Origin of the sequence: Streptomyces sp. NPDC020875, assembly GCF_040641415.1 — a bacterium.
In the GTDB taxonomy this organism is placed as follows: Bacteria; Actinomycetota; Actinomycetes; order Streptomycetales; family Streptomycetaceae; genus Streptomyces.
Genome location: NZ_JBFADP010000031.1, coordinates 56,558 through 99,490, shown reverse-complemented (window position 1 = coordinate 99,490; position 42,933 = coordinate 56,558). Strand labels below are relative to the sequence as shown.

General features: G+C 72.8%; 34 protein-coding genes and 1 tRNA gene (1 of these 35 running past the window's edge). 19 read left to right on the top strand and 16 right to left on the bottom strand.

From position 1 onward, the window contains the following. Positions 1–237: 237 nt before the first annotated feature. Complete coding sequence (locus AB0G74_RS19515; RefSeq protein WP_361147817.1) at positions 238–795, bottom strand: HIT domain-containing protein; 558 nt, start codon at positions 793–795, stop codon at positions 238–240. A 139-nt stretch (positions 796–934) separates the two neighbouring features. Here AB0G74_RS19515 and AB0G74_RS19510 point away from each other — a divergent pair, with 139 nt between their 5' ends. Then, on the top strand, positions 935–1,591 hold the full coding sequence (locus tag AB0G74_RS19510; RefSeq protein ID WP_361147825.1) for an ion channel: 657 nt from the start codon (positions 935–937) through the stop codon (positions 1,589–1,591). A 15-nt stretch (positions 1,592–1,606) separates the two neighbouring features. Here AB0G74_RS19510 and thrS read toward each other — a convergent pair whose 3' ends face one another. Then, a complete protein-coding gene (thrS, locus tag AB0G74_RS19505) occupies positions 1,607–3,583 on the bottom strand; it encodes a threonine--tRNA ligase (RefSeq protein WP_361147815.1) in 1,977 nt (658 codons plus the stop codon). A gap of 614 nt (positions 3,584–4,197) precedes the next feature. Between thrS and AB0G74_RS19500 the strand changes: the two genes are divergently transcribed. Then, positions 4,198–4,974 carry a 3'-5' exonuclease gene (locus AB0G74_RS19500; protein WP_361147813.1) on the top strand — a complete coding sequence of 259 codons (777 nt, stop codon included), beginning with the start codon at positions 4,198–4,200 and terminating at the stop codon, positions 4,972–4,974. A 22-nt stretch (positions 4,975–4,996) separates the two neighbouring features. Here the strand turns inward: AB0G74_RS19500 and AB0G74_RS19495 are convergent. From AB0G74_RS19495 to AB0G74_RS19485, 3 genes are all read right to left on the bottom strand, one after another. Further along, positions 4,997–5,068 (bottom strand) — tRNA-Val (locus AB0G74_RS19495). Positions 5,069–5,107: 39 nt separating this feature from the next. After that, entirely contained in the window at positions 5,108–5,569 is a 462-nt protein-coding gene (locus tag AB0G74_RS19490) for an SRPBCC family protein (protein ID WP_361147811.1), read from the bottom strand. 499 nt (positions 5,570–6,068) lie between these two features. Next, on the bottom strand, positions 6,069–8,351 hold the full coding sequence (locus AB0G74_RS19485; protein ID WP_361147809.1) for a helicase: 2,283 nt from the start codon (positions 8,349–8,351) through the stop codon (positions 6,069–6,071). 310 nt (positions 8,352–8,661) lie between these two features. Here AB0G74_RS19485 and AB0G74_RS19480 point away from each other — a divergent pair, with 310 nt between their 5' ends. Both AB0G74_RS19480 and AB0G74_RS19475 read left to right on the top strand, forming a co-directional pair. Next, positions 8,662–9,699 carry an NAD(P)/FAD-dependent oxidoreductase gene (locus AB0G74_RS19480; protein ID WP_361147807.1) on the top strand — a complete coding sequence of 346 codons (1,038 nt, stop codon included), beginning with the start codon at positions 8,662–8,664 and terminating at the stop codon, positions 9,697–9,699. Between the two features lie 11 nt (positions 9,700–9,710). Continuing rightward, positions 9,711–10,421, top strand: a complete 711-nt coding sequence (locus tag AB0G74_RS19475) for a leucine-rich repeat domain-containing protein (protein WP_361147823.1) — start codon at positions 9,711–9,713, stop codon at positions 10,419–10,421. Between the two features lie 359 nt (positions 10,422–10,780). Here AB0G74_RS19475 and cpt read toward each other — a convergent pair whose 3' ends face one another. The 5 genes from cpt to AB0G74_RS19450 all read right to left on the bottom strand — a co-directional run bounded on the left by cpt (position 10,781) and on the right by AB0G74_RS19450 (position 13,875). Further along, a complete protein-coding gene (gene cpt / locus AB0G74_RS19470; protein WP_361147805.1) occupies positions 10,781–11,347 on the bottom strand; it encodes a chloramphenicol phosphotransferase CPT in 567 nt (188 codons plus the stop codon). A gap of 9 nt (positions 11,348–11,356) precedes the next feature. Continuing rightward, complete coding sequence (locus AB0G74_RS19465; protein WP_361147803.1) at positions 11,357–11,743, bottom strand: thioredoxin domain-containing protein; 387 nt, start codon at positions 11,741–11,743, stop codon at positions 11,357–11,359. Continuing rightward, positions 11,743–12,174, bottom strand: coding sequence for a MerR family transcriptional regulator (locus AB0G74_RS19460; RefSeq protein WP_361147801.1), 432 nt, complete (start codon positions 12,172–12,174; stop codon positions 11,743–11,745). The genes AB0G74_RS19465 and AB0G74_RS19460 overlap by 1 nt, the downstream gene beginning before the upstream one ends. Before the next feature lie 81 nt (positions 12,175–12,255). Beyond that, the gene (locus AB0G74_RS19455; RefSeq protein ID WP_361147799.1) at positions 12,256–12,693 is read right to left on the bottom strand and encodes a hypothetical protein; all 438 of its coding nucleotides are present in this window, start codon (positions 12,691–12,693) and stop codon (positions 12,256–12,258) included. A gap of 78 nt (positions 12,694–12,771) precedes the next feature. Beyond that, on the bottom strand, positions 12,772–13,875 hold the full coding sequence (locus tag AB0G74_RS19450) for an alkene reductase (RefSeq protein ID WP_361147797.1): 1,104 nt from the start codon (positions 13,873–13,875) through the stop codon (positions 12,772–12,774). 92 nt (positions 13,876–13,967) lie between these two features. Between AB0G74_RS19450 and AB0G74_RS19445 the strand changes: the two genes are divergently transcribed. Beyond that, on the top strand, positions 13,968–14,324 hold the full coding sequence (locus AB0G74_RS19445; RefSeq protein WP_361147795.1) for a MerR family transcriptional regulator: 357 nt from the start codon (positions 13,968–13,970) through the stop codon (positions 14,322–14,324). Between the two features lie 481 nt (positions 14,325–14,805). On the opposite strand, the gene AB0G74_RS19440 is transcribed toward AB0G74_RS19445, so the two are convergent. After that, on the bottom strand, positions 14,806–15,471 hold the full coding sequence (locus AB0G74_RS19440; protein WP_361147793.1) for a 1,4-alpha-glucan branching protein: 666 nt from the start codon (positions 15,469–15,471) through the stop codon (positions 14,806–14,808). A gap of 182 nt (positions 15,472–15,653) precedes the next feature. Next, positions 15,654–17,039 carry a cation:dicarboxylase symporter family transporter gene (locus tag AB0G74_RS19435; RefSeq protein WP_361147791.1) on the bottom strand — a complete coding sequence of 462 codons (1,386 nt, stop codon included), beginning with the start codon at positions 17,037–17,039 and terminating at the stop codon, positions 15,654–15,656. A gap of 157 nt (positions 17,040–17,196) precedes the next feature. Here AB0G74_RS19435 and AB0G74_RS19430 point away from each other — a divergent pair, with 157 nt between their 5' ends. The 6 genes from AB0G74_RS19430 (at position 17,197) to AB0G74_RS19405 (ending at position 26,216) form a co-directional block, all read left to right on the top strand. Continuing rightward, positions 17,197–18,900, top strand: coding sequence for an ATP-binding protein (locus AB0G74_RS19430; protein WP_361147789.1), 1,704 nt, complete (start codon positions 17,197–17,199; stop codon positions 18,898–18,900). Positions 18,901–19,084: 184 nt separating this feature from the next. Continuing rightward, entirely contained in the window at positions 19,085–19,789 is a 705-nt protein-coding gene (locus AB0G74_RS19425) for a response regulator (protein WP_361147787.1), read from the top strand. A 149-nt stretch (positions 19,790–19,938) separates the two neighbouring features. After that, entirely contained in the window at positions 19,939–20,778 is an 840-nt protein-coding gene (locus AB0G74_RS19420) for a serine protease (RefSeq protein ID WP_361147785.1), read from the top strand. 194 nt (positions 20,779–20,972) lie between these two features. After that, positions 20,973–21,833 (top strand): hypothetical protein, encoded by an 861-nt coding sequence (locus AB0G74_RS19415; RefSeq protein ID WP_361147783.1) that lies wholly within the window; start codon positions 20,973–20,975, stop codon positions 21,831–21,833. Continuing rightward, on the top strand, positions 21,833–23,965 hold the full coding sequence (locus tag AB0G74_RS19410; protein WP_361147781.1) for a bifunctional serine/threonine-protein kinase/ABC transporter substrate-binding protein: 2,133 nt from the start codon (positions 21,833–21,835) through the stop codon (positions 23,963–23,965). The genes AB0G74_RS19415 and AB0G74_RS19410 overlap by 1 nt, the downstream gene beginning before the upstream one ends. A gap of 52 nt (positions 23,966–24,017) precedes the next feature. Next, positions 24,018–26,216, top strand: a complete 2,199-nt coding sequence (locus tag AB0G74_RS19405; protein WP_361147779.1) for a bifunctional serine/threonine-protein kinase/ABC transporter substrate-binding protein — start codon at positions 24,018–24,020, stop codon at positions 26,214–26,216. A gap of 490 nt (positions 26,217–26,706) precedes the next feature. Here the strand turns inward: AB0G74_RS19405 and AB0G74_RS19400 are convergent, their stop codons facing one another. From AB0G74_RS19400 to AB0G74_RS19390, 3 genes are all read right to left on the bottom strand, one after another. Continuing rightward, entirely contained in the window at positions 26,707–27,897 is a 1,191-nt protein-coding gene (locus tag AB0G74_RS19400) for a hypothetical protein (protein WP_361147777.1), read from the bottom strand. Next, a complete protein-coding gene (locus AB0G74_RS19395) occupies positions 27,894–29,171 on the bottom strand; it encodes a hypothetical protein (protein ID WP_361147775.1) in 1,278 nt (425 codons plus the stop codon). The genes AB0G74_RS19400 and AB0G74_RS19395 overlap by 4 nt, the downstream gene beginning before the upstream one ends. Positions 29,172–29,599: 428 nt before the next feature. Further along, positions 29,600–30,625, bottom strand: coding sequence for an ATP-dependent 6-phosphofructokinase (locus tag AB0G74_RS19390; RefSeq protein WP_361147773.1), 1,026 nt, complete (start codon positions 30,623–30,625; stop codon positions 29,600–29,602). Between the two features lie 391 nt (positions 30,626–31,016). Between AB0G74_RS19390 and pta the strand changes: the two genes are divergently transcribed. The 8 genes from pta to AB0G74_RS19350 all read left to right on the top strand — a co-directional run bounded on the left by pta (position 31,017) and on the right by AB0G74_RS19350 (position 41,780). Further along, complete coding sequence (gene pta, locus AB0G74_RS19385) at positions 31,017–33,137, top strand: phosphate acetyltransferase (RefSeq protein WP_361147771.1); 2,121 nt, start codon at positions 31,017–31,019, stop codon at positions 33,135–33,137. Between the two features lie 60 nt (positions 33,138–33,197). Further along, positions 33,198–34,448 (top strand): acetate kinase, encoded by a 1,251-nt coding sequence (locus AB0G74_RS19380; RefSeq protein WP_361147769.1) that lies wholly within the window; start codon positions 33,198–33,200, stop codon positions 34,446–34,448. A gap of 74 nt (positions 34,449–34,522) precedes the next feature. Continuing rightward, complete coding sequence (gene pyk, locus AB0G74_RS19375; RefSeq protein WP_361147766.1) at positions 34,523–35,947, top strand: pyruvate kinase; 1,425 nt, start codon at positions 34,523–34,525, stop codon at positions 35,945–35,947. Between the two features lie 237 nt (positions 35,948–36,184). After that, positions 36,185–36,859 carry a hypothetical protein gene (locus AB0G74_RS19370; RefSeq protein WP_361147764.1) on the top strand — a complete coding sequence of 225 codons (675 nt, stop codon included), beginning with the start codon at positions 36,185–36,187 and terminating at the stop codon, positions 36,857–36,859. After that, positions 36,856–37,542 (top strand): hypothetical protein, encoded by a 687-nt coding sequence (locus tag AB0G74_RS19365; RefSeq protein ID WP_361147762.1) that lies wholly within the window; start codon positions 36,856–36,858, stop codon positions 37,540–37,542. Before AB0G74_RS19370 ends, AB0G74_RS19365 begins: the two co-directional genes overlap by 4 nt. Beyond that, complete coding sequence (locus AB0G74_RS19360) at positions 37,542–39,494, top strand: putative T7SS-secreted protein (RefSeq protein WP_361147760.1); 1,953 nt, start codon at positions 37,542–37,544, stop codon at positions 39,492–39,494. Before AB0G74_RS19365 ends, AB0G74_RS19360 begins: the two co-directional genes overlap by 1 nt. A 12-nt stretch (positions 39,495–39,506) precedes the next feature. Next, the gene (locus AB0G74_RS19355) at positions 39,507–41,012 is read left to right on the top strand and encodes an ADP-ribosylglycohydrolase family protein (RefSeq protein ID WP_361147758.1); all 1,506 of its coding nucleotides are present in this window, start codon (positions 39,507–39,509) and stop codon (positions 41,010–41,012) included. A gap of 78 nt (positions 41,013–41,090) precedes the next feature. Further along, on the top strand, positions 41,091–41,780 hold the full coding sequence (locus AB0G74_RS19350; RefSeq protein WP_361147756.1) for a toxin glutamine deamidase domain-containing protein: 690 nt from the start codon (positions 41,091–41,093) through the stop codon (positions 41,778–41,780). Positions 41,781–41,913: 133 nt separating this feature from the next. Here the strand turns inward: AB0G74_RS19350 and AB0G74_RS19345 are convergent, their stop codons facing one another. Beyond that, a protein-coding gene (locus tag AB0G74_RS19345; protein ID WP_361147754.1) for a hypothetical protein crosses the window boundary here: on the bottom strand, positions 41,914–42,933 show its 3' portion. It continues 570 nt past the right edge of the window; only the last 1,020 of its 1,590 coding nucleotides appear in the window; its start codon lies off the right edge, out of view; it ends in the stop codon at positions 41,914–41,916.

Genomic DNA, 42,933 nt, shown 5'->3' with positions numbered 1-42,933 from the left:
ACCGGGATCCCGGTCACCACCCCCGCCCTGTGTCACGGCACTTCCCGTCCGCTAGTGCTGTGACCGGAAAGGTTTGCCGTGGGCCCGCGGCGTTCGGTGCGGTGCGTCGCAAGGCGGAGGTCCACGGCTCGTACTGGACTTACTCGCGTGGTCCGACAACGCGGCGAAGTGCCGTGCCGGGCGTCACGGGCCGGTGAACCTTTCCGGTCAAAGCACTAGCGGCGGCCCGGGGCGGGTTCAGCCGGGCCAGACGTCGGCCAGCATCGCCCGGGTGTCGGCCAGCAGCTGCGGCAGGACCTTCGTATGCCCGACGACCGGCATGAAGTTGGTGTCTCCGCCCCAGCGGGGCACGATGTGCTGGTGCAGATGGGCGGCGATCCCGGCCCCGGCGGCGGCGCCCTGGTTCATTCCGATGTTGAAGCCGTGGGCGCCCGACGCGGTCCGCAGCGCCGTCATCGCCCGCTTGGTGAAGAGCGCCAGCTCGGCGGTCTCGGCGTCGTCCAGTTCGGTGTAGTCGGCGACATGGCGGAACGGTACGACCATGAGGTGTCCGCCGTTGTACGGATAGAGGTTGAGCACCGCGTAGACGGCTTCGCCCCGGGCGATCACCAGCCCGTCCTCGTCGGACTTGGCCGGAATGGCGCAGAAGGGGCAGCCGTCGCCGGCCTCGGGCCCGGTGGGCTTGTTCTCGCCCTGGATGTACGCCATCCGGTGCGGCGTCCACAAGCGCTGGAACGCGTCCGGCGTTCCCACCCCGATCTGCTGCTCCGGCTCGTTCGTCATGCTGTGCAGCATATGGCGTGGGCGGTACGCCGCGTGTCGCCGGGGGCGGTCCCGCCCGTCCCGCGATCCTGGTCGGGTGAGTGCCCCGAGCCCCGGCGGCCAGCAGCCCGCCCATGAGCGCCCCGAACCGTCCGAGAGCCGCGAGGAGCGGATGTGGCGCTGGCGCCGCCGTACGGAAGTGCCCCTCTTCATCGCCTCGACGGTCTTCCTGGGCTGCTACGCGGTACGGGTCCTCGACGACGATCTGCCGGGGGCCTGGCGGGACGCCCTGCTGGTGATCACCTACTCGACCTGGGCGATGTTCGTGGTGGACTTCGCGGTCCGCTGGCGGATCAGCGGGCAGGGGCTCTCCTTCGTCCGCGGGCATCTGCTGGACGCGGTCGTGGTGGCGCTGCCGCTGCTGCGCCCGCTGCGGATCGTGGAGATCTACGAGTCCGTCCAGCACCGCCACGAGCACGCCCGGCTCTCCCTCTACGCCCGGGTGATGGCGTACGCGAGCATGACGGCGGCGCTGCTCGGTTTCGCGGGCGCGCTCACCGTCTACTCGGCGGAGCGGTACGCGCCCGGGGCGACGATCCTGACCTTCGGGGACGCGGTGTGGTGGACCTGCTCCACCCTGACGACGGTGGGGTACGGGGATGTGACCCCGGTGACGCCCAAGGGCCGGACGATCGCCTCGTTCATGATGGCCGGGGGGCTCGCCCTGCTGGGCGCGGTGACGGGTTCGTTCTCGTCCTGGCTGATCCAGAGTTTCCGGCTGGACCAGGACGAGAGGCCCCCGGGGGGATCCCCCGGGGGCCTCTCGTAGTGCGTGTGCCGCGGATCAGACCTGGACGCGCTCGGCGACGACCTGGGCCAGCTTCCGCAGGGCGTCCTCGCGCGGGACGCCGTTCTCCTGGGAGCCGTCGCGGTAGCGGAAGGAGACCGTACCGGCGTTCATGTCGTCGTCACCGACGATGATCATGAACGGGACCTTCAGCTTCTGGTGGTTGCGGATCTTCTTCTGCATCCGGTCCGACGAGGCGTCGACCTCGACCCGCAGGCCGAGCTTCTTGGCGTCGGCGGCGAAGCCCTGGAGGTACTCGACATGCGCGTCGCCGATCGGGATGCCGACGGCCTGGACCGGGGCCAGCCACGGCGGCATGGCGCCCGCGTAGTGCTCCAACAGGACCGCGAAGAACCGCTCGATGGAGCCGAACAGCGCCCGGTGGATCATGACGGGCCGCTGCCGGGAGCCGTCGGGGGCGGTGTACTCCAGGTTGAACCGCTCGGGCAGGTTGAAGTCGAGCTGGATGGTCGACATCTGCCAGGTCCGGCCGATGGCGTCCCGGGCCTGGACGGAGATCTTCGGGCCGTAGAAGGCGGCGCCGCCCGGGTCGGGGGTGAGCGGGAGGCCCTGCTGCTCGGCGACCCGGCGGAGCACCTCGGTGGCCTCCTCCCAGGTCTCGTCGGAGCCGACGTACTTCTCCGGGTCCTTGGTGGACAGCTCCAGATAGAAGTCGGTCAGACCGTAGTCGCGGAGCAGGTTGAGGACGAAGGTGAGGGTGCGGTCCAGCTCCTCGGCCATCTGCTCACGGGTGCAGTAGATGTGCGCGTCGTCCTGGGTGAAGCCGCGGGCCCGGGTCAGACCGTGGACGACGCCCGACTTCTCGTACCGGTAGACCGTGCCGAACTCGAACAGCCGCAGCGGCAGTTCGCGGTAGGAGCGGCCCCGCGCGTCGAAGATCAGGTTGTGCATCGGGCAGTTCATGGGCTTGAGGTAGTAGTCCGTACCACCGTCGAGCTGCATGGGGGGGTACATGCCCTCGGCGTACCAGTCGAGGTGGCCGCTCTTCTCGAAGAGGGCGCCCTTGGTGGCGTGCGGGGTGTAGACGAACTCGTACCCCTCCTCCTCGTGCCGCTTGCGGGAGTAGTCCTCCATCACCCGGCGGACGATGCCGCCCCGCGGGTGGAAGACGGCGAGGCCGGAGCCGATCTCGTCGGGCACGGAGAACAGGTCAAGCTCGGAGCCGAGCCTGCGGTGGTCGCGCTTCTCGGCCTCGGCGAGGAAGTCGAGATGCGCCTTCAGCTCGTCCTTGGACGGCCAGGCGGTGCCGTAGATGCGCTGGAGCATCGGGTTCTTCTCGCTGCCCCGCCAGTAGGCGGCGGCGTTGCGCATCAGCTTGAACGCCGGGATGGCGCGGGTGCTGGGCAGGTGGGGGCCCCGGCAGAGGTCCTTCCAGCACAGCTCGCCGGTCTTGGCGTCGAGGTTGTCGTAGATCGTCAGCTCACCGGCGCCGACCTCGACGTCCGCGCCGTCGTCGCTGGAGGCGGAGCCCTTGAGCCCGATCAGTTCCAGCTTGTACGGCTCCCCGGCCAGCTCCTCGCGGGCGGCCTCGTCGGTCACCACCCGGCGGACGAAGCGCTGACCGCGCTTCTGGATCTCCTGCATCTTCTTCTCGACGGCCTTGAGATCCTCGGGCGTGAACGGCTTCTCGACGTCGAAGTCGTAGTAGAAGCCGTCCTTGACCGGCGGGCCGATCCCCAGCTTGGCCTCGGGGAACAGCTCCTGCACGGCCTGGGCCATGACATGAGCGGTGGAGTGGCGCAGGATGTCGAGACCGTCCGGGGAGGAGATCTCGACCGGCTCGACGGTCTCGCCGTCGGCGGGCTCGTACGCCAGGTCCTTCAGCTCACCGGCGACCCGGACGGCGATCACGGAACGCTCACCGGTGAAGAGGTCGGCGGCCGTCGTACCCGTAGTCACCACGCGCTCGTCCCGCTCGGAATCGCGTTGGATGATCACACGGACGTCTGACACCGGTCTCTCCTGACTGCGGAATACTGCGGAATGCGGCGCGTCGGCGGACACCGAGCGCCATTGAATCGTACCGAGCCGGGGGCCCCGGCCGCGAAACGGTGGTCCGGCGGCCGGGGAGGGGCGGACGGACGTGAGCGACGGGGCCGGTCCCGGCGGCGAGGGGAGGCGGCGGCCCCGGAGCGCGCGGGCCCGCCGGTCGCCGCGCCCCGGCGGGCCACCGGCCGTAGCGGCCCCGGCCGCCGGTCCGGCGGCGGATGTACCGGTCCCTCGGGGGCGCGGCGACCGGCACGGCGGTGGTGTCCGGACCGGCACGGCCGGGGCCGCGCCCGGGTTCCGGTTCCGTACCGGTCGACGGCGGTGCCCGCCCGGCAGCCGCCGAGGCGTGCCGACCCCCGGCGGCTCGCGATACCCGTCGGAGGTCGACACCCCTCGGACAGCCCCGGTGTGCGCGGCCCGCCGGTACCCGGGCGGTCCGTACGGCGCACTCCGGCGGCGCGTCAGAAACCTTGAGCACCCCGTCGGTTGCCGACGGCCCGCGTACCCGGCGCGGGGGCCGGGTATCACCGATGCGGCGGAGGGAGCACCGTTCGCCGTACGGGTGCGAGGAGTTCGGCATGACGTGCTGGTTCGACGGCCCGCTGGCCGCCTTCGCCGCCGAGACGACCGGACCGGACGCCGAGCGGGACCGGATCACGGCCGCCGCCCTGGCCGTCCAGCGACTGCCCGGGACACGTCCCGAAGTGGTCCACTGGCTGGTCGATCCGGGGGTGCCGGTTCCGCCCGGTGACCGGCCCCGGGGCCACGGCCGCTGGCCGGCGCCGGTGATGGAGGAGATCGCCCGGGCCCTGGTCCGCCAGTGCGCGGCGGCCCGGCCGCTGGTGGTGATGAACGCGCCGTTCGGCCTGACGCTGCTCGACCGCGAACTCCGCCGCCACCGCGCCTCGTCGCTCCCCCGGGCGCTGGAGACCGTCCCGCTGTGCGTCCTGGACCCACTGGTCCTGGACCGGCATCTGGACCGCTACCGCAAGGGCGGCCGGGCGCTCGGCGATCTCTGCGAACAGTACGGGGTCGAGCCGGACGGGACGCCCGGGGCGGCGGCGGCCGCGATGGCGGCACTGGAACTGACCCGGGCGGTGGGGCGCCGGTTCGCGGCCCGGCTGGAGCGCCTGTCGGCGGCCGAGTTGCATACGCTCCAGGCCGTGTGGCACGCGGCGGGGGCACGCGGTCCGCAGACCTGGTTCGCCCGCGCGGGTACGGAGCAGGCGGTGGATCCGGCCTGGCCGCTCCGGTCCGAACTGCCCGCACGGGCCTGCGCGGAGCCCGACGGCGCGACGGGCCCGCCGGATCCGGCGGAGCGCCGGGCGGCAAACGAAAAAACCGGTCCGTCATGACGACGGACCGGACTTCTCCCGGTGGGCGATACTGGGTTCGAACCAGTGACCTCTTCGGTGTGAACGAAGCGCTCTCCCACTGAGCTAATCGCCCGGGAACGCACCGAACGATACAGGCAGCGGGCGTCCGCCTTCAAATCGACGGCCCCCTCCTCAGATAGCGCCCGAGCCCGGTCCGGCCGGCCCGCATCATCACGGCGTGGTTCACCCGGAACAGAGGACGGCAGGGCACGGCGAGCCGCCGCATCAGGGGCCGCCGGATCTCCACCTCCTGGTCGTACACGGCCCGGGTCCCGCTCCCCGGGCCGCGCGGGACGACGGTCCAGCGGGCCCATCCCTCCAGATCGCCGTGGAGCGCGATCCGGAGCACCCCGGACTGCGGGTCCCGGCACACCGCGCGGGCGGTGACGGCGAGTTCGTACGGCAGCAGCGACCGGAACCGGGCGGAGCCCCGGCCGTCCCCGAGATCGGTGACGGCCCGCACCTGGGGCCACCAGCGGGGATAGTCCGCGGGCCGGGCAAGCGCCGCGAAGACGGCTTCGGGCGGGGCGTCGAGGTCCCAGACGCAGTGGAAGCGGTAGCGGAACCAGTCCATACGTCCAGTCTGCCGCGGTGCCCTGCCGGGCGGGGTGCGCCACGGGTAACGCTCCCGCCGCGTGACCTCGGGGCCGGGGTGTTGTGGAGACCCCCACCGCCTCATTCCCGGGCCGCGCCCGGCGACCCGATGTTGTCGGCGGCCTGCGGACCGGCCGTGGCTGGTCGCGCAGTTCCGCCCCCTATGCCTTCGGCAATGGGGGGACCCCCAGCGCCTTGGCCCTCCGGCTGAGGCCCACAACCCCGGGCCGCGCCCGGCAGCCTGATGCTGTTCGCGGCCTGCGGACCGTGGCTGGCTGGTCGCGCAGTTCCCCGCGCCCCTAAAAGCTCTCCCCAGCGCCGTCCCTGCGAAAGGAGCCCGTCTCCCTGCGAGGGCGACGAGGAGAGCAACCCAGGGGCGCGGGGAACTGCGCGACCAGCCACGACGGTGGTGCGGACCGCGAACAACGGAAGGGCGCCGGGCGCGGCCCGGTTTGGGGGCCTGGGCGGCGCCTGGGGTATCAGAAGCCCGGGGGGAGCGCGGTTGTGTGGAGGACCGCGAGGCGCTGCGTCGCGCGGGTCAGGGCGACGTACAGGTCGCTGCCGCCGATCAGCGCCGGTTCCACCACGATCACCGTGTCAAACTCCAGGCCCTTGGCCTCGCGGGGCGTCAGGAACACGACCCGGCCGGTCAGGTCGGGCGCGTCCGCCGCGTGGAAGCCGACCAGGCGGGCCCGCAGCTCCGGCGGGGCGATCACGGCGAGCCGACCCTCCTCGGGGGTCTCCCGGCGGACGGCGGCCCGTACCGCGTCGGTGAGCCCGCCGGCGGTGACCCGTTCGAATCGGGGCGCGACCCCGGTGGAGCGGACCGAACGCGGCGGTACGAACGCCGGATCGTCCGGGAACGCGGCCCGGCGGACGGCTGCGGCGGTCTCCATGATCTCGGCCGGGGTGCGGTAGTTGACCCCGAGCCTGGTGTGGGTCCAGCGGTCGCCGACGTACGGTTCGAGGATCTCCCGCCAGGACCCGGCGCCGGAGCCGTCGGCGGTCTGCGCCGGATCGCCGACCAGGGTCATCGACCGGGCGGGGCAGCGGCGCATCAGCAGCCGCCAGGCCATCGGCGACAGTTCCTGCGCCTCGTCCACGATGATGTGGCCGAAGGCCCAGGTGCGGTCGGCGGCGGCCCGTTCGGCGGCGCTGCGGTGGTCGGCCTCCTCGTGGCGCTCGGCCATCCGCTCGGCGTCGACCACGTCGTGGGCGGCGAGCAGTTCGGACTCCTCGTCCTCGAACTCGTAGCTCTCCGAACCGGCCGAGAGGTCCAGGACGCCCTGGGCGTAGGCGATCCGTTCGCGGCGGTCGGCCTCCTCGGCCGCGCGCCGGGCCGAGTCGTCGGCGCCGAGGAGTTCGGCGGCCTCGTCGAGGAGCGGTACGTCGGCCGGGGTCCAGTCGGCCGGGCCGGTCCTGCGGACCGCCGCCGCGTCGTCGGCGGGCAGATAGGGGCCGGGTTCGGCGAGGAATCCGGCCACCAGCTCCGCCGGTGTCAGCGACGGCCACAGCTCGTCGATCGCGGCGTGGACCTCGTCGCTGGTCGCGATGTCCTTGCCGATCTGGGCGAGATCGTCGGGCCCGAGCAGGTTGGGCCCGCCGAACGGGTCGGCGCCGAGCCGGTCGGCGACCTGTCCGGCGAGGGCGTCGGCGATCGCCAGGGCGAAGTAGGGGCGGGCGAGGTTGTGCGGCAGCCCGGTGGCCCGGGCGCGGTCCCGGGCCGCGTACGCCATTTCGCGGTGCAGCCGGAGGGTGCCGTACTCGTCGTGGTCGATCAGCAGGGCGGGCTCGGGGATGGGGTTCTCGGCGTACTCCGTCGCGGCGTACTCGGTCTCCGGGTCCCGGCCGGGGATCGCGGGCACCGTCTCCGGCAGCCGCTGCCGGTCCCGTACGGCCGCGGCCAGGGCGTCCGCCATCGCGGCCCGGCCCTTGACGGCGGCGGTCCAGGGGGTGTCCGTACCGGTGGCCCGGACGCCGGGGAACAGTTCGCCGACCGTGGCCAGCAGGACGCCGGTCTCGCCGAGGGACGGCAGGACGTCGCCGATATAGCCGAGGAAGGCCGGGTTGGGGCCGACGACCAGGACGGCCCGGCGGGCCAGCAGCTCGCGTTCCGCGTAGAGGAGGTAGGCGGCCCGGTGCAGGGCGACGGCGGTCTTGCCGGTACCGGGGCCGCCCTCGACGACCAGGACTCCCCGGCGCGGGGCGCGGATGATCCGGTCCTGTTCGGCCTGGATGGTCCGGACGATGTCCGCCATCCGGCCGGTCCTGGCGGCGCCGAGGGCGGCCAGCAGTACGGCGTCGGCGTCGTGGTCCTCGTGGCCGGTGCGGGTGGGGTCGGTGAGGTCGAGGAGTTCGTCGTGGAGGGCGGTGACCGTGGCGCCCCGGGTGGTGATGTGGCGGCGCCGGGTCAGGCCCATGGGCGTGTGGCCGGTGGCGAGGTAGAACGGCCGGGCGACCGGGGCGCGCCAGTCCACCAGGAGCGGGGTGCGGTCGCGGTCGCCGGCCCGGATGCCGATCCGGCCGATGTGGTGGGCGGAGCCGTCGCGGAGGTCGATCCGGCCGAAGCAGAGCCCGGAGTCGACGGCGTCGAGCGCCGCGATCCGGCCGGACTGTTCGGCGGCGGCGACATCGCGTTCGAGCCGCGCCTGAAAGGTGGAGCCGAGCTGGGCGAGGGTGGCGCCGAGAGTCGCGGTCGCCTCCCGCCGCAGTTCGGCCAGGCGCCGCCGGAGCCGGTCCACGACCTGCTGTTCACGGCGCATTTCCGCGCGCTGGATTTCCTCCCGGCGCGCTTCGGCTTTTCCGGTCCCCGTGCTTGACAATTCCACTCCCGGAACGATATGGTGAGGTTACTTGAATTCCCTGGCTATTTTTCGACCGGGAAGACAATCCCTCAATATACCGCGTTAAAGCCCTCGCCTTCCATTCGGCGGAGGGCTTTTTTGTTATGTCCCGGTTCTCCGGGTCGGACGCCACCGCCTCCCCCAGACCTCCGATGTATTCGCGGAACCGGCAAGAACGTTTGCCGTGCCGACGGGTCGGCGGTGACGCTGAGGTCCGGAGGTGATCGCGATGGGCGCGACGAACGAATCGGGTACGACCGCGGGGCCCGGGCCCGGCCCGGACGGCTACGAGGTGGTCGTGGTGGGCGGCGGGGCCGCCGGACTGAGCGCGGCACTGGTCCTGGGCCGGGCCCGGCGGCGGGTCGCCGTGGTGGACGCCGGGGAACCGCGCAACGCCCCCGCCGCGGCGATGCACGGCTTCCTCTCCCGGGACGGGATGCCCCCGGCGGCGCTGCTCGCCGCGGGCCGGGCCGAGGTCGCCGCGTACGGTACGGATCTCTACGCGGCCCGGGCCGACGAGATCACGGCGGCCGGTCCCGAGCGTCCCGACGGCCCCTCGGGCACCTGGGGCAAGCGGCCCGGCGGCTTCCTGGTCCGGCTCGACGGCGGCGCCGTACTCACAGCCCGGCGGGTCCTGCTGGCGACCGGGCTGCGGGACGAACTGCCCGGTCTGCCCGGGGTCCGGGAGCGCTGGGGCCGGGACGTGCTGCACTGCCCGTACTGCCACGGCTACGAGGTACGGGACGCCCCGCTCGGGGTCATCGGCACCCGCCCGACGGCCGTCCACCAGGCGCTGATGGTCCGCCAGTGGTCGTCCGACGTGGTCCTGTTCGCCCACGGCCTGCCGCTCGGGGCCGACGAGCGGGAACGGCTCACGGCGCGCGGGATCCGGATCGAGGAGGGTGCCGTACGGCGGCTGGCAGTGGCGGACGGCCGGCTGGCCGGGGTCGAACTCGCCGACGGCCGCGTGGTGCCCCGTACCGCCGTCTTCGTCCCGCCGCTGATGGTGCCCAACGACGGCCCCGCCGCCGGACTGGGCTGCGTACGGGACCCGGCGACGGGGGCCGTGGCGACCGACCCGGCGGGCCGGACGTCCGTCCCCGGGGTTTGGGCGGTCGGCAATGTCACCGACGCCAGGGCCCAGGTCGTGGTCGCCGCCGGGGCGGGCTCGGTGGCCGCCATGGACATCAACCACGACCTGATGACGGCGGATACCGACCGGGCGGTGGCCGCGCTGCGCGCCGCGTCGGCTACAACGGGGGTGTGACGACCCATGTGATCGATCTGTGGCGGGCCGGACTCGGCCGGGTGCCCGACTCCGTCTGGGACGAGACCGGGGTCGAGGTACTCGTCCTGGCCGACAACGGACTGACCGCGATCTCCAGCAGAATCGGCGGACTGACCCGGCTGCGCACCCTCGACCTGGGCCACAACGCCCTCACGTCCCTGCCCGGCGAGATCGGGGCGCTGACCGGGCTCAGCCGGTTCCTCTATCTCCACGAGAACCGGCTGACGGAACTGCCGCCGGAGCTGGGACGGCTCTCCGCGCTCCGCTACCTCAACATCGGCGGGAACCCGCTGGGCACCCTCCCCGACACTCTGGGCGGGCTGACGTCGCTCCGCGAACTGCGGGCCCAGCACTGCGGTCTGACGGCGCTCCCCGACACCCTCGGCACGCTCCCCGAGCTGCGGGAACTGTGGCTGCGCGGCAACGCCCTGACGGAGATGCCGGAGACCTTCACCGAACTCGCCTCCGTACGCACTGTCGAGCTGCGGGAGAACCGGCTCACCCGGGTCCCGGAGCCGCTGGCGACCCTGCCCCGGCTCCGGGAACTGGACCTCCGCGCCAACCGGCTGCGGGAACTGCCGGAGTGGCTGCTCGGCCTCCCGGAGCTGGAGAAACTCGATCTCCGCTGGAACGAACTGGAACCGCGGGAGGGCCTGGTGACGGAGCTGGAGTCCCGGGGCTGCGCGGTGCTCCTCACCTGACGGCACCGCCCGCCCTCCCCCGCGGAGAGCCGGGCCTCCTCTTCAGGTCCGGTGCGAGGGAGAGCTTTTAGGGGCGCGGGGAACTGCGCGACAAGCCACAACGGTGGCGCGGACCGCAAACAACAGCAGGCCCCCGGGCGAGACCCGGGTTGTGGGCCTCACCCGGAGGGCCAAGGCGCTGGGGTCCCCCATTGCCGAGGCATAGGTTGGGGGTCCCCCCATTGCCGAGGCATAGGGGGCGGAACTGCGCGACAAGCCACAACGGTGGTGCGGACCGCAAACAACGGAAGGGCGCCGGGCGCGACCCGGGTCGTTCGAGGCGGCGCCCCGGAGGCCGAGGCGCCGGGGAACCGATGACGTCAGGCGGGACCCTCGGCAGACCCCGCCCCGGAGAGCCGTAGCGCGATGGTCCGGGCGCATTCCAGCGCCTCGGTCCCCGTCGTGTCCACGACCAGGTCGTACACCACCCCCCGGTGTACCGACTCGGCCTGGGAGGCGGCCATTCCGGCGGCCCGGTCGCCGCGGGCCGTCTCCCGGCCCGCGGCCACCGCCGGGTCGCAGCGGACCCCGACCCAGAGCACATCGATCCCGGCGAGGGCGTCCCGCCAGCGGCGCTGCGATTCGGCGCCGCCGAGGAACACCTCGTCGACGACGACCCGGGCCCCGGCCCGTACCATCGCGGCCACCCCGGCGATCCACGCCTCCTCCAGCCGCCGGAACTCCGCGCCGACCGTGACCTCTCCCCCGGGCCCGACGGCCAGTCCGCCCTCGGCGCCGCCGTCGCCGAATCCGGGCGGCAGCGCGTCGATGAAGGTGTCGACTCCGAGCCCGAGCCAGGGCTCGGGCAGAATCGTCCGCAGACAGCGGGAAATACCCGACTTGCCCGCACTGGAACCGCCGTTGAGAACGATCACTCGATATTCCACGGTGGCACGCTAGACGGATTCCCCGCCCAACGCCTCGGAGATATCGCGGAGCAGCAGCCGCTTGGGCCGGGCGCCCACGGAGGAGTGGATCGGTTCGCCGCCGTGGAAGAGGGTCAGGGTGGGGGCCGACAGTACGCCGTAGCGGCGGGCGGTCTCGGGGTTGTGGTCCACGTCCAGCTCGACGACCTTCAGCCGACCGGCTTCCGTACGGGCGACATCGGCCAGTACGGGGACCATCATCCGGCAGGGCGGGCACCAGTCGGCGGTGAACTTCACCAGTACGGGCAGCCGGGCGCCCAGGACTTCGGCGGCGAAGTCCTCGTCGGTCACGGCGGTAACCGTCCCCGCCGCCCCCGCCTGTGCCGTGTCCGGTGTCGGTGTCGTGTTCGGTGTCATCACCACTCCCCGTATCCGAAGCCGCACCGCGGCTCCGGTTCCTGGTCCTGTGTTGTTGTCGTCCTCGTGTCCCGCGCGGCCTGCTCCCGGGCCCGGTCGAGCTGGTCGGCGACCCGGCCCCGGACGTCCGTCAGCCGTCCGATCAGCGCGTCGAGTTCGCCGAGTTTGGCCTGGTAGACCGCGATCGACGCCGGACAGACGTCGCCCGCGGGGTTCCCCGCCCGCAGACACTCCACGAACGGCCGGGTCTCCTCCAGTTCGAAGCCGATGCCCTGGAGGGTCCTGATCTCGTCGAGGAGCCGCAGATCGCTCTCGTCGTAGCTGCGGTAGCCGTTCTCCGTACGCCGCGCGGGCAGCAGTCCGCGCGACTCGTAGTAGCGGAGCGCGCGGGTGGTGGTCCCGGCCCGCTCCGCGAGTTCTCCGATCCGCATACGGGGACCGTAGACCTTGACGTCCGCGTCAGGGCAAGGCCACCGGCCCGGACCGCCGACCGGTCCCGCGAGCGGGTGCGGTCAGACCGGGAGCCATCCGGGCCACGACGGCGGGACGTTGCTCCTCGGGCAGGGCGGTGGGAAGCCGGGGACGCCCTCGGGGTGGCCGGGCAGACCGGACGGCGTACCGATGTGCGCCACCAGCCACCACGCGGGCAGCGCCGTCACGGTCAGGATCAGCAGTACGGGCACCACCACCCGGAGGACCGTCGGGGCCCGGCTCGTCAGCAGGCGGCCGAGGAACAGGGCCCCGCCCGCGGCGAGACCGCCCGCCGCCACGGCCACCGGGAGGAGGAACATCAGCCCGAAGCGTCCCCCCGCCTCGAAGCCCACGGCGCAGAAGGAGCGGGCCCGGAAGGTCAGCCACCAGGCGGCGAAGCCCGTAGCGATCCCGAAGACCGTCGTGCCCACCCACGGAAGACCGTCGAGGACGCTCGACTTGAGTGTGTTCACACCCACTCAGGACATCGGAGGCACCCGGTCCGGTTCCCCGCGCGGGCCCGTCGGCCGGGGACGGCCGGGCTGCCGTTCGGGATCTCAGGACCGTACGGCCCCGGCCGGGGCCCGGTGGACCGGGTAGTCGGTGTAGCCGCGCGCGCCGTGGGTGTAGAGGTGGGCCGCGTCGATCTCGTTCAGCGGCAGCCCGGCGGCGAGCCGTTCCGGCAGGTCGGGGTTGGCGATGAAGGACCGGCCGTACGAGACCAGATCGGCCACCCCTCGACGGATGACGTCCTCGCCGCCCGCCTTGTCGGTGGGGGCGCGGTTCTCGCCGATATTGGCGATGACGGGACCGTCCCAGAGCGGCAGCAGATCGGCGAAGGCGGGGTAGTGGTCGTCGTCGATCAGATGGAGATAGCCGAGGCCGAGCCGGTTCACCTCGGTCACCAGCCGCCGGTAGACCGGGCCGGGGTCCCGTTCGACCATGCCCTCCTGCGGGTTGCCCGGGGAGAGCCGCAGGGCGGTGCGGCCGGGCCCGATCGCGTCGGCCACGGCGGTGATCACCTCCAGCGGGAAGCGGATCCGGTCCGCCACGCTCCCCCGCCCGTAGGCGTCGTCGCGGAGGTTGGTGTTGTCGGCCAGGAACTGATGGATCAGATAGCTGTTGGCGCCGTGCAGTTCGACCCCGTCGAACCCGGCGTCGATCGCGTTCCGCGCGGCGGCGACATGGTCGGACACGGCCCGGCGGATCTCGTCGACGGTCATCGCGCGGGGCACGGGCGCGTCGGCCTTGCCGCCGTCGCGGATGTGGACCCGGTCCGGCAGCGGTACCGGCGAGGGGCCCGCCGGGAGGTCGCCGTCGAGCCGGGACAGCGGATGACCGTGCCGCCCGCCGTGCATCAGCTGGGCGTAGATCCGGCCCCCGGCCGCATGGACGGCCTCGGTCACGGCCCGCCAGCCGCGGACGTGCTCCGGGGTCTCCAGGCCCGGCAGCCGCCAGCCCGCCTGCCCCGCCCGGCTGGGCCAGATGCCCTCGGTGATCAGCAGCCCGGCACCGGCCCGCTGGGCGTAGTAGTCGGCGACGACGGGCAGCGGAGTGCCGTCCTCGGCGGCCCGGTAGCGCGTCATCGGCGCCATGACGATGCGGTTGGGGAGGTCGAGGGTGCCGAGCGTGAACGGGGTGAACAGCGGTGAGTTCGTCATGCCCGTACCGTAGAATCTGACACAGGTGTCAGGTTCAAGTCCGGATCCGCGAAAGGTCCGGGCCGGACCCGGCCGGAACCGAAGGAGCCGGAATGCGGATCGGTGAACTGGCGCGGCGCACGGGAGTCAGCGACCGGTCGCTGCGCTACTACGAGAAACGGGGACTGCTGGTCTCCGACCGTACGCCGGGCGGCCACCGGGAGTACGCCGAGGCGGCCGTCGACCGGGTCATCCACATCCAGGAACTCTTCGCCGCCGGCCTGAACAGCGAGATGGTCGCACGGGTACTGCCGTGTATGCGCGACGCCGACGGCGGCCCGTCCGAGACGGCGACCCCCCAGCTGGTGGTCTGGCTGACGCAGGAGCGGGACCGGATCGACGGCATGATCCACGAGCTGATCCGCTCACGGGACGTCCTGAACGACGTCATCGGCACGGCCTCCTCCTGACCGGGCCCCAGCGCCCGACGGGGGTGCCTCCTGCCCCCACTTCCCGGGAAGCGCCCGGCGACCTGATCTTGTTCGCGGTCTGCGGCCCGCCTGTGGCTGTTCGCGCAGTTCCTCCCCCTATGCCTTCGGCAATGGGGGGACCCCCAACCTATGCCTCGGCAATGGGGGGACCCCCAGCGCCTCGGCCCTCCGGGCGAGGCCCACAACCCGGGTTCCGCCCGGCGACCTGATGTTGTCGGCGGTCCGCGCCACCGTCGTGGCCGTTCGCGCAGTTCCCCGCGCCCCCAAATGCTCTCCCCCGCACCGGGCCTGAAATGGGTCCCGGCCCCGGGATGAGGGGCGGGGCCTATTCGGAGGGCGGCAAAGGGGGCAACCAGGGGCTCGGGGAACTGCGAGACAGGCCACAACGGCGGTGCGGGCCGCGAACGACATCCGCCGACCGGGCGCCGCCCGGATCCCGGGCGCGCCCCGGCGCGCCGGGCTACGACGCGCCGCCGCGGCGAATCGTGGCGAAGACGCCCCTCTCGCGGGAGCCGTCCGCGCCGCGCCAGGAGCCCTCGACGTGGCCGATCGTGCCCTCCGGGAGGGGCTCGCGGGGGTCGCGGTGGAGGTGGAGCGCCAGGTCCGGGCCGAGGGCGACGACGGTGCCCTCACCGTCGTCGGTCACGGTCCCGGGCGCGAGGACATCCGCCGCGCCGGGCAGCGGCGCGGCGGTCCCCGAGTACTCCCGGCTGACGTCGCGGTCGGGGGTGCCGGTGGTGTTCTGGTCCTGTGCCTCCGTCCGGCCCTCGATCAGGGCGAGCAGCCGGGACACGAGGACGGGGTCGTGGCTGCCGTCGTAGACCCAGCGCTTGCCGAGTACCCCGTGTTCCAGCGTGCCGACGAGCGCCGCGTCGTCGTCGGCGCCGTCGAGCGGGGCGCCGCGGTAGGTCAGCGGTACGAGGTGGACGGCCGGTTCGGGGCCCGATTCCTCGGTGAGGACGATGAACTCGATGCCCACCTCGCCCGCCGGGTCGTCGAGCCGGAAGCCGCCGACGGTGGTGGGTTCGGGGGCGGGTCCGCCCCGGTACCAGGGGCGGGTGGGGAGCCAGCGGGCCAGTAGCTCCGGCTTCGTGGGACGAAGGGTGGTGTGGTGGACGACTGCCATTCCGGAACCTCTTTCCCCGGGGACTTCCGTGCGTACGGGCACTCGTACCCTCTCATTCGCCGACGCCGCCCGCGGTCCGGGAACCGCCCGGGAACGGCGAGGGGCGGCCCGTGCGTCGGGGAAGTACGCACGGACCGCCCGGGTCCTTCGGGACCGGCCCGGTCAGGGGGCCGTCGCGAGGGTCACACCTTCGCGGGGACGCCCTTGTCGGTACGGGCGTCGGGGACGTCCGCCGGGGAGTCGCAGGTGTCCGCGACCGGTCCGCCGTGGCCGTCGTCGAGGAGAGTGGACTCGTCGAACGGGATGCGCCCGGCGAGCACCTCGGTCATCCGGTCCTTGTCGATCTCCTTGGTCCAGGTGCCGACGAGTACGGTCGCGACCGCGTTGCCCGCGAAGTTGGTCAGCGCCCGCGCCTCGGACATGAAGCGGTCGATGCCGACGATCAGGCCGACGCCGTCGACGAGTTCGGGCCGGTGCGACTGGAGGCCGCCCGCGAGGGTGGCGAGTCCGGCGCCGGTGACTCCGGCCGCGCCCTTCGAGGCGATGATCATGAAGAGGAGCAGGGAGATCTGCTCGGAGGCGCTCAGCGGGTCGCCCATCGCGTTGGCGATAAAGAGCGAGGCCATCGTCAGATAGATGGCGGTGCCGTCGAGGTTGAAGGAGTAGCCGGTGGGGACGGTGATGCCGACCACGGGCTTGCTGATGCCCGCGTGCTCCAGCTTGGCGATCAGCCGCGGCAGGGCCGACTCCGAGGAGGAGGTGGAGACGATCAGCAGGAACTCCCGGCCCAGGTACTTCAGCAGGGACCACAGGTTGACCCCGGCGACCAGCTTCAGCAGCGCGCCGAGGACGACGAAGACGAAGAGGGCGCAGGTGACATAGAAGCCGATCATGATGACCGCGAGCGACTTCAGGGCGTCGAGGCCGGTCTCGCCGACCACGGCGGCGATCGCGCCGAACGCGCCGATCGGGGCCACCCACATGATCATCGCCAGGATGCGGAAGACCAGCCGCTGGATGTGGCCGATACCGCGGAGGATCGGCTCGCCCGCCTTGCCCATCGCCTGGAGGGCGAACCCGGCCAGCAGGGCGATCAGCAGCGCCTGGAGGACCTCGCCCTCGGTGAAGGCGGAGACCAGGGTCTTGGGGATGATCCCGAGCAGGAACTCGGCGGTGGACTCGCCGCCCGCGCCCTCGGCCGCCTTGTCGCCGGCGGCCTTGGCCTCCTCGGTGATCGAGAGCCCGGAGCCGGGCTCCAGGAAGTTGCCGACCAGCAGACCGATCGCCAGGGCGACCGTCGACATGATCACGAAGTAGCCGAGGGCGAGCCCGCCGACCGCTCCGACCTTCGCCGCCTGCCGTACCGAGCCGATACCCAGCACGATGGTGCAGAAGATGACCGGCGCGATCATCATTTTGATCAGATTGACGAAGCCCGTACCGATGGGCTTCAGCTCGACCGCGACCCCCGGGGCCGCGAAGCCCACGGCGATACCCGCAAGCACCGCGATGATCACGGCGATGTACAGGTAATGCGTACGGTCTCTGCCGCCTGCTGTCGCAGCCAAGGGGTCCTCCTCGATGAAATTGCCAGGTCCATGTCCCGTATGGATTTCGGCGAATATCCATCACCCTGTGACCCGGGTCACCGTTGCGTACATTTCGTTCACGACCGAATCGTTCACCGCCCGGCAATCTCCGCGAAACGGAAGGCACACTGGTGCCATGCGCATACCCCGCCCCCGCAGCCTGGCGGGCCAGCTCTACGCGATGCAGGCCGTTCTGGTGGCGGCGATCGTGGCGGGCGGTGCCTTCTTCGCCTATGTGGTCGACCGCTCGCAGGCCGAGGAGACCGCCCGCCGCCAGTCCACCGCGACCGCCGCGGCCGTCGCCGACTCGCCGTCGGTCGCGGCGGCCGTCCGCTCCGCCGATCCGACCGCGATCCTCCAGCCGTACGCGGAAAGGGTCCGCCGGGACGCCGGGGTCGCCTTCGTCACGATCATGGCCCCGGACGGCATCCGCTGGACCCACCCCCAGCCGGAGGAGATCGGCCGCCCCTATCTCGGCCACACGGAACAGGCGCTGCGGGGCGAGGTCTACAGCGAGACGACGGTGGGGGTGCTGGGCTCCTCGATCCGTACCGTCGTCCCCGTCTACGCCACGGAACCCCCCGGTGACGCGGCCGGACCGTCCGGCGGGCGGCGGATCGTCGCCCTGGTCAGCGCCGGGATCACGATCGACCGGATCAGCGAGCAGGTCCGCGGGCAGGTGATGGGGCTGCTGGTGGTCGCGGGCGCCGCCCTCGTCCTGGGCGGGGTCGGCACCCATGTGATCAACGCCCGGCTGCGCCGCCATACCCACGGTATGAACGCGGGCGAGCTGAGCCGGATGCACGACTACCACCAGGCGGCCCTGCACGCGGTCCGGGAGGGGCTGCTGATGCTGGACGGCCGGCGGCGGATCGCCCTGGTCAACGACGGCGCCCGGGAGCTGCTCGGCCTGGGCGGCGACGCCGTCGGCCGTCCGGTCACCGAACTGGGGCTGCCGCCCGGTCTCACCGGCGCGCTGCTGGCCTCCGAACCCCGGGTCGACGAGGTGCATCTGACCGCCGACCGGGTCGTGGTGGTCAACACCAGCCCCGTCGTCGGCGGGGAGCACCGGGGCACCGTGGTCACCCTGCGGGACCACACCGAACTCCAGGCGCTCTCCGGCGAGCTGGACTCCGAACGCGGCTTCAGCCATGCCCTGCGCTCCCAGGCGCACGAGGCCGCCAACCGGCTGCACACGGTGGTGTCGCTGATCGAGCTGGGCCGGGTGACGGAGGCGGTCGACTTCGCCACGGCCGAACTGGAGCTGGCCCAGACCCTCACCGACCGGGTCGTCGGCGCGGTCGGTGAACCCGTCCTGGCGGCCCTGCTGCTCGGCAAGGCCGCCCAGGCCAACGAGCGGGGCGTGGAGCTGGTGCTGGCCGAGGACAGCCGGATCGACGACGGGCTGCTGCCGCCGTCGCTCCCGGCCCGTGACCTGGTCACCGTGCTGGGCAATCTGGTCGACAACGCGGTGGACGCGGCCTCGGAGGCCGCTCTCTCCGGGGCCCGGCCGGGCCGGGCCCGGGTCACCGTCACGGTCCGCGCGGAAGAGCACCGGCCCGACGCCGCCGGTGGGCGGGGAGCGGCCGGCGAGGGCCGGGAGGGCGGTGGCGAGCTGCTGCTCCGGGTCCGCGACACGGGCCGGGGCGTGGCCCGGGAGAGCGCCGGCGAGATCTTCCGGCGCGGCTGGACGACCCATGGTTCGGGACGGGGCCTCGGACTGGCCCTGGTCCGCCAGGCGGTGCACCGGGCGCACGGCACGATCGAGGTGGGCACGGGCGACGAGGGCGGCGCGGAGTTCACCGTACGGCTGCCGCTGGGGGACGGGGTCCCGGTATGACGCCGGACGCCTCCGGCCCGGCCCGGGAAGCGGCCGGGACGGTCGCGGGAGCGGCCCGGGAGGCGGACCGTACGGCCCCGGGCGCGGCCCGCCCCGCGCCGGGAGGTGACGGGGGCCACGGGCCCGCCGGGCCCGGTGACGTACGATCGCCGCTGCCCATCGGCACCGGGGAGGTGCAGCAGCCATGAACGCGGACGGAACCGCTCGGACCATCGGTGTCCTGGTCGTCGAGGACGACCCGGTCGCCGCCGACGCGCACGCCCTGTACGTCGGCCGGATCCCCGGTTTCACCGTCGCGGGCGTGGCGCACTCCCGGTCCCAGGCGGTCCGGGTCCTGGAGCGCCGCCGGGTCGATCTGCTGCTGCTCGACCTCTATCTCCCCGACGGGCACGGCCTCGGTCTCGTCCGGTCGCTGCGGGCCGCCGGGCACGGCGCCGATGTGATCGCCGTGACGTCGGCCCGGGATCTGGCGATCGTCCGGGAGGGCGTCTCCCTCGGGGTGGTGCAGTACGTCCTGAAGCCGTTCACCTTCGCGACGCTCCGCGACCGGCTGGAGCGGTACGCCGAGTTCCGCGCCGCCGCCGGTGAGGCCAGCGGTCAGGAGGAGGTGGACCGCGCCCTGGCGACCCTGCGCGCCCCGGAGGGCAGCGCCCTGCCGAAGGGCCTGAGCGGGCCGACGCTGGAGTCGGTGACCCGGACGCTCCGGGACACCCCGGAGGGCCTGACGGCGGCGGAGGCGGGTACGGAGGTCGGGATCTCCCGGATCACGGCCCGCCGCTACCTGGAGCATCTGGTGACCCAGGGCCGGGCGGTCCGCAGCCCCCAGTACGGTCAGATCGGCCGCCCCGAACTCCAGTACCGCTGGGTCACCGGCCCCGGGAAGCGCTGATCCCCGGCCCATCGCCGGGTTGACCCAACCGGGTGACGGTCGGGGGGACTTGGCGGAGAGATGGAACGCCTCGGCCCGGATTCCCGTCCTGCTGCGCGGAAGAGCGCGGCACAGACCGGTCGCGCCGTGAACCAGGGGGAACCATGTCCATGACGTCCAAGGCACCCGAGGCACAGCAGGCCCAGAACGACCCGGCGAACCGGACGGCTTCGAAGGCGTCGGCGGCCGTCCGGCGTACCGCCGCCGTCCTCGCCACGTCGGCGCTGGCCGCGACCACCCTCGCGATCACCGCGAGCCCCGCCAGCGCCGTCCGCGACGGCCAGAACACCACCGTCACCGACCACCCTTACGCGATGCTCCTGCTGACCCCGGACGGGCGGCAGGCGTGCGGGGGCACCCTGGTCGCGCCGACCAAGGTACTGACGGCCGCGCACTGCGTCGACGAGCCCGGCAACGACCAGTTGCGGGTGGTCGGCGGCCGGACCGAGATCGCGAGCACCAAGGGCACGGTCCGCACCATTCGCTCGATCGCCCTGCACCCGCGGTACGACCAGGCGTCGCTGGCCAACGACGCCGCCGTGATCACCCTGAACCGGGCGATGCCGTACGCGCCGCTGCCGGTCGCGGGCCCCCGGGACAACGCCCTCTACCGGGTGGGCTCCACCGCCAAGGCGATGGGCTGGGGCCGGATCGCCCGGGACACTGACGCCACCCGGCTGAAGTCGGCACACCTCGTCCTGTCGCCGCTCGCCGCCTGCGAGCCCTTCACCGACCCCGCCGACAGCCTCGCGAAGAAGGTCTGCGGGACTCCGCCCGCCGGGACCACGAACAGCACCTGCCGGGGCGACTCGGGCGGCCCGCTGGTCGCCGGGGGCAAGCTGATCGGCATCGTCAGCACCGGCAACAAGTACTGCGACACCGAGCATCTGAAGTCCGTCTTCACCCGGGCGAGCGCCGTCGCCGCGGACCTCGGTCTGCCCACCGGCTGACCCGGCCCGGCCCCGTCCCCGCCCGGCGGGCCCGGCCCCCGTCGCGGGGCCGGGCCCGCTCCCCCGTTCGCATACTCCTGCCGCCGCCCGGGAACCATGAGGTGTCCGGCGAGCATCGCTATGGGCGCGGACCGGCGCCCCAGGGGGCCGTGTCCGGTGCGCGCCGAGCGGACACGATGCGAAGGGCGGGGATCGTGGCGGAGAGAAAGGCCCGGTGGGGGTGGGGAGCCCTCGCCTTGTGCGGGATCCTGGTGGCCGGTTGTACCGGTGGCGGGGACGGCGACGAATCCGGTAAACGGCCGTCGGACGCCGCGGTGGTCGTGGCACCGGACCGGGACGTCGAACCGGCTCCCACGCTGGAGCCGGCCGATCCGGCGGCGCTGCCCCGCACGGCGGCCGAGGCCAGGAAGATGATCGACAAGCTGATCGTCGGGCCCGAGGGGCTTCCGGCGGGGACGCGGAAGGCTACGCCGTACGAGAGCGATACCGCCACCTGGTCGGTACTGCGGAGCGACTGCGTCTGGAACCGGGAGCCGATCCCGGACGACGTACTGGCCACCCTCACCCGGCACTTCGAGCTGCCCCCCACCGACGGGAAGGGCCGGGTCCGCTTCTCGGCGACCATCACCTTCCACCGTACGGCCGCCGACGCGGCGTGGGAGCAGGCCCGGGTGGTGGAGGAATCCCTCCACTGCGACGAGCAGGTACTGCGCCGGGGCGAGCGGCTCACCGGGCTCAATCCCCAGCCCGCCCGGTTCGGGGAGGCCGCCAACCTGCACAGTGAGGACGCGCTGACGGAGGCGGGGATGTGTGTCAGTGAGCGGCACGGCGGGCCGTATCCGTACACGTGGCAGCAGGTGACCTACGGCTCGATGGTGCTGTCGTCCTCGGTCTGCGCGGGTGCCGGGTACACAGACGAGGCGGCGTTCAAGCTGGTGTCCGAGGTGGTGCCCTACACCCAGCTCAGGGCGCGGGAGGAGTTCGGCCGCGAACCGGGCCCGAAGAATGGTTCGAAGGCGACGGCGTCGCCGTCCGCCCCGAAGGACGGTGCGTGATGGAGCGACTGCTGCCGTCCGACCCCTCCCGGCTCGGCGTCTACCGGCTGCTGGGCCGGCTGGGCGCGGGCGGGATGGGAGTGGTGTATCTCGCCAGGTCGGACCGGGGCGAGCTGGCCGCGGTCAAGGTGATCCAGCCCGAGTACGCGGCCGAGCGGGCGTTCCGGGCCCGGTTCCGCCGGGAGGCGGACACCGCCCGCCGGGTGCGCAGCCCCTGGGTGGTGCCGGTCCTCGACGCGGACACCGAGACCGGATCGCCCTGGCTGGCCACGGCGTTCGTCCCCGGCCCGTCGCTGGCGGAGGCCGTCGCGGAGTGCGGCGTACTGCCGTCGCGGGCGGTCAGGGTGCTGGGGAAGGTGCTGGCCAGGGCGCTGGCCGAGGTGCATACGGCGGGCCTGGTGCACCGGGACGTCAAGCCGGGGAACATTCTGCTGGCGATGGACGGGCCCCGGCTGATCGACTTCGGGATCGCCCGCTCCACGTCGGCCGAGGCGACCGAACTGACGTCCGCCGGGGTCGTAGTGGGCAGCCCGGGGTTCCTCTCCCCCGAGCAGGCGCGGGCGCACGAGGTGGGGGCGGCGAGCGATGTCTTCTCCCTGGCGTGTGTGCTGGTCTACGCGGCCACCGGCCGGCCGCCGTTCGGACTGGGCGCGGTGGACGCGCTGCTCTACCGGACCGTCCACGACGCCCCCGATCTGACGGCGATTCACGACGAGGAGTTGCGGGAGCTGCTGGGCCGCTGCCTCGCCAAGGACCCGGCGGACCGGCCGTCGGCGGCCGAGGTCGACGAGGCGCTGGCGGAGGACGCGCCGGAGGGCACGATCGACTGGCTGCCGGATCCGGTGGTGACGGTGATCGCCCGGCGGGCGGACGCGATGCTGGCCCTGCCCGGTATCGAGCCGACGCTGGTCCCCGAGGCGACCGTGCCGCAGCCCGCCGCCGCGCCGGGGCGGCGCCGGTTCCTCGGTCTCGCGGCCGGTGGTACGGCGCTGCTCGCGGCGGGCGGCGGTACGGCCCTGTGGTGGGCGTTGCGCGACGACGAGAAGGAGCCGGTGGCGGCCGGACCGCGCCGGGTCATCGGACTGCACGCCGACCTCAGCGGCCCGCAGAAGGCCGAGGGCCTGGTCCAGGAGCGGGCCGCCCGGCTGGCGGTGGCCGAGTTCAACGCCCGTGCGGAGAAGCCGTTCACCCTGGTCCTGCGGGTCCTGGACGACAAGGGCGAGGCGGCCAGGGCGGTGGGTGCGGCCCGGCGGCTGACGAACGATCCGGAGGTACTGGGCGTCGTCGGACCGACCGGTTACATCTCGGGGGTGGCCGCCGTCGAGGTGTACGAACGGGCCCGGCTGCCGCTGATCTCGGTCTCCGAACTGTCGCTCGCCGCTGCCCAGGAGTCCCTGTTCGCCTCGCCGAAGTGGTACTACCGAGCGGCCCCGCTCCGGCCGTACACCGCCTACGCGACGATGATGGCGATCTCCGCGCAGGGCGCCACCCGGCCGGGCCTGCTGATCGACCGCGCGGGCGGCCTCACCGGCTGGGAGATGACGTTCCTGTCGAAGGGCGCGGCCGGGGGCCTCAAACTCGATCTGGCCGTCCGGGTCGTACCGGAACGGGCCGCGCCCGATTCGGTCGTGGCCGATCTGCTCTCCCGGGGCATCGACAGCCTGTACTACACCGGCACCCCGAAGCGGGCCGCCGTGGTCGCCCGCGCGCTGAGCGGGAAGGGCTTCACCGGCCCCCGGTTCCTCGACTCGCTGTCGGCGACGGCCGACTTCACCGGCGCCGCCGGTGCCACGGCCGACGGCTGGCAGTCGCTGACCCCGTACATCGGCCCCGAGGCCGCCCGGGTCAAGACCTTCGCCACCGCCTATCGCGCACGGTACGGCGCCGCCCCGCCGGTCACGGCCGCGGAGACCTATGACGCGATCCGGCTGCTGGCCGACCGGATCGGCTCGCTCCGGGCCGGGGCCGGCCGCCGCGAGCTGGGCGGCGCCCTGGCCGCCGCCGAGTTCAAGGGGCTGGCCCAGACCTACGCGTACGACGACAGCGGCTATCTGAAGGCCACGCATGTGCACCACTACAAGGTCGAAAAGGGCCGGTTCGGCTATGTCGGCCCTCTGAAGCTGCCCACCTGACGGTGCAGCTGCCCACCCTGACGGCCCGGCGAGGACGGCGAGGAACAACACGATGGACGCACTGCGTCCCGAAGACCCCGAGTCGCTCGGCGGGCACCGGCTGCTCGCCCGGCTCGGCTCGGGCGGCATGGGCACGGTGTATCTGGCCCGCGCCGCCGACGGAACGCCCGTCGCCCTGAAGGTGATCCGGGCCGAGTACGCCGCCGATCCGGCGTTCCGGGCCCGGTTCCGCCGTGAGGTACGGCTGGCGAGCGGGCTCACCGGGGCCTGGCTCGTCCCGGTGGTGGCGGCCGACCCCGATGCCCCGGCACCCTGGCTCGCCACCGCCTTCGTACCGGGGCCCTCTCTCACCGAGGCGATGGCGGCCGGGCCGCTGCCGGGGCGTACGGTCGCCGTCGTCGGCGCCCGGCTCGCGGCGGCCCTCACCGAGGTGCACACGGCGGGACTGGTGCACCGGGACGTCAAACCCGGCAACGTCCTGCTCGCCCTCGACGGGCCCCGGCTGATCGACTTCGGCATCGCCCAGGGCGCGGGCGTGACCGTACTGACCGCGCCCGACATGGTCGTCGGCACCCCCGGCTATCTCTCCCCCGAACAGGCCAGGGCCACCGACGGGGAGGTCGCGGCCCCCAGCGATGTCTTCGCCCTCGGCTGCGTCCTCGCCTACGCGGCCACCGGGCGGCGCCCGTTCGGCACCGGCGACCCGGGCGCCGTGCTGTACCGCACCATCCACGAGGAGCCCGACCTCGACGGGCTCGACACCCTGCTCCCGCCGGAGCTGGCCGGGGCGATCACCGCCTGTCTGGCCAAACACCCGGAGGACCGGCCCACCGCCGCCGCGCTCCGGGCCGTCTGCGAGACCGCCGGAGGCATCGGGGCCGTCGGGGGTGGTGCGCCCGGTGGGGCGGACTGGCTGCCGCCGACGGTGGTACGGCTGGTCGCCGACCGCTCGGCCCGAGCCCTGGACCCGCCGCCCCGGCCGGCCGGAGAGACCACGGTCGCGTTCCCGGCCGGACCCGGCGGGCGGCCCGCCACCCGGCGCCGGGCGCTGATCATCGGCGGCTCGGCGGTGGCCGCCGTCGCCGCCTCCGGCGTCGGCGCCGCGAGCCTGATGTTCCGCCGCGACCCGGACGGACAGCGGGACGACCCGAGCCCGGTCCCCACCCGGACCATCGGCCTCCAGGCCGACTTCTCCGGCCCCGGCAAGGCCGACGCCACCGCCCAGGAACGCGGCGCGCGGCTCGCGATCGCCGCGCACAACGCCCGGCGCGACCGGCCCTTCACCCTCGCCCTGGCCGTCCGCGACGACCGGGGCCGGGCCGCCGAATCCCTGACGGCCGCCCGGCGGCTGACCGGGGACCCCGCCGTGTGCGCGGTGATCGGCCCCACCACCACCGCCGCCGTACGCGCCGCGGTCCCCCACTACACCGCGGAGTCGATGCCGATCCTCCTCGTCTCGGCCGACCCCGACGACACCGGGACCGCCCTCACCGACACCCGTACCCTGATCGCCGCCCGGGCCCCCGGCTCGTACCGGACCTACCCGGTGCTCTCCTATCTGACCCGGGTCGCCGACAGCAGCCGAACGGCCCTCGTCGAGGACGCGGCGGCGGGCGCCGAAGCCCGCTCGATAAGCCGGAATCTGTCCGAGGCACCGCCCAACGAGGGCACGACGACCGTCCATGTGATGCCCGCGAACCGGACCGACTTCACGACGGTCGTCCGCGAAGCGCTGGCCACCCGGCCGCACGCCGTCGTCTTCGCCGGAACCTCCCCCACCCGGGCGGCGGCCTGCGCCCGGGCCCTCACGGCGGCCGGATTCACCGGCGCCCGGACCGGCTTCGAACCCGCGATGCGCCCGGCGTTCCTCGAAGCGGCCGGACGCGCCGCCGACGGCTGGATCTTCGAGGCGCCCTATATCGACGTGCCCTCGGCCGGCAGCAAGGCGGCCCGCGCCTTCACCGCCGCCCACCGGGCCCGGTACGGGGCGCCACCGGCCCGCTGGTCCGCCGAGGCGTACGACGCGGTGGGCCTGGTCGCCACCGCCCTCGCCGCGTTCGGCTCCCGCGCCTCGGTCACCCCCGGCGAGGTCGCGGAACGCGTCTTCCGCTCCAGCTACGAGGGCATCGCGAAGCCCCTCGCCTTCCAGGCGAACGGCACGCACATGCTCCAACTGGAGAGATCGGCGTTCCTCTACCGCGCGGAGAACTCGAAGTTCCGCTTCCTGGGCCGCTTCGACCAGGTCAAATAGCGCCGCGTCTCCCTCAAGCGAGGTCACCCCTGCGCCGCCCGAACTCCCCGGGCCGCGCCCGGTGGCTTGATGCTGTTCGCGGCCTGCGGACCGTGGCCGGCAGGTCTCGCAGTTCCCCGAGCCCCTATGCCTCCGGCAATGGGGGAACCCCCAGCGCCTTGGCCCTCCACGGCATCGCGAAAATACCCGGGTCTCGCCCGGCGACCTGATGCTGTTCGCGGTCCGCGGACCGTGGCTGGCTGGTCTCGCAGTTCCCCGAGCCCCTAAATGCTCTCCCCGGCATCGCCTTTGGAAGGAGGACCCGGCCTCTCCGCGAGGGCGGCGAGGCCCTTTCAGGGGCGGCGAGAGGGAGAGCATTTAGGGGCGCGGGGAACTGCGCGAGCAACCCACCACGGGCGGCAGACCGCAGACGGCCTGAAGACGCCGGGCGGACCCGGGGCAGGGGCGCGAGGCGCGAGCAACCCGCCTCGGCGAGGAGGGCAGGGGCGCGTCAGCGCGTCCCAAAAGAAGCCGCGGCCGGGGCCGGATACGTACAGCCGCGCTTCACCGCCGACGCCCTCGCGAACGCGTCCAGCGCCCGGCGGGCCCCGGGGTCGGCCGAGGCGCCCCGGAGGACGTACAGGCCGCGTTCGTCGCCCCGCGCCCCGCACGCCGCCGCGCTCCGGACAGTCACGGATTCCTCCGGGTCAGGCGGCTGGGCGTACGGTCCGTAGTACGCCTCCAGGGTGTAGCCGTCGCTCCGGCCCCGCGGTGAGCCGCCGAACTCCTCGGCGCCCGGTGTGCCGACAACCCGGCAGTACTCGCGGGGCGAGAGCCCGTGTCCGCCGCCGTCGGCGACCCGGGCGCCGGGGAAGCCGGGCCGTACGCCGGTACACGCCCCGCGCGCGGCGGCGGGCGGTACGGCTTCGTCGTCGGCGGGCGGCAGCGGCACCGTACGCGGCACGGCCGCCCCGGACGGCGTCCCGCAGCCGTATCGCTCGCCCGCGCCGGTGGCGACGGCGGTCACCAGCCGGGCGAGGGCGACGCGTTCGGCGGGGTCGTCGGTGGCGCCGCCCTCGATCGTGGTCTCGGCGGTGACCAGCAGGTCGGGGGCGCAGTCGAGGAGGACCGCGGCCGTCTTGCCGTCTTCGTGGGAGTCGTCGTCCAGGAAGCCGTACCAGCCGTGTCCGAGGGGAACGGGTGCCGTGGCGGAGGCCCCGGGGTGGTGGGGGTCGGCGCGGAGCGCGGCCCGGGCCCCGGCCGCCGGTACGGACCGTACGCCGATCTCCACCGAGCCTTCGCGGCCGAGGTGTTCACCGGTTTCGCCGCCGGTGCGGACGAGGACGCATCGCAGGTGGAGCGGGTTCGCCGGGTCTCCGCCGCCTTCTGCGATCCGGTGTTCCCGGTCCTCGGCGAGGGGGCCGGGTCCGAGGAGGGCCCGGACCTCGGGGGCGGGGGTGAGCCCGTCGCAGGCCGATTCCAGGGCCCGGTCGCGCCCCCGGTCGGAGAGTTCGTCCCCGAAGGCGGCCCACGCGGCGACGCCCGCCACCAGGGCGAGGGCCGGCAGCACGGGGCGGGTCCGCCACCGGGAGGCCGGGAGGACGGAAGGGGCGGACGGCGGCGGCACGGGTCCCGGGGGGCCTGGCCGCTCCTCGTCGTAGAGGATCTCGCCCGCCGGGCGGTGGTCGCCGGGGTGGCTCATCGGGTCCGCTCCGGAAGCGTCGTGGTGTCGCGGCAGCCGGTCCGCCGGGGCCAGCCGTCGGACGCGGCCGAATAGGCGGCCAGCGTGCGGCGCGCGGTCTCCGTGAGCCGGTCGGCGTCGGCGCGGGATATCCGGTGCCACCCCTCGGCGTCGGGGGTGGTGCGCGGCGGGGTGACGGCGACCCGGTGGTAGGCCCGTACTCCGGCCCGCTTCCCTTCGCCGCACAGGGCCGACGCCGATACCGACGCCTCGGGCGGGTCGCCGCGCCAGGTCCAGGAGCCGTCGTCGCTCCGGGTATTCGGCCCGCCGTCGTCGTGGAGCCGGGTTCCCCAGCCGCCGGTGCCGCTCGCCGCCTCGACCCGCCGTCCGTCGGGGTGTTCGATCGCGCAGACTCCGGCCCGGGTGGCGTACGGCTCACCGGGGACGGCGGTCCAGCCGCCGCCGAGGCCCAGGGCGTGCGGGTCGAGCCAGCGGCAGAGCGCGGGGTCGGCGGCGCCGCTCGCGGGGGCGGGGCCGTCGGGGACGGCGGTGCCGAGGTCCGTACCCCGGCATCCGGCGCGTTCGGTGACCCAGTCGGCGACGGCGACGGCGGTCCGGGCCGCCGCTCGCCGGTCCGCCAGGTCGCGGGCCGGTCCGTCCCGGTCGTCGGCCACTCCGGCGGCCGACCGGTCACGCGGGAGTACGGCCCGTACCCGGATGTCGTTCGTCCGGCCGCCTCCGTGCCGGGTGATACCGGCGGGACAGTCGACGACGAGTGTGGCGGCGGCCCAGCGCTGTTTGAGCTGGGAGCCGCCGAGTGCGGACGGCGGCAGGGCCAGCGGGAACGCCTCCGCCCTCAGCCTCGGCAGTACCGGTGTGTCCTCGTCGGGCTCCCCGACGGCGGTGGCCCGGACCAGGACCTCGGCCCCGTGCTCACCTCGTGGTCCGCCGCCGCCCCAGAAGAGCCGGCAGTCGAGCAGTGCCCGGGTGCCCTGTCCGGGATCGGTGCCGAGGAGGGTGCCGTACTCGGCCGTCCGCCCCCGGGAGTCGTCGGGGAGGTACGGGCGCAGTCGCTCGGCGGGCAACAGCCCCCGGCAGGCCCGGTCGAGCTGGGCCCGGTTGTCGGCGAGCCGGTCCCGCCGCTCCAGCGCTCCGGTGACGGTGGTGCCCGCGGCGATTGTCGCGATCAGTGCGAGGGCCAGGGCCACCCCGGTACGGAGCCGGGGCCGCCGTAACCGCCGGGACCACCGGCCCGCCCGGCCGTCGCCGGTACGTTCCCCGTCCGCTCCCCGCATCCGCACGCCCCCCCAGACCGTCCGGCCCTGGTTCGGGGGCCGCGCGGGACGCTATCAAAGGAAGTACCCGGGCCCGGTCATCACCGGCCGATCCGCCCGCCGGTCGCCATCCGGCCGGGACCGGACCGGGCCCGCCCGGCTGACCTGCCCGGACACTGTCCGACCCCGGCCGGGACATGTCCCGGACAGGGAATCCCTTGCCCCGGCGGCCGGTCCGGGCGGAAGGTGGAGACGCCGCCGCGGCACCGGAGACAGGGGCACTGATCGCGGGAGCGGGGCGGCTACGGGGGAACACACGAATGGCCTCGGCCGACGACACGGGGATCGACCGAGGCCATTCGTCTCGCCATGGGGAGCGTCGCCGGGACGCCCGGCGACACCCGTCCACCGCGTGCCGCACGCGTCCGGCGGGGCGACGGACTTCTCTTCTAGAAGACGGACTCCGCCTCGTTCATCCGCTCCTCGGGAACCTTCTTCAGCTCCCGGACCGCGTCCGCCAGCGGCGCCATCAGGATCTCCGTCCCGCGCAGGGACGTCATCTTGCCGAAGTCGCCGCGGTGCGCGGCCTCGACCGCGTGCCAGCCGAAGCGGGTGGCCAGTACCCGGTCGTACGCGGTGGGGACACCGCCGCGCTGGACGTGCCCGAGGATGACCGGCTTGGCCTCCTTGCCGAGCCGGTGTTCCAGTTCGACCGCCAGGCGGTTGCCGATCCCGAGGAAGCGCTCATGGCCGAACTGGTCGATCTCGCCCTTGCGGTAGTCCATGGAGCCCTCCGCCGGGTGCGCGCCCTCGGCGACGCAGATCACGGCGAACTTCTTGCCCCGGGCGAACCGCTCCTCGACCATCTTGACCAGGTCCTGGACCTCGAAGGCGCGCTCCGGCAGACAGATGCCGTGGGCGCCGCCCGCCATTCCGGACTCCAGGGCGATCCAGCCCGCGTGCCGCCCCATGACCTCGACGACCATCACCCGCTGATGCGATTCGGCGGTGGTCTTCAGCCGGTCGATGGCCTCGGTGGCGACGGTGACCGCGGTGTCGAAGCCGAAGGTGCGGTCGGTGGCGGAGATGTCGTTGTCGATGGTCTTCGGGACGCCGACGACGGGCATGCCCGCGTCGGAGAGCATCCGGGACGCGGTGAGGGTGCCCTCGCCGCCGATCGGGATGAGGACGTCGATCCCGTACCGCCGCTGTATCTCGCCGCAGTTCTCGGCCGCCTCGCGCAACCTGGCTCGTTCCAGCCTGGCCGAGCCGAGGATCGTGCCTCCCCGGGCGAGTACGCCGCTCACCGCGTTGAGGTCGAGGGGGCGGTAGTGCCCGTCGAGGAGGCCCTTGAAGCCGTCCTCGAATCCGATGACCTCGTCGCCGTGCCCGGTGATGGCCCGGTGCACGACCGACCGGATGACCGCGTTCAGTCCGGGGCAGTCGCCTCCGGCGGTGAGCACTCCGATTCGCATCGCGCTGTGTCTCCTGCTCGTCAATGGGACGTTTGAGCCGGAAAACAATTGTTCCACGCCCCGGGGGCCGCCGCTGCCGGTTCCCCCGGGGCCGCCGTCCGGCTCCCTCTCCGGCTACCCCGGGAAACCCCGCCGACCCCTTCGGCGTCCCGACCAGCGCCCGAGGGGCCCGGTCGGCACCGGCCCGGCTCCCCGAGCCGCCCGCCAGGCGCCTAGCGCACCGACAGAGGTATCGTCAAGAGGCACAGACCGCTCACCGGCGGTTTCTTTTACGGCCCTCACCAGGCCATAAACGCATAAAAGTCATAGAACGCTACGAACACTACAACGGACGAGTCGCACGAACACCACGATGGCGTGAGCGGGCGGACGGGCGGACAGGAGAACACACGTGACGCGCAGCGTGTACGTGACCGGAATCGACCGCGGAGACGGCCGCCAGGTCGTCGAGCTGGGGGTGATGGAACTGCTCACCCGCCAGGTGGACCGGGTGGGCGTGTTCCGGCCGCTGGTGCACGACGGACCCGACCGGTTGTTCGAGCTGCTCCGGGCCCGCTACCGGCTGACCCAGGACCCGGCGACCGTCTACGGCCTCGACTACCACGAGGCGTCCACCATCCAGGCCGAGCAGGGCACGGACGAGCTGGTCTCGCGGCTGGTGGACCGGTTCCACCGGGTGGCCAGGGAGTACGAGGTCGTCCTGGTCCTCGGTACGGACTTCGCCGCCACCCAGCTCCCGGACGAGCTGGCGCTCAACGCCCGGCTGGCCAACGAGTTCGGCGCCTCGGTGATCCCGGTGGTGGGCGGGCGGGGCCAGACCGCGGAGTCCGTACGGGCCGAGGCGCGTAACGCCTTCCGTGCCTACGAGGCGCTGGGCTGCGACATCCTCGCCCTCACGGTCAACCGGGTGGCGCCCGTCGACCGGGCGGCGATATCCGAGCGGCTCGCGGCCCGCCTCCCCGTCCCCTGCTACGTCCTCCCGGACGAGCCCGCCCTCTCAGCGCCGACCGTCGCCCAGATCACCCACGCACTCGGCGGAACGGTTCTGCTGGGCGATGACTCGGGCCTCGCCCGGGACGCCCTCGACTTCGTCTTCGGCGGCGCGACGCTCCCCAACTTCCTCACCGCCCTCACCCCCGGCTGTATGGTCGTCACCCCCGGCGACCGGGCCGATCTGGTGGTCGGCGCGCTGGCCGCGCACTCCGCGGGCACCCCGCCGATCGCGGGCGTACTGCTCACCCTCGACGAGCGGCCCACCACCGAGGTCCTCACCCTGGCGTCCCGGCTGGCCCCCGGCACCCCGGTGATCTCGGTCGCGGCCACCAGCTTCCCCACCGCCGCCGAGCTGTTCCGGCTGGAGGGCAAGCTCAGCGGCGCCACCCCGCGCAAGGCGGAGACCGCCCTCGGCCTCTTCGAGCGCCATGTCGACACCGGTGAGCTGCTGGCACGGCTCGCCGTCGCCCGCAGCGGCCGGGTGACGCCGATGATGTTCGAGCACGAGCTGCTGGAGCAGGCCAGGGCCGACCGCCGCCGGGTCGTCCTCCCGGAGGGCACCGAGGAGCGGGTCCTGCGCGCCGCCGACGTCCTGGTCCGCCGGGACGTCTGCGATCTGACCCTGCTCGGCGACCCGGACGTGATCCGCAAGAAGGCCGCCGATCTGGGTATCGACCTCACCTCCGTACAGCTGATCGATCCGCACACCTCGGAGCTGCGGCAGCCGTTCGCCGAGCGGTACGCGCGGCTCCGGGCCCACAAGGGCGTCTCGGTGGAGCTGGCGTACGACGTGGTGGCGGACGTCAACTACTTCGGCACCCTGATGGTCGAGGAGGGTCTGGCCGACGGCATGGTCTCCGGTTCGGCGCACTCCACGGCCGCCACCATCCGGCCCGCCTTCGAGATCATCAAGACCCGCCGGCCCACGGACCCGGGCGGCGGGGCGGCGATCGTCTCCTCGGTCTTCTTCATGTGCCTGGCCGACAAGGTGCTGGTCTACGGCGACTGCGCGGTCAATCCGGACCCGAACGCCGAGCAGCTCGCGGATATCGCCGTCCAGTCCGCCGCGACGGCCGCCCGGTTCGGGGTGGAGCCCCGGATCGCGATGCTGTCGTACTCGACCGGGACGTCCGGCTCGGGCGCGGACGTGGACAAGGTGCGGGAGGCGACCGAGCTGGTCCGCGGCGCCCACCCGGAGCTGCGGATCGAGGGCCCGATCCAGTACGACGCGGCCGTCGAGCCGTCCGTGGCGGCGACCAAGCTGCCGGAGTCGGAGGTCGCGGGCCGGGCGACCGTGCTGATCTTCCCGGACCTGAACACCGGCAACAACACGTACAAGGCCGTCCAGCGGTCGGCGGGCGCGGTGGCCGTGGGTCCCGTACTCCAGGGTCTGCGCAAGCCGGTGAACGACCTGTCGCGCGGCGCCCTGGTCGGCGACATCGTGAACACGGTCGCCATCACGGCGATCCAGGCCCAGCCGGTACGGGAGCGGTCCGAGGCGGCGCCCGCGCCCGTCTGACCCGTACGCCCCCTGCCCCCGGCCCCCTCCCCGTCCTCGCACACAGAAGGCATCGCACTCGTGACCACGTCCCCCACCTCTCCGGCCCCGGACACCCCGACCCGGATCCTCGTCCTCAACTCCGGCTCGTCGTCGGTGAAGTACCAGCTGCTCGACATGCGGGACGCGTCCCGGCTTGCGGTCGGCCTGGTGGAGCGGATCGGCGAGGGGGAGGCCCGGCTGGTGCACACCCCGCTGGCCGGGGGCGGGGCCGGGCTGCGGGAGTGGACCGGCACCATTCCGGACCACGCGGCGGCCCTGAAGGCGGTCGCGGAGGAGCTGGCGGCGGACGGGCTCGGCCTGGACTCGCCGGAGCTGGCGGCGATCGGCCACCGGGTGGTCCACGGCGGGCTGCGGTTCTCGGCGCCGACGGTGATCGACGACGAGGTGCTGGCGGAGATCGAGCGGCTGGTGCCGGTGGCGCCGCTGCACAACCCGGCCAACATCACCGGGATCAGGACCGCGCGGGCGCTCCGGCCGGACCTCCCGCAGGTCGCGGTCTTCGACACGGCGTTCCACACCACGATGCCGGAGGCCGCGGCGCGGTACGCCATCGACGTGGAGACGGCGGACGCGCACCGGATCCGGCGGTACGGCTTCCACGGCACGTCGCACGCGTATGTCTCGCGGGAGACGGCCCGGCTGCTGGGCCGGGCGCCCGAGGACGTCAATGTGATCGTGCTCCATCTGGGCAACGGCGCCTCGGCGTCCGCGGTGGCGGGCGGCCGGTGCGTGGACACCTCGATGGGCCTGACGCCGCTGGAGGGGCTGGTGATGGGCACCAGGTCCGGCGACGTCGACCCGGCGGTCACCTTCCATCTGAAGCGGGTGGCGGGCATGTCGACGGACGAGATCGACGTCCTGCTGAACAAGAAGAGCGGCCTGGTGGGCCTCTGCGGCGACAACGACATGCGGGAGATCCGCCGCCGGATCGACGAGGGCGACGAGCGGGCGCGGCTCGCCTTCGACATCTACGTACACCGCCTGAAGAAGTACATCGGAGCGTATTACGCGGTTCTCGGCCGGGTCGACGCCGTGGTGTTCACGGCGGGCGTCGGCGAGAACGCGGCACCCGTACGGGCCGCCGCGATCGCGGGGCTGGAGGAACTGGGTCTGGCGCTGGACTCCCGGCTGAACGAGGAGCGGTCCCCGAACGCCCGGATCGTGTCGCCGCCGTACGCGCGGGTCGCGGTCGCGGTCGTCCCGACCGACGAAGAGTTGGAGATCGCCCGGCAGACGTTCGCACTGGTCACCGCGGAAACACTCGACTGAGCGAATAGCCGCCCATTTGTATCTTCCGCCAGACGGAATATTCCGAGTCGAAACAAACCGATAGGATCCGCCTTATGCGCCGTTCCAAAATCGTCTGCACACTGGGCCCCGCCGTCGACTCGTACGAGCAGCTGAAAGCTCTCATCGAGGCCGGTATGAACGTGGCCCGCTTCAACATGAGCCACGGGACCCACTCCGATCACGAGGGCCGGTACCGCCGGCTGCGCCAGGCGCAGGAGGACACGGGCCGGGCGATCGGCGTACTGGCCGACCTCCAGGGCCCGAAGATCCGGCTGGAGACCTTCGCCGAGGGCCCCGTCGAGCTGGTCCGCGGTGACGAGTTCACCATCACCACCGAGGACGTCCCCGGCGACAAGACCATCTGCGGCACCACGTACAAGGGTCTGCCGGGCGATGTCTCCAAGGGCGACCAGGTCCTCATCAACGACGGCAACGTCGAACTGCGGGTCGTCGAGGTCGACGGCTCCCGGGTGAAGACGATCGTCGTCGAGGGCGGTGTCATCTCCGACCACAAGGGCATCAACCTGCCCGGCGCCGCGGTGAACGTCCCGGCGCTCTCGGAGAAGGACGTCGAGGACCTCAAGTTCGCCCTCCGGATGGGCTGCGACCTGGTCGCGCTCTCCTTCGTCCGGGACGCCGACGACGTCAAGGACGTCCACAAGGTGATGGACGAGGTGGGCCGGCGCGTCCCCGTCATCGCCAAGGTCGAGAAGCCGCAGGCCGTCGAGAACATGCTGGACGTCGTGATGGCGTTCGACGGTGTGATGGTGGCCCGCGGCGACCTGGCCGTCGAGTACCCGCTCGAAAAGGTCCCGATGGTCCAGAAGCGGCTGATCGAGCTCTGCCGCCGCAACGCCAAGCCGGTGATCGTCGCGACCCAGATGATGGAGTCGATGATCACCAACTCCCGGCCGACCCGCGCCGAGGCGTCCGATGTCGCCAACGCCATCCTCGACGGTGCCGACGCGGTGATGCTCTCCGCGGAGTCCTCGGTCGGCGCGTACCCGCTGGAGACGGTCAAGACGATGTCCCGCATCGTCATCGCCGCCGAGGAGGAGCTGCTCTCCAAGGGCCTCCAGCCCCTGGTCCCCGGCAAGAAGCCGCGCACCCAGGGCGGCTCCGTCGCCCGCGCGGCCTGCGAGATCGCCGACTTCCTCGACGGCAAGGCGCTGATCGCCTTCACCCAGTCCGGCGACACGGCCCGCCGTCTCTCCCGGTACCGGGTCTGCCAGCCGATCCTGGCCTTCACGACCGAGGAGTCCACCCGCAACCAGCTCACCCTGAGCTGGGGCGTCGAGTCCTTCGTGGTCCCCCATGTCGACAACACCGACGCCATGGTCGACCTGGTCGACGCGGAGCTGCTGAAGCTCCAGCGCTACAACGAGTCCGACACCATGATCATCACGGCCGGCTCCCCGCCCGGAGTCCCCGGCACGACGAACATGGTCCGGGTCCACCACCTGGGCACGAAGTCGTAACCGACACCAGTACGTCAGCGGCGGGGCCCGGTCCACACGGACCGGGCCCCGCCGCTTTTTCCGGAGCCCGGCCGATCGCATCACCGGGCGCCCGGCCCGTGATGATCAGCCGTCAGTATGATGCCCGGACAATCGCCGTTGGCTTGAACCCGCCTGAGCCCGGCCGGGCCTGAGACGGCCGGCGCCTCATCCGGCTTCGGACACCGGCGAACTCGGTTCATCAGCACAGGGGGTCCGATGACGCACGTGCCGCCCGGGGCGGATCACGACGCGCCGGGCCCCGAGCGGGCTGCCCCGGCCCGGCCGACGTCACGGCTCTCGGCATACGCGGAGATGGCACCGCCGCCCCGTAGCCGACCACCCGGCGGTGAACCGCCCGGCGGCCGGCGGCCGGACAGCGCAAGCGCCGCACCCACGCGGAACGCGCCGCCGCCCGTCGAGCCCGCCGGGAACCCGGCCGTCGAGGAATCGCCCGAGGACCGCCATCGCCGGGAGTTCGCCGGGCTGTTGGCCGGTTTCCGGCGGACGGCGGTACTGGTACCGCTGGGCGAAGGCGCGGGCCCGAGCACGGAGCCGGACGCGAGTACGGGCGCGGACTCGGAGACCCGACAGGGCTGGCTGACCGCCGACCACAACGGAATCCGCTTCGTCCTCGCCTTCACCGACGAGGCGGCGCTCGCCCGGTACGCGGAACTACGGGGCCGCTCCCACGAGGAGTGGACGTACGAGACGGTCCTCGGGGAGAAGCTGCTCGATGTGGCGGTACCCGCCGCCGGGATGCCCTGCGGTGTCGCGCTGAACTGCGCCGACGGGCCGCGCGGCATGGTGTTCCCGCCGGTGCGGGGGATCGTCCCGGACGAGGCGGCGATCGATCACGAACACACCGATCACTACGAGGGGGAAATCGGTTGAACGGCGACGGGGGCGTCGGCCCGGGGGGAAAGGACCTGCGGGCGCAGGGACTCGATCTGATAGCGAAGGGACTCACCGACGCGCTGGCCGAGTTGAAGGAACTCGGCATGGTCGGCACGGCCGGTACCGGGCGCGGCTTCGGTGATATCGCGCTCTCCGGTCTGGAGCTGGGACACGAGGACGTGGCGGACAAGTTCTCCACGTTCTGCGAGCGGTGGGAGTGGGGGGTCCGCACACTGATCAACGAGGGGAACACATTCGCCCAGGGGGTCGGGCTGTCGGCGGGCACGTACTACGAGACCGAGAAGTACGTGGAGGGCTTTCTGAAGATCGGCGCCAACTCGTTGGTCGGCAACCCCTACGCGACCGAGGACGAGGTCCAGCGGGAGGGCTGGGGGGATATCGCGAAGTCCGCCGTCGAGACCGACTACAGCCGGGAGTCGTGGGAGAAGGCCCAGGCCAATGTGGAACAGGGATACAAGGACGCCGGGCGCGATCTGATGACCTCACGCTTCCTGATGCACGGCCTCACTCCGCAGAACCTCCACGACGATTTCGGGGTTTCGGACGCCGACTACGACCGGTGGCTGGACGACACCTTCGGCCCCTCCCCCGAGGCCCGGGCCGAGGCGGCGCAGCAGGCGCAGCAGGCGCAGGGCGCGCCCGGCGGGGGCGAGGGCTGATGGGCTTCCTCGACAATCTCGAAGGCGCGGTCAACAAAGGGCTGAGCGTCGGCGAGGATCTGATCGACTCGGGCAAGGAGAAGCTCGGCGAGGCCATCGACTACGGCAGCGACAAGCTGGGCGACGGCCTCGACTACGTCGGTCTGGACGAGGCCGGTGACTTCGTCCACAACGCGGGCGACCACATAGCGGCCGGTCTCGGCGCCACCCCGAGCGAGCAGGGTCTCGGGCACACGGACGACCCCAAGCAGCTCGTCCACGGCAAGGTGGCCGAGATCCGGGAGTCCACCAAGCACCTCAAGGACTTCTACGCCGCGTTCGACCGGGTCGGCCAGGGCATGCGGAAGGTCGACTCCGGCGGCTGGCGGGGCGAGGGCGGTGACGCCTTCCAGCAGAAGGCCACCCTCCACCCGGCGAAGTGGGCCCGGGCGGCGGACGCCTGCGAGCGGGCCGCGAAAGCCCTGGACGCCTACGCCGAGACCGTCAAGAGCTCGCAGGACAAGGCGCAGGACGCCATCGACACCTACCGCCGGGGCCGCCAGGCCAGCGAGACGTCGGCGAAGGCGCACAACGAGAAGATCCAGACCTACAACGCCAAGATCCTCACGGGTGAGGACCCGGGCCCGCGGCCGGACGACTGGGTGGACCCGGGGGTGGCCGACCGCAAGAAGGCCGAGACCATCCTGGAGGACGCCCGGATGGCCCGGAACGAGGCCGCGTCCCGTACGGCGTCCGCCATCAGCGCGACCCTGGCGCACGCCCCGGCCGAGCCGCCGCCGCTGAGCCGGCTGGGCAACAACTTCATGGACCTGAACACGGCCATCGGGCTCGAAGGCGCCCAGCTGACCGGTGGCATCGTCAAGGGCACCGCCGGACTGCTCAACTTCGCCCGGGGCCTCAATCCGATGGACCCCTACAACCTCAGGAACCCGGCCGCGTACTACCAGAACGTCAATCTCACCCTCGCCGGGCTGGCCTCGACGGTCGCCCACCCGGACCGGGTCGTCCAGGCCGCCGTCGACGGGTTCAAGAACAACCCCACCGAGTTCGTCGGACGCCTGCTGCCCGAACTCCTCGGTACGAAGGGGGCGGGGTTCGCCAGGGGCGGGATGCGGCTGGGGGCCAGGGGCGTCCCGGACACCTCACCCGACGGGCCGCCGTCGTACCCGGACGGCTTCGGCCCGCCGGGCGTGCACACGGACGCCGCGAACCCCTCTCTGCTGGAGAAGTTCCTCGACGACCAGTTCCCGTCGCTCGACGACACGGGCGGGGGCACGGCGGGGCGGGCGGACGGCACGGCGCCCGACGGGCAGAAGCTCCCCAATGAGGACTTCGACGCGCTCAGCAATGAGCAGAAGCACGCGATCGCCTCCGGCGAGCTGCGCGGTGGCGTGCGCGAACTCGCGGACGATACCGAAGCTGCCAAATTCGGCGGCCAGCACTGGAACGACTACGCCGATTCGCTGCCGGACGAGGCCAAACAGGCGCTGAAGGACTATTCGGGCCCCATGTACAAGGACATGAACGGCTATCTCCGCGGCGATGCCGACATGGGTACGCCCGAGGTCCTCCGCAACATCGAGAACGCCGACAAGGCACTGGCGGGCCGGCCGGTACCGGAGGACGTCATGGTGGTCCGAGGGCAGAATGTGGACTATCTGAATGCCACGACAGCCGAGTCCCTCGTGGGGAGGAAGATCACGGAGGACGGCTATCTGTCGACGTCGCTCGGCGACAACGGCACCGTATCGTCCTTCAGCGGCAAGGATGCCGTCCTGCACCTCCGGGTCCCCGAGGGCCATCCCGCCATGTGGATGGAGAATGTGAGTTACTTCAAGGGGAGCGAGCGGGAGCTACTCCTCGGGCGCGGTACCTCGTACGAAGTGACGCGTGCCTTCGAGGACGGCGGTCAGTGGCATATCTACGGCACGGTCCTGCCGAAGAACCAGTAGAGGAAAGAACGCATGAATTCCGACCAGCACAACACCGGACGCCCCCGCTTCGTCCCGATAACCACCAATCTCCGTATCTTCGAGGACGACGGCTCCGGTATGCGCATCACCGGTGGACGGCCGCGTTATGAGAACAGGACCGACGGCGCCGTCCAGTACGTCGCGGTGGCGGACACCCAGAACGCCCTCGTCGGCTACCTCTGGTACAACGACGCAGACGAGGCCGCGGATTGGCTGCCGATCAAGTCCGGAGACTCTCGTGCGAGTAGTCACGGCGGTGCTTGGCTGGACCGGCTCGGCGCGGGCAAGGAACGCGGACTGACCCCGTCCCAGACGGTGACCGAATCCCTTCAGCAGTGGCCCTCCGCGAAATACACCCATCTCGTGCAGGGCTCCCTGGCCCAGGCGCCGAACCTGAGGACGCTGTACGAACGCGCAGGCCGCTTCAACATGGATCGCAACTGGAAGGTCTCCGCCAGCTCCCTCTTCGGTCTCGCCATCGGCGATGCCATGGGCTATCCGACCGAGTTCCTCAACATGGAGCAGATCGCGGCGACGTTCGGCCCGTGGACCGAGATGGGGCTGCCGCTCTCCAGGGGCGACGTCGCCCGGGTGACCGACGACACCCAGATGGCGCTGGCGGTCGGCGAGGCCCTCGTGGAGGCCGCCGGACCGTACCGCGAGGGGCACGGGCCGCGCGAGGCCGCCGCCGCCCTCACCCCGTACAGCGTCGAGGTGGCGCTCCGTAAGCACTTCGGCGCCTGGCTGCGCGACCCCGAGAACAACCGCGCCCCCGGTGGGACCTGTCTCCGGGCCTGCGGCAATCTCGAACGCGGGATGCGCTGGCAGGACGCCACCGTCATCGGCTCCAAGGGCTGCGGCGCCAATATGCGGGTCACCCCCGTGGGGCTGATCCCCGCCCTCGGTGTCGAGCAGCGCGCGGGTATCGCCCAGTTGCAGGCGGCGCTCACCCACGGTCATCCCACGGCGCTCGCGGCCAGTGATCTGACGTCGCACGCCACCTGGCTCCTCGCGCACAGGTTGCCGCTCAAGGATCTGCTGGCCGAGCTGCGCGCGTACGCCCAGCGGAACCGCACCACCTATCACGGCGACTGGCTCGGCGACCTCGCCGCCAAGGCGGACGCGCCGGACCCGGCGGCTTTCATCGCCTTCGGCTGGGACGAGACGCTGCGCGCCCTCGACAAGGCGGCCGAAGCCCTGCGGGTCAAGGACTTCGAGCGGGACCCGTGCGAGGCCGTGGGGCCCGGCTGGATCGCCGAGGAGGCGCTGGCCACCGCCCTGTACTGCCTGCTCGTCGTCAAGTACGACGGCCATCCGCGCACGGTGGTCGCGCGGGCCGCGCACTCCTCCGGCGACTCGGACTCCATCGCGGCCCTGGCCGGTGCCTTCGCCGGGGCCAAGCGCGGCAGCTCGTCCTGGCCGCCGGAGTGGCGCGAGGCCATCGAGTACAAGGAGCGCATCAGCGCCCTCGCCGCGGTCTGGGACTCCGTCGACTGACCGTCGGGGAGAGCCCGGGAGAGCCTGGCGGAGCCGGAGAGAACCCGAGAGACCTGAGAGAGCCGGAGAGAAGAACAGATGTCGGTTCCGGACCCGGCGGACCCCGCCCGGCGGGCGGCCGCCTGGCTGGGCGGGACGTACGGCGGACTCGTCGAACTCGCCGCGCCGCGGCCCGTCTGCGAGACGGAGACGGCGTGGCTGATGTCCTGCCGCACCCTGGCCCAGCCGGGTTTTCCGCGTACCCCGATGCTGGCGTCGTCCGTCGTCGTACCCAAGATCGGCGGCCATCCCTTCCACCCGGCCCCGAACGACCTGTTCGCGGATCTCCAGCCGGTGCCGCCGCTGGAGGCGGCCGAGCGGATCACCGGCCAGAGCCGGAGGATCAACACCCGCGGGTCAGTCGCCGCCCTCCACGCCACGCTCGACGGCTTTCCGGCCCGCCCCGTCCTGTGGCAGCCGGGGCACGAGGCGCCCGGCTGGTGGACCAGGCTGCGCCGCCGGTACTTTCCCGGCTTCGAGCCGGTCGCGGTGGACGGCTGGCACGACGTCGTCCGGGCCGTCGAGGAGCCGGGGCCCGACACCCGCGGACTGGTCTGGGTCCGGCGCGAGATGGGCGGCCACGAGATATCGGGCCATCTGATCTATGTACGGAATCTCCGGGGGCGGGCCGTCTTCCTCGACGCGCTCACCGCCTCGCTCGCCCGGCTCGACACCCGGTGGGTGCGCGAGATCGTACTCGTCCGGAGACTCCCCGGCACGGACGGCTGAACAGGCGGAAGGCCGAGTCGGCGGAGGGGCCGGGAAAGAGGCCGGACGGGCCGTGGACCATACCTGAAATGGCCCACGGCCCGCCCGTGGTCCGCGCGGTCCCGGGTCGTCGTGTCCCGGGACCGGGAGGAGTCTACGAGGACGCGTCGTCGTCCGTGAGGTAGTTGCGCAGACCGGGGATGGTCAGGGTGCCGCCGAACTGGCCGGCCTGTCGGAGCGTCACATCCGTGAAGAACGCGAACGGGATGTTCAGCGGTGGCGGGGTCGCGGGGCTGAAGGTGACCGGGATGATGCCGAACAGGTCGCCCTTCAGCTCCTCCGTGTACATGGTCACCGTACCGTCCCGGATCGTGGACGTGGAGCCGGGGCGGGCCCGGGCGTGCATGGTGCGGTCCGTCGTGGCGACCGTCAGCTGGTGCAGGTCCTTGATGTCGAGACTGCTCGCAGTGAACTTGAGGGCGGGTTTGAGCCTGCCGCCCGCGGTACGGACCTGGACGATGCCGTGGTAGTCGAGGCCCCTGAGGGTGAGCCGGGTGCTCTCCAGGGTCCACGGGTCGTCCGGCAGACCGGGGATGCCGCTCTCCTCCTTCGCCGCCGCGAGGGCCTCCGGGTCCGCCTCGGGGCAGGGGAAGCGCGGCACGGCGCCGTCGGGGATGTCCGTGTCCGGGCGGGGTTCGAGGCCCTTGGCGGCCTCGTCCAGCTCCTCCACGTCGGCGCCGACCCGGCGGGCCGCGTCCGTGATGGACTTCTTCGTACGGTCGGTCGCGCCACCGTCCTCGCCGGAACCGGCGGGCCGGGGCGCGGGGTCCTTCGCGGCGGGCCGCTGGGTGGTGCCGGGCTTCGGCCGCTGACCGGCGTCCGGTCCCGTGGCCGTGGGGTCGGGCTTCGGCTTCGGCGTGGGATTCGGCTTGGGTTTCGCGGCGGGCGGCGCGGTGGTCTCGTCCGGGTCTGTGTCGTCGGGGCCCTCTATGTCATCGGGGTCTTCTGTGTCGTCAGGGTCTTCCGGCTCGTCGGCGTCGTCCGGGTCGAGCAGATCCCTGATGGCGTCGCCGAGACCCAGCGGGTCCCAGGGGTCGTACGTCTTCCCCGGGCTCGGCTTCGCCTTCGCCGCAGGCGCAGGCGCAGGCGCGGGCGGGCCGGCGGGCGCCTTCGC

Bases quoted from the DNA above. Each gene is read 5' to 3' on its own strand.
- AB0G74_RS19515 (WP_361147817.1), bottom strand. From the start codon at position 795: ATGCTGCACAGCATGACGAACGAGCCGGAGCAGCAGATCGGGGTGGGA.
- AB0G74_RS19510 (WP_361147825.1), top strand. From the start codon at position 935: ATGTGGCGCTGGCGCCGCCGTACGGAAGTGCCCCTCTTCATCGCCTCG.
- AB0G74_RS19500 (WP_361147813.1), top strand. From the start codon at position 4,198: ATGACGTGCTGGTTCGACGGCCCGCTGGCCGCCTTCGCCGCCGAGACG.
- AB0G74_RS19490 (WP_361147811.1), bottom strand. From the start codon at position 5,569: ATGGACTGGTTCCGCTACCGCTTCCACTGCGTCTGGGACCTCGACGCC.
- AB0G74_RS19485 (WP_361147809.1), bottom strand. From the start codon at position 8,351: ATGCGCCGTGAACAGCAGGTCGTGGACCGGCTCCGGCGGCGCCTGGCC.
- AB0G74_RS19480 (WP_361147807.1), top strand. From the start codon at position 8,662: ATGGGCGCGACGAACGAATCGGGTACGACCGCGGGGCCCGGGCCCGGC.
- AB0G74_RS19465 (WP_361147803.1), bottom strand. From the start codon at position 11,743: ATGACACCGAACACGACACCGACACCGGACACGGCACAGGCGGGGGCG.
- AB0G74_RS19460 (WP_361147801.1), bottom strand. From the start codon at position 12,174: ATGCGGATCGGAGAACTCGCGGAGCGGGCCGGGACCACCACCCGCGCG.
- AB0G74_RS19450 (WP_361147797.1), bottom strand. From the start codon at position 13,875: ATGACGAACTCACCGCTGTTCACCCCGTTCACGCTCGGCACCCTCGAC.
- AB0G74_RS19445 (WP_361147795.1), top strand. From the start codon at position 13,968: ATGCGGATCGGTGAACTGGCGCGGCGCACGGGAGTCAGCGACCGGTCG.
- AB0G74_RS19440 (WP_361147793.1), bottom strand. From the start codon at position 15,471: ATGGCAGTCGTCCACCACACCACCCTTCGTCCCACGAAGCCGGAGCTA.
- AB0G74_RS19430 (WP_361147789.1), top strand. From the start codon at position 17,197: ATGCGCATACCCCGCCCCCGCAGCCTGGCGGGCCAGCTCTACGCGATG.
- AB0G74_RS19425 (WP_361147787.1), top strand. From the start codon at position 19,085: ATGAACGCGGACGGAACCGCTCGGACCATCGGTGTCCTGGTCGTCGAG.
- AB0G74_RS19420 (WP_361147785.1), top strand. From the start codon at position 19,939: ATGACGTCCAAGGCACCCGAGGCACAGCAGGCCCAGAACGACCCGGCG.
- AB0G74_RS19410 (WP_361147781.1), top strand. From the start codon at position 21,833: ATGGAGCGACTGCTGCCGTCCGACCCCTCCCGGCTCGGCGTCTACCGG.
- AB0G74_RS19405 (WP_361147779.1), top strand. From the start codon at position 24,018: ATGGACGCACTGCGTCCCGAAGACCCCGAGTCGCTCGGCGGGCACCGG.
- AB0G74_RS19400 (WP_361147777.1), bottom strand. From the start codon at position 27,897: ATGAGCCACCCCGGCGACCACCGCCCGGCGGGCGAGATCCTCTACGAC.
- AB0G74_RS19395 (WP_361147775.1), bottom strand. From the start codon at position 29,171: ATGCGGGGAGCGGACGGGGAACGTACCGGCGACGGCCGGGCGGGCCGG.
- AB0G74_RS19390 (WP_361147773.1), bottom strand. From the start codon at position 30,625: ATGCGAATCGGAGTGCTCACCGCCGGAGGCGACTGCCCCGGACTGAAC.
- pyk (WP_361147766.1), top strand. From the start codon at position 34,523: ATGCGCCGTTCCAAAATCGTCTGCACACTGGGCCCCGCCGTCGACTCG.
- AB0G74_RS19370 (WP_361147764.1), top strand. From the start codon at position 36,185: ATGACGCACGTGCCGCCCGGGGCGGATCACGACGCGCCGGGCCCCGAG.
- AB0G74_RS19360 (WP_361147760.1), top strand. From the start codon at position 37,542: ATGGGCTTCCTCGACAATCTCGAAGGCGCGGTCAACAAAGGGCTGAGC.
- AB0G74_RS19355 (WP_361147758.1), top strand. From the start codon at position 39,507: ATGAATTCCGACCAGCACAACACCGGACGCCCCCGCTTCGTCCCGATA.
- AB0G74_RS19350 (WP_361147756.1), top strand. From the start codon at position 41,091: ATGTCGGTTCCGGACCCGGCGGACCCCGCCCGGCGGGCGGCCGCCTGG.